We start from the raw sequence: 48,232 nt of genomic DNA, 5'->3' as shown, positions 1-48,232 counted from the left end.
TTTGAATTCTTCGGGGTAACGCTGGTTGCTCATGGCACCTCCTAGTGGGCCTCATTATGAGGCTTGGAGGTGTCTACGAAACTAGGGGCGATTCATTCTCTTCTGATCTAATCAGTGCTTCGGCCAGCGCCTCTTTGATGCTTCTAGTGGTGTCGGACATGACAGCCTCTAACGATTAAGCTAAGGGGCGGGCTTTAGCCCGTCCCAGCGAACGGAGTGAGCGATTTGAGTGCTGTAATGGACTCTCCCCGCGCCACTGTTCTATACCGAAACCGGTGTTGACTGAGATTGGGAGAGTCGCGATGAAGCATATTGCCGTTGATCTGGCCAAGTCCGTTTACCAAGTTGCCGAGAGTGTCCGTTCCGGCCAGGTGGTGCAGCGCAAGCGGCTGAACCGAGAGGCGTTCAGGCGATATATACAGGAGCAGCCCGAGCCGGTCGAGTGGGTGATGGAAGCCTGTGGCACGGCGCATTACTGGGGGCGCCTAGCGCAATCCTTGGGCCATCGGGTGAAGCTACTCCATGCGCGCTATGTCCGCCCTTACCGGCGGCGCAACAAAACCGACCGTAACGACTGCGATGCCATGCTGGAGGCAGCGCGCTGCACCGATATTTATCCCGTCCCGGTGAAACCTCACGAGCAGCAACTGTTGCAGCAGTTGCACGGGCTGCGCGAAACCTGGAAAAAAAGCCGTACCCAACGCATCAACCTGCTGCGCGGTATTTTGCGCGAAGCGGGCATCGAAGCCCCAGCGTCGACCGCCGCGTTTATCCGAGCCGCCCACGAGTTGGTCGACCGCCCAGAACTCGCGCCATTGAGCGCTCTACTGCACATCGTCCTGACGGAAATCAACCTGTACGAACAGTGCATGGCCGAGTGCGAGCAACAGCTCAAACGCGGCTTTGCTGGCAGCGCAGCGATGCCAGACACGCACGCCGGAAAAGTTGACGCAGTTACAGCGCTGGGTTGTTGAGACAGCAGCCCGCATTGGCCACAACAAAGCAGCCGTGGCGCTGGCCAACAAACTGGTGCGGATCTGCTGGGCGGTGTGGTGCCACGAGCGGCGCTTCAATGGCAATTGGTACAGCGTAAAACCCGCCTGACGGCGGGAGTAATCAGGAAGGCGTGATGGTTTTCTTGTGGTTGTGGTGAGCAGCAGCACTGTCGGAACAGGCGAGTCCTGCAGCGGAACAAGGCCGATAACAATGATGATCTTCGTGATCGATTGAACGCTTGGCCCCCGCTGCGCGAACTACAGAATGGCCAGGGCGCAAAAGCCCAAAACAGGCTAGATATACGAATGCAACCGCGCTGACGACAGGTGCAGAAGAAAAGCTTTGCTCACTACTTGTGGGGAGAGTCCATATACACTCGTTAGGCATGCGGTTTTCGATTCAGAACCGCTGCCCTTTATGTGGCTTGGCGATAACCTGCCATGAGTCGTCATGCAGCACTGTTCCCGGTTCTTCTGTTCGAAGAACTTTTATATAAATTCCGTGCTGCTCAAGTATATTTTTTAGGAGCCACATTTTCTTTATTGCTTCTTCGGCCTCTGGCTTGAACCAAGATATTGCCCTACGGTGTTCTATGTCATTTAAGGTTTCAGGTACTGGCAGGTTTTCATTAAACCATTTTAGAGCGATGCGCAATTCTCTGTGCTCTGAAACAGTAAGGTCACCCTCATCTCTTAGTGTATGGGCTGCCACCAAGGCTCCAGCGCTGTGCCCCGAATCATTGTCACTTTCAAACACCGCAAATCTGATGAGCACAATTGATGCCTAACGTTTGGTTAAGGGGCGGGCTTTAGCCCGTCCCAGTGAGCGAAGCGAACGGTTTGAATCGCTAGTTAGGTTTCTTCGTCATTGAATATTAGCCATGAATGACAGATGCCCTCATGATTTTCTGCTATGAAGAAAATCTCTAACTCTTTGGTGTCAAACTCACGGTATAGCCAGTGGCCTGGAATGGGGCCACGGACTACGTTGTACTCAAGCCCATATTTCACGAGCGGTTGCGAATTAAGAAATTGAGAGTTCAGAAGGATGCTCTCGCCTTGTTTCAAGCTCCAAAGCATGTTCAGGGCATCGATGTTCGTGACTGTGTCTTCTGCAACCGTTAGCAGGGAATTAGATAGAAGCTTTTTCTGAAGTCGCGCACTTCTAGCCATGAATAAACCTAACGATTAAGCTAAGGGGCGGCGGAACGCCGTCCCAGCGAATGAAATGAGCGAATTCAGCGTATTGTTAGGCGTTGAGTTATTTATTTTCCATGAGCTCTATACAGTGCTTTTCTGATTTCTTAAAAAAAGCCAAAACAAACACCAGGCCGCAGTTGCAATTGGTGCGCCTATTATAAATACAACCCACTGCCAAGCTGGCTTCGAGATCGACTTGTCGTTCATATAAATGATAAGGTCGGCCGATGCTTTCCCCATGCCCACGGTCAAGAAAAATAGGGTGAAAACTGAAAGCATCAGCAGTGAAAAGTGCCATATAAAATCTTTTGAGGTATTGCTCATGCAGGATCCTTATTTGCCTAACGTTTGGTTAAGGGGCGGGCTTTAGCCTGTCCCAGTGAGCGAAGCGAACGGTTTGAACCACTAGTTAGGTGACAGCTGGCATGCTTAGTACTACAACTGACGAGCCAAACGTGGCATCGAGAAATTTAGTGTTTGCAGCTAAGACTCGAAGGGCGGGTGGTAAGTCTGCGTAGCATAGCGGGCGCGTCGGTAGTGCCTGCAATTCATATCCGCCGAGCGCCTGTTTTTGGGGGCGGTGGATGTCAGACCAGTCATATGCGAAGAATCCACGTCTGGCGAATGCAACAAAGTCGTCAGGCCGTTTAATTTTTACCAATAGGATGCAATCACACGTTTCCGGTAGCGAATAAACGTCACTCTCCGCAGTGTCAGTTGAAGGCATTGCAGGATCAGGTATAGGTCCTTCACCTCCAGTGGTGAAGAGTCCCACTTGCCCAATTGCATCTACAGCCAGCCATGCGGCATCAATTCCCTGAATATCACACGAAGACATCATTGGCACCTAACGTTTGGTTAAGGGGCGGGCTTTAGCCCGTCCCAGTGAGCGAAGCGAACGGTTTGAACCAATTGTTAGAGAGCTTCTTCATGAGACTGCCACAAATTTTTTGTGCCAGAGCAATTCCCTCCGGTTTGTCAAAATAGAAGGCAGCTTGGACATGGCCATTCTTACCAATTGCAAAACAGTAAAGTGCTGGTAGGCGGTTATCTTCCGCTGATTCAGACAGGCGATATGAAAGCTTTAATGTTTTTTCGTCTGATACTTCTTTTATGTCAGATGCGTCTGGGGAGATTTCGGATTTTAGCCGTGCTAACCGAGCTTCTTTACTTTCATTATTATCGTTATTCCATATTTCAAACCAACTGGTAAAGCCCTTTCGCCACAATACTAGGCTGCCGTCCTCAACTCGTCTGTTAAGTTCAATAGGCAATACGGCACTCCACTCGCTAGTGAGTTGGTAGTGGCCGCTTACTATGGGGAAATCCGGGTGTAGATCCATGTTGTTCTCTAACGTTTGGTTAAGGGGCCGGCTTTAGCCGGTCCCGAGCGAGCGAAGCGAACGGCTTGAACCAGTAGTTAGGAAACCGCACGCATAACTTATAGGGATATGCCGTAGTAAGAGCTTGTTGCTTTTTCTGCTTCCCAAAGAGGTTTCACCCTTGGTGACTCAATGATTGACCTCATTCCGTTACACCACGATTTCCATACGACGGGGTCAATATAGCCAAGCTCATAATAAAGATGCTCTTCTCCGCAAAGATTGAAGTAATCAATTAGCGAGGATTCTTCTTCTGAGGTTAGTGGTGTATTGCTTTTGCCTATGATGCTGGCCAGATTTTCATTCATGCTGTCATAGCGGGCATTGAATTCTTTAAAGAGCTCACGAAATAGCTTAAGTTCTTCTAGGCGCTGCTTTTGGATGAAGTAGATAACTGACAGTACGGAGCCCGCAACTGTAGCGATGGATGTTATTGAGGTTTCAGTACATAAGACAAACGCTACTGCCCCGACCAGTATTGTGCCAAGAAGCCACCAGTAATTCCTGAATAGCCAGAATTTGAGTTTTACGCCGATACGCATTCGGTGTTCCTAACGTTTGGTTAAGGGGCGGGCTTTAGCCCGTCCCAGTGAGCGAAGCGAACGATTTGAACCACTTGTTAGGAGAGCTCTGGGCCGCTAAATTTCCCTGATGCTATGCATTCAAGAAAATTTCTTTTTTCTGACTTAAGAAGCTTACGTGGCGTATAGCCGTGTTCATCAGGTTCTCTTAACCATCTTGCCAGAGACCGGCTTGCAGAGTCTTTAAGAGCTTGGCGCTCTGCGTCAGTGAAATTGTGTTCTATATCATAAGATAAAGACTCAATTTCTTTTACTGCCCAGTCTTCGTCAAATCCTATGTCATCACTTGAAAAATTCAGAGTCCAAAGGTAATTCAAAAGGCAGTCTGCAAGATTTTGCATGAGTTCTCCTAACGTTTGGTTAAGGGGCGGGCTTTAGCCCGTCCCGAGTGAGCGAAGCGAACGACCTTGAACCACTAGTTATGTGCATTTCCGCGCAATAAAGATTACCGGATCGTAGATTTCGGAGGCTGGCCAGAATACCAACCCAAATGGTTCTGCCTCTATCATGATTCCGGGTTCATCCAGAGCCCATTCGTTAATCTGCTGCGGACTTTCAATGACTGCGTACACAATGCCGGGAGTTTTGCCGTGCTCCAGCGTTACAGAATCACCGATGTCTACTGTTTCGCCGCTGGCGTAATTCATATATCAGTGTTTCCGTACTCTGATTTAACTAAATGGACATAACGTTTGGTTAAGGGGCGGGCTTTAGCCCGTCCCAGTGAGCGAAGCGAGCGATTTGAACCACTAGTTAGACGGCAGTTGCAATGCTGCATAATGCTTCCGCTTCGGCGTTTCCAGAGTTTTCATGGATAAAAATAATGTCTTCGGTGATGCCGTGCTCGTTCGTAAGCCCCGCTACGAAATCTCTTTTTGTTTCGGCTGCGATTTGCTGAAGGCTGAACGCGATAGCTTTGGCGTGATTTTTAGTAATTGCTTCCAGATTTAAATCTAAGCCAATGTCCCGGTCGGGTAGATCTTGAGGGCTCATGTCCGGCGTTTTGGGATGCTGGAAGTTTACCAATTTTGGCTCTAATTCGTGTAAGCGTACTGCAAGATCTTTGAGCTCAATCAGCAAGGTTTTTTCGCACGCTGAAAGATCCGAGCCATCCACTCTTATGTACAGCCAGCGCATTACTTGATCTGCCTTCTAACGTTTGGTTAAGGGGCGGGCTTTAGCCCGTCCCAGTGAGCGAAGCGAACGATTTGAACCACTAGTTAGGCGTGTGGACTGCCAGCTTTCTCATAATTCTCAATGTATCGCTCAATGCTAAAAGCTGTGCCAGTCGGTATTAGCTTTCCAGTTTTACGCTCTACAAGCGTTGGGGCGTTACCAGCTAGAGCATATTTGGTATCGCTGGTTTCTAACCATAACTTGGACGTGTGGAAAATTGCCCAACCCCACGGCCTTTCGATAGTTTCGGATTCGACAATGATTATCTCATCGCCTTCAGGTAACCATTCAGGTTTTCCTGTAACGGCCTCTGCGACGAGTTTATGAGCTTGTTCTTTCGTGATCATGGCCAGAAAGCCTAACTATAAATAGACACCAACTGGTGCATAACTACCCAGGCGGGCGTGGTGTATAACATTCCTTGTTCCTCTCGCTATCCGTGTCTAGGTTGAGGTTTTCAGCGTTCCGATGACCGTATAAGGGAGTTATACACCATGGATGGACAGCCTCGATTGCTCGACCAATTGCGGGAGCAGATTCTGCGGAGACGCTACTCGATTCGTACGGCGCCTGTCTATTGCGAGCGGGCAAAGTGCTTATCCATGTTGCATTTCTGCGACATCAGCATAAAAGAAGCCCCGGAAATCCGGGGCTTTGCATTTGCAGTGACAACCTGTTGCCTCACCGCTTATTCAACCGCTGCGCCAACCGATCCCCGCCGAACTGAATAAAGCTGACCATCACCACCAGCACGACGATCACCGTCAGCATCACCTGCGTATCGAAACGCTGGTAGCCGTAGCGGTAGGCCAGATCGCCCAGGCCGCCTGCGCCTATGGCGCCGGCCATGGCGGAGGAGTTGATCATGGTGACTAGGGTGATGGTGAAGCCGCCGACGATGCCGGGCAGGGCTTCGGGCAGTAGCACGTGCCAGACGATATGCCGGCGGCGGCAGCCCATGGCCTGGGCGGCTTCGATCAGGCCGTGGTCGACTTCGCGCAGGCTGACTTCGGCGATACGGGCGAAGAACGGCGTGGCGGCGATGGTCAGGGGCACCACGGCGGCCCAGACGCCGTAGGTGGTGCCGACGATCAGGCGGGTGAAGGGGATCAGCGCGACCATCAGGATCAGGAAGGGGACGGAGCGGAACAGGTTGACGATGGCGCCGAGCACTCGGTTCAGCCGCGGCGCTTCGAAGATACCGCCTTTGCTGCTGGTGACCAGAAATACCGCCAGCGGAATGCCGGCCAGCAGGGCGAGCAGGGACGACACGCCGACCATCAGCAGGGTATCGAGCAGGCCTTGCCAGAGGCGTTCAAACAGCAGCGACATAACCCAGTACCTCCACGTGGTCGGCCAGCGAGCGGGCGTTTTCGATGAGTGTTTCGTGGCCAAGGGCGGATGGGCCAACGGACAGAATCAGGTGGCCCACGGCGTGGCCCTGGATCTGCTCCAGGCTGGCGTCGAGCAAGGTGGCGCGGCCGCCCAAGGCCACCCCCAGTGCCGGCAGGTCCGGTTCCAGGCCCGTGCCGGCAAAATGCAGGCGCAGCACCAGGTCGTCGCGCTCGCCGGGTGAGTCCTGCAAGCGCTGCTGCAGGCTCGCCGGCAGGGCGTGTTGCAGCGGGGCGAGCAGGGTGCGAGTGACTTCGTGGCGCGGCGCGCCGAACACCTGCCAGACCGGCCCTTGCTCGACCACCTCACCACGCTCCAGCACCACCACGCGGTCGCAGATCTCGCGGATCACCGCCATCTCGTGGGTGATCAGCACCACGGTCAGGCCCAGGCGCCGGTTGATCTCGCGCAGCAGGCCGAGAATGGCGTGGGTGGTTTCCGGATCCAGAGCGCTGGTGGCTTCGTCGCAGAGCAGAATCTGCGGGTCGTGCACCAGCGCACGGGCAATGCCCACGCGCTGTTTCTGACCGCCGGAGAGCTGCGCCGGGTAGGCGGTGTGTTTGTCCTGCAGGCCGACCAGTTCGAGTAGCTCGCGCACCTTGCGCTGGCGGGCATCTCGCGGCACGCCAGCGACCTTGAGCGGCAACTCGACGTTCTGCCACACGGTCTTGGCAGACATCAGGTTGAAGTGCTGGAAGATCATGCCGATGCGTCGGCGCATCGCTACCAAGGCGTCATCGTCATAGCCGGCGATGTCGCTGCCCTCGATCAGCACGCGGCCGCTGCTGGGCCGTTCCAGGCGATTGATGGTGCGCAGCAGCGAGGACTTGCCCGCGCCGCTACGGCCGATGATGCCGAACACTTCGCCGCGCTCGATCGACAGCTCGATATCGTGCAGTGCTTGCACCGGACCCTGGGCGCCCTCGTAGGTCTTGCCCAGCCGCTCGAAGCGCAGGTGCGCCTGGGCGACGCGGCTTGCTGCGGCGGCTTGCTGCAGATAGGGATCGAAACCACTCATGTCAGCTCTCCCAGCCAGCCTGGTAGAGCTTGCCGTGGGCCTTGTCGAGGGCGGCGCGCACAGCTGGGGAGTGCTGGTAGATGTCGATGAACTTGAGCAGGCGCGCGTCCTTGGCCTTGGCCGGCTGGGTAACGAACTGAATGATGTACTCGGGGTGATCCACGCCGTCGAACAGCAGGGCAGAACCTGGATCGAAGGTGTTGGCCAGGCGGATATAGGCCGGGTAGCCCTGCACCACATCGACCTCTTCATAGGCGCGCACCAGTTGCACGGCCTCCAGCTCGATGATGCGAATGTTTTTCGGGTTGGCGGTGATGTCCTGCTGGGTGGCCTTGTAGCCGACGCCGGGCTTGAGCTCGATCAGCCCGGCCTTTTGCAGCAGTTGCAGGCCGCGCCCGCCATTGACCGGATCATTGGCGATGGCCACCTTGGCGCCTTCCGGCAGGCTGGCGAAATCCTTGTACTGCTTGGAGTACAGGCCGACGTTGTTGATCACCCCGCGCGCCACCGGCACCAGGTCGTAGCCGCCCTCGGCCTTGGCGTTTTCCAGGAAGGGAATGTGCTGGAAGTAGTTCACGTCGATATCGCCATTGGCCAGGCTGACGTTGGGGGCGATCCAGTCAGTGAACTCGATCAGTTCCACCTCGAGGCCTTGCTTCTTGGCTTCGGCCACGGCGGCTTCCAGCGGCGGCGCGAAGGCCGCGGTGGTGCCGAGTTTGAGGGCTGGCTCGGCATGCGCCAGCGAGCTGGCCAGCAGGGCGCCGAGGGTCAGGGTTTTCAGCATTTTGATCATGATTAGCGTCCTTGTTGTGCTCAAAGCAGGCTCAGGGCGTTTGCGCTGAGGCCTCGCAGGTTGTGATAGCGGGTGGTTGCGCCTTGCAGGCGGGCCGGGTCGCGCCAGGCGGCGCCGGGGTGATTGGCGGGCAGCCGTGGGCCGTTGCCAAACAGCTTGTGGCGCAGGGCGCCGCCTTCGTAGGCGGTCTTGTAGCGGCCGCGCTGTTGCAGCTCGGGAACCACCAGGTCGATGAAGTCGGCGTAGCTTTCCGGGGTGACGATGCGCGTGAGGTTGAAGCCGTCCAAGCCGGTGGCGTCGATCCAGGCGATCAACTGGTCGGCAACCTGGGCGGGCGAGCCGATCACCAGCGGGTAGCGGCCGCCCAGCGCGTGTTGCTCCAGCAGGCGGCGCTTGGTCCAGCCGCTGAAGGTTTTCACTACCGATTCAATGGCGTTGGTCTTGCGCGCCTGAATAGGTTCGTCGAGGCCGAAGGCGGCGAGGTCGATCCCGGTGGAGCTGGAAAAGTGCGCGATACCGGCTTCCGGGCTGGCGTAGCGCAGGTACTCGGCGTGTTTGGCGCGCGCTTCGGCTTCAGTGGGCGCGACGATCACGCCGATGCCCATGAACACCTTGATGCCGTCGGCTTCACGCCCGGCAGAGAGGGCGCTGGCACGCACCTTGTCGACTTCGCTGCGCACCGCCTCGACGCCATTGCCGCCAATGAACACGCATTCGGCGTGCTGGCCGGCGAAGCGCGAGCCGCGCGCCGACGAGCCGGCCTGGAACAGCAGCGGCGTGCGTTGCGGCGAGGGCTGGCTGAGGTGGTAGCCGTCTACCTGATAGAACTCGCCGTGGTGACGCACCTTGTGCACCTTGCCGGGCTGGGCGTAGATGCGCCGCTCGCGGTCGGCGAGCACGGCGTCGTCCTGCCAGCTGCCTTCGAGCAGCTTGTAGAGCACTTCCAGGTATTCGTCGGCCAGGTCGTAGCGCCGGTCGTGCTCGACCTGCTGGCTAAGCCCCATGGCTTTCGCCGCGCTTTCCAGGTAGCCGGTGACGATGTTCCAGCCGACCCGGCCGCCGGTCAGGTGATCGAGGGTGGAGAGGCGCCGGGCGAAGGTGTAGGGCGCCTCGTAGCTGAGGTTGGCGGTTACCCCGAAGCCCAGGTGCTGGGTGACGCCGGCCATGGCCGACACCAGCAGCAGCGGGTCATTGACCGGCAGCTGGATGGCTTCCTGCAGGGGCAGGTCGATGCCGTTCTGGTAGACGTCGTAAACACCGAGGATGTCGGCGATGAACAGCCCGTCGAACAGCCCGCGTTCGAGCAGCTTGGCCAGGTCGGTCCAGTAGCTCAGGCTGTTGAAGTCGGTCGACCTGTCGCGCGGGTGCGTCCATAAACCGTGATGGATATGCCCGACGCAGTTCATGTTGAAGGCGTTGAGCAGGATCTGTTTGCTCATCAGATCGTCCCCCGGCGCGGCGGCAGGCGGCCGTTGAGATAGAAGTCGCCGATGGCGTGGTATTTCCAGCGCACCGGGTCGTGCAGGGTGTGGGTGCGGGCGTTGCGCCAGTGGCGGTCGAGGCCGTACTCGGCGAGGGTGGCGCGGCTGCCGGCCAGTTCCAGCAGTTTGCTGCCCAGCAGCAGCGAGGTTTCCGTGCTGATCGCCCGGGCTTCGGCGACGGCAATTGAGGCCGCAGCCACGCTGTCGGCATCCGGGGCGGCCTGGGCGCGGTCGACGAATTCACCGGCGCGCTCCAGCAACGCTTCGGTGGCGGCCAGGCGCACGCGCAGCTTGCCGATGTCCTGTTGGGTCAGCGGGTCGTCACTGGCCTTGTCGATGCCGGCGTCGATCCACGGCCGCGACTTGTGGCGTACGAAGTGCAGCAGGTCTTCGTAGGCGCCGCGGGCGATGCCGGTGTCGATGGCCGCGTGCAGCAGCTGGGCGAATGGGCCAACCGTGGTCCGGCGCTCGAAGGCGCTCTGGAACGGCACCACGTCTTCGGCAGCCACCGCCACGCCGTCGAACACCACGCTGCCGCTGCCGGTGGTGCGCTGGCCGAAGCCGCTCCAGTCATCGATCACTTTCAGGCCGCTGGCATGGCGTGGCACGAAGGCGAGAAAACCAACGCCGTTTTCGTCGATCGCCAGCGTCGGGATGCGCTGGGCGAAGAGGGCGCCGGTGCAGTAGAACTTGCGCCCATCGATGCGATAGCCCTCGGCCGTGCGGGTCAGACGGGTGTTGCGATCCAGCGCGGTCTTGGTGCCCAGCTCGGCCAAGGCGTTGCCAAAGCGCTGACCGGCCAGCACCTCGGTATACAGGCGGCGCTGCTGCAGTTCGCTGCCATTCACCCGCAGCACTTCCAGGGCATAGAAATGGTTCTGGGGGATTTGCCCCAGCGAGCCGTCCGCCTGAGCGATGCGGGCGATGACCTTGGCCAGGGTGACGCTGGAAACCCCAGCGCCACCAAAAGCTTTGGGCACGCTGATGCCGCCCAGACCGGACTGGCTGAATTGCTCCAGCTCGCCGTAGGGCAACTGGCGTTCGGCATCGCGCTCGGCGGCGCCGGTTGCGAATTGCTCGGCCAGGCGTTTGGCGGTGGCCAGTGCCTCGGCGTCGTTGCGGATGGTTACCGCTGCGGTTTTGAGAAGTGCGTTCATGGCTCAGATCCAGGAATGGCGGTTCGGGCGGTTGCCATTGAGGTGCCAGGCGCCGATGGCGTGGTACTTCCAGCGCACCGGGTCGTGCAGGGTGTGGGTGCGCGCATTGCGCCAATGACGGTCGAGGCCGAATTCGGCCAGGGTGGCGCGGCTGCCGGCCAGCTCCAGCAGCTTTTCGCTGGCTGCCAGGGAAATTTCGGTGGTCAGCGCCTTGGCTTCAGCGACTGCAATGGAAGCGCGTGCAGCCGCATCGGTGTCGATGGGCGCCGAAACCGTTTCATCGAGCACGCGCGCGGCTTTGTGCAGCAGCGCTTCGGCGGCGTGCAGCTCGATCTGCAGGCGGCCGATATCGGCGATCACGTACGGGTCGTCACCGGCGCGCTCGACCTTGGCATCGATCCACGGCCGCGCTTTGTCACGCACGAAGGCGATGGCATCGCGCAGGGCGCCGTCGGCGATGCCGAGGTCGATAGCCGCCTGGATCAGTTGGGAAAACGCGCCCTGAATGCTCGGTTTGTCGGCCAGCGGCCACAGCGGCACCAGGTTGCCTTCGTCGACTTGCACCTCATTGAGCAGCACGGTGCCACTGGCAGTGGTGCGCTGGCCGAAACCGGACCAGTCGTTGACGATGCGCAGGCCCGGGCGGCCGCGCTGGATAAAGGCCAACCACGGGCGGCCCTGATCGTCCAGCGCCTTGGCGGTGACCCAATGGGCGAACAGGGCGCCGGTGGAATAGAACTTTTCACCATTGAGCAGCTTGCGGCCATCGCGCTCGATCAGCCGCGCCTGAATATCCAGGGTGTGCTTGCTGCCGCGCTCGGGGCCGCCGTTGCCGATGCGCCAGCCGGCCAGCACGCTGGTGAACAGGCGCTGCTGTTGCTCGGGGCTGGCGACGGCATGCAGCAGGCCGATCAGGCCGAAGTGGTTCTGCGGGATCTGCCCCAGCGCCGGGTCCACGGCGCTGATGATGCGAAACACCTCGGCGATGGTTGCGTACGACAACTGCGGGCCGCCAAAGGCGCGTGGCACGGCGATGCTGCCCAGGCCGCTGGCGGTGAAGCGCTCTACCAGCTCCCAGGGCAAACGCCGCTCGCGGTCACGCTGAATAACGCCTGCTTCGGCGGCGCGGGCCAGGGCATGGGCGGCCTCCAGCGCTTCGGTATCGCTGGTGATAATGGCTGCGTGGTGTAAAGGCGGGGCGACGTCCTGGTCGGATGCGCTGTCCTCAAGGGTAATCGGACCTGTCATGTGAACCTCATCGTGTGGATGTGCACGCAGCGGCGCGGGGGTGGCGCGCTGCGGCGGGAAACGGGCGTGATCAGCTGTACAGCGAGGGTTGCGGGCCCTGGCCGCTGAGCAGCCAATGACCGAGATCGCGCACTTTGTAGTCAACGGGGTCGTGCAGGCTGTGCACCCGCACGTTGCGCCAGAAGCGGTCGAAGCCGTAGCGCGAGCTGGTGGCGCGGGCGCCCATGTTCTCGAAGATCTGGCTGGTGATATCCAGGGCGCCGCGTACCGCCACCACCTTGGCTTCGCTGATCGCCAGGGCGACGTCGGCGCGTTCGGCGGCGGTCAGTGCCGATTTCTCCCAGGCGCTCTGCAGGCGCGCGGCCGCGTGTTCGGCCAGTGGCACGGCGGCGCGGTAACGCAGCCAGAGTTCGCCATAACGCTGCTGGATGAACGGGTCGTCGCTGGCCTTGGCGACACCGGAAGCCGGCCAGGCGCGGCCTTGCTCGCGGGTATAGCGCAGCGCCGCATCCAGTGCCGCCTGGGCGTTGCCCAGGTACAGCTGGGTGAGAATGAGCTGCGACAGGCAGGCGCGCAGGGTGGTACGCGGGCTGGGACCGACTGGGCCGAGCAGTTCGCTACTGTCGACGAATACCTGCTCGAACTGCACGGTGCCGCTGTCGGTCTGGCGCTGGCCGAAGCCGTCCCAGTCGCTGTTAACGCTCAAACCGTCGCGCCCACCCGGCAGCACGATAAACACCCGATCTTCGCTGCGATTGCCACGCGGTGCGCTGATCACCAGCGCATCGGCGCCCAGCGCGCCTGAGCAAAATGACTTGCTGCCGTTGAGTTCGAAGTGCTCCTCGCGCGTGCTGAGCGCCAGGCCGGTATCGCGGCCATTGGTGGCGTTACCCCAGAACCAGTTTTCCTGCACGGTGCGGGTCAGCCAATGGCGCTGCTGCTCGGGGTTGCCAAACAGCTGGATGGTCGCCACTTGCAAATGCTGGAAGGCGAACAGGTGAGCCAGCGAACTGTCCGCCGCAGCCAGGTGGCGCACGATGCGGTAGATCTCCGGCCAGGCGACGCCTTGGCCACCAAATTGTTGCGGCACGGCGAGGGTCAGCAGGCCACTGCCGCGCAGCAGTTCGCGTTCTGCCGGCGCGCTGCCGCCGGCCTTATCGCGCTCCACGGCGCTAGTGGCCAACTGCTGCGCCAGGCGTTCGACCGTGGCGGTGCGGCTGCCGAAATCGGCCGGGAACAGATGCGCAGCGAACAGCGGCTGTTCCTGGGGGGCCAGGTGAAGGCGCGCTTCGCTGCTCATTTCGCCGGGCTCCAGATGGCTACCTTGCGGGCATCTACGGCTTTAGGCAGCAGGCCGGCGGCAAAGAACGCATCTGCGATCTTCTGTTGCTCGGCCAGGCTGCCTGGTTGCACCAGGCGAACCTGATAGCTGCGTTTGGCATTGGCTTTTTCGACCACCGCCGGGTCGAGGTTGCCCCACAGTGGGCCGAGGATTTCGGCCGCCTGGTGCGGGTTGGCGCGCAGCCAGTCACCGGTTTTCACCAGTTCGCTGAACACGCTCTGCAGCACTTGTGGATGCGCCTTGGCGAACGTGGCGCTGGTCAGGTAATAGCGCTGGTAGTCGGCCAGGCCCTCGCCATCAGCAAGGATGCGCGTAGGCAGTTGCTGCTGGGCGCCACTGATAAAGGGCTCCCAGGTCACCCAGGCATCCACCTTGCGATTTTCGAAGGCAGCGCGGCCATCGGCGGGCGTGAGGTAAGCCGGTTCGATATCGCTGAACTTCAGGCCAGCTTTGGCCAACGCGGCGATCAGCAGGTAGTGCACGCCAGCGGCTTTGGTGACGGCGACCTTCTTGCCCTTGAGGTCAGCCAGGTTTGTGATCGGCGAATCCTCGCGCACGACGATGGCCTGGGCATGGGGCGAGGGCGCTTCTTGGGCGAAGTAAGCAAGGTCGGCCCCGGCGGCCTGGGCGAACACCGGCACGGTGTCGGCGACGTCAGCCGAGAGGTCGATATTGCCGACGTTGAGGGCTTCGAGTAGCGGCTGGCCGCTGGGGAATTCGTGCCAGCTGACGGTGATGCCCTGTGCGGCCAGGGTCTTTTCCAGGCTGCCTTGTTGTTTGAGCAGGCTGATCAGCGTCGAGGACTTCTGATAACCGATACGCAGTTGTTCGGCAGCGCCCGCCAGTGGCGCGGTGGCCAGGCCGAGGCTCAGCAGCAAAGCGAGGAAAGGGCGGTGCAGGGCGTTTGGCAGTGACATGGCAGGGCCTCGACAAAAACGCGTGGCGGCCATGCAGGGGACGATCACACGTACTTCATGAATGAGCTAGAGAAGTCCGGTGATCCGGTGTCGAGAAGCTAATCGATATAAAAAATGGTTAATAAATATTTTTTTGGAATTAGCTTAGTCCGATGCTCGGTCGATTCGCATATGCAAAATAGTTACTACAAAGTGAAAAATAATTCTTTTTAGGGATTAACGTTGCTCTCGTAAATTAGCCGTCAGCCGACAGCGGACCACCGCATCGGGCCCGAATCAGGGGCTCTCTGCCAACGTCTTTGTGTCGGCGACCGTCGAGCTCCTGTGCCGTGCCCGTTCACAACAGCACACACCCAGCATTGGAGCATCGAGCATGAACAAGTCCACCCTGGCACTGGCCGTCTCCCTGGCCGCACTGGCCACCGAAGCGAGCGCCGCCGGCTTTATCGAAGACAGCAAGGCCAGCATCGGCCTGCGCAATTTCTATTACGACCTCAACACCAAGAACACCGCCAACAACAATGGCGAGGCGCAGGAGTGGGGGCAGGGTTTCATCTTCAACTACAGCTCGGGGTTCACCGAGGGCACCGTCGGCTTCGGCCTGGACGCCATCGGTTTGCTCGGTGTGAAGCTCGATTCCGGCGGCAAAGCGGGCAAGACAGGGCGTGATCGCACCCCAGGCCAACTGTTCCCGCTGGAGAGCGATGGCAGCGCGGTGGACGACTACAGCAAGGCCGGCGTGACCGCCAAGCTGCGTCTGTCGAAGACCGAAGCACGCATCGGCGCTCTGCAGCCCAAGCTGCCGGTGGTGACCTTCAACGATGGTCGTCTGCTGCCGCAAATCTTCCAGGGCGGGCAGATCACCTCCAGTGAAATCGATGGCCTGACCCTCACCGCCGGGCAGCTGGAAAGCACCAAGACCCGCAGCTCGACCGACGATATCGCCCTGCGTATCGCTGGCGCCTCGGGCGACGCTGACACAAACAAGTTCTACTTCGCCGGCGGCGACTGGAAGGCCACCAAAGACCTGATGCTGCAGTATTACTACGGCAACCTCGAAGACTTCTACAAACAGCACTTTCTCGGCCTGGTGCACAACTGGGCCATCGGGCCGGGCTCGCTGAAGAGTGACCTGCGCTACTTCGACAGCAACTCCGACGGCAAGAACGGCAGCGCAACGGGCCGTGCCGAGGGTTACACCAGCGCCGGCTACTACGGTAACGGCGTGACCTCCGGCGAGGTCGACAACCAGACCTGGAGTGCCTTGTTCACCTACACCCTGGGCAGCCATTCCGCTGGCCTGGGGTACCAGCAGGTCGAGGGCGACAGTGCCTTCCCGTTCCTCAACCAGGGTGGCGGCGCATCGTCGTACCTGATCACTGACCGCCAGCTCGGCAGGTTCGCCAGCGCCGGCGAGCGTACTTGGGTGGCTGAATACGCCTACGACTTCGCCAAGATCGGTGTGCCGGGCCTGAAAGCCAGCGTCGCCTATCTGAAGGGTGACAACGTCGACTCCGCCAGCGGCGACCTCAAGGAGTGGGAGCGTGATCTGCGCCTGGATTACACCCTGCTCGACGGGCCGCTCAAGGGCCTGGGCGTGTCCTGGCGCAACGCGACCCAGCGCGGCAACGTCGCGACTGACGCTGACGAGAATCGCCTGATCTTGAGCTACACCCTGACGCTGCTGTAACCGAACCAGCCCAAAGTCTGCTGCGCGTCGGCACTGCTGCGTTAAAAACAGGCTCGGAATGCTCATGTACAAAAATACAGTCGCCCGCGACTCCGACCGTTCCTCGCCTCTTTTTGCCTTGCATTGCTCTAGCTCGCGATCCTTTGGACAGGTTCCCCATTGATATTTCTGATCGGCCCGGCAACGACCTGGTCGGTCGTTCATGTGGAACAAGATCATGAAAAAAACCGCTTTGCGTGTCGGGCTCGCCGCCCTGTTTGCCGCCTGGCTGCCGGTTGCTGTGCATGCCGCGCCGCCGAAGGAAGTGCGCCTCGATTACGCCTATTACGCGCCCACCAGCCTGGTGCTCAAGCAGCAGGGACTGCTTGAAAAAGCGCTACAGCCGCAAGGCATCAGCGTGAAATGGGTATTCAGCCAGGGCAGCAACCGCTCGCTGGAATACCTCAACGGTGGCAGCACCGATTTCGCCTCCACCGCCGGCCTGGCCGCAGTGTTGAGTCGCGCCAATGGTGCACCGATCAAGACCATCTACGTGGCCAGCCGCCCGGAATGGACGGCGCTGGTGGTGCCGAAAGATTCGCCGATTCAGTCCGTGGCCGACCTCAAGGGCAAGAAGGTGGCGGCCACCAAAGGCACCGATCCTTTCCTGTTCCTGCTGCAGAGCTTGCAGAAAGCCGGCTTGAACAAGAACGACGTGGAAATCGTCCACCTGCAGCACCCGGATGGTCGCGTAGCCCTGGAACGCGGTGACGTGCAGGCCTGGGCCGGGCTCGACCCGCTGATGGCGTCGAGCGAATTGCAGGCCGGCTCGCGCCTGCTGTATCGCAACCGCGACTTCAACAGCTACAGCGTGCTCAGCGTGACCGAGGCTTTCGCCAAAGAGCAGCCGGAGTTGATCGAACAGGTGCTCGCGGCCTACGAGCAGGCGCGCCAGTGGGCTATTGCCAACCCGGATGCCTTGGCCCAGTTGCTCGCCGATGAAGCCAAATTGCCGCTGGAAGTGGCCAAGCTGCAGCTGTCGCGTACTGACTTCAGCAACTCGCAGCCCGGCACTGAGCACATCAAGGCACTCAAGTCGGCAGCGCCGATCCTGCTCGAAGAGGGGCTGGTACGCCCGGGCACCGACGTTGCCGGGGTGGTCGATCAACTGATCACACCGCAGCTGGCAGCCAAGGTTATCGCTCGCTCCGTGGCCAAGGCGGGTAACTGATCATGAAGGCGCTAAGCCTAGCCATCGCACGGGGCCTGCCCGCGTGGCGGCCCCGACTGAATGACCTGCGTGGTTGGGTGGTGCCACTGCTGTTGCTGGTGCTTTTGGAAGCTCTGGTGCGCATTGGCGTATTGCCTAGCCACCAGATGCCGGCGCCCAGCCAGGTAGCGCAAACGCTCTACCTGTTGGCGCAGAGCGGTGAGCTGTGGCGACATTTGAGTGCCAGCCTGCTGCGCGTTGGCGCCGGTTTCTTCATCGGCGCCGTGCTGGCGATCATCATCGGCACCTGGGTTGGCCTCAGTCGTCGGGCCGAGGCGTACCTGGAGCCGACCTTCCAGGCGCTACGGGCGATTCCCAGCCTGGCCTGGGTGCCGTTGCTGCTGCTCTGGCTGGGTATCGACGAGACGCCGAAGATTGTGTTGATCGCTCTGGGCGCATTCTTTCCGGTGTACCTGGCGCTGCTGGCGGGCATCCGCAATATCGACCGCAAGCTGGTGGAAGTCGGCCAGCTCTACGGGCTGCCGGCATTGACGCTGGTGCGCCGTACTCTCCTGCCGGCCGCGTTGCCGAGTCTGTTCACCGGGCTGCGTGGAGCGCTGAGCCTGAGCTGGATGTTCCTCGTCGCTGCCGAGCTGATCGCCGCAACCCGTGGCCTCGGTTATCTGCTTAGCGATGGTCGTGAAACCTCGCGGCCGGATCTGGTGATTGCCGCAATTCTGCTGCTGGCGCTGCTCGGCAAACTCAGCGACAGCCTGCTCAAGGCCTGGGAAAACCGGGCACTGCGCTGGCGTGACAGTTACCAAGGTGGGGAGGGCGGAGCATGAGCGCGTTGCTGCAATTACGGAACATTCACAAGGCGTTTGCCGATGTGCGCGTGCTCGAAGACGTAAGCCTCAGCCTTGGCGCTGGTGAGGTGGTCAGCCTGCTTGGCCCCAGTGGCTGCGGCAAAAGCACCTTGCTGCGCATCGCGGCTGGGCTGGATCGCGAATACCAGGGCGACATGCAGCTCGACCGTCAGCTTGAGCGCGTACGCGGTAATGGCATTGGCGTGGTGTTTCAGGAGCCGCGGCTGATGCCCTGGCTCAGCGTGGCGCAGAACGTCGGCTTTGCCGACGGCTGGATCGCCGATGACAAGTGGGTGCAGCAACTGCTGCGCGATGTCGGCCTGCAGGGACGTGGTGACGCCTTGCCCAAGCAGCTGTCCGGTGGCCAGGCGCAGCGTGTGGCTATCGCCCGTGCGCTGTACGGCAAACCGCAGGTGTTGTTGCTGGACGAGCCGTTCAGTGCGGTGGATGCCTTCACACGGATGAAACTGCAGGATCTGGTCGCCGACCTGGCGACTCGCTACGAGATCGCCGTGCTGCTGGTCACCCATGATCTGGACGAGGCGTTCTACCTGAGCGATAGGGTGCTGATTCTTGGCGGCACGCCCAGCCGTTTACAGCGTGAACTGGCAGTGCCGCTGGCGCGCCCGCGGGATCGTCGCTCGCCACAGTTGGCGCAGCTGCGAAGCGAAGCATTGACCGAGTTGTACCATTCCCACGCGCTATAAGCGGTTGTCCACTATCTATCTAGGCATGCGCATGGGCAGATACAAGGCAAAAGCGGTCGCTCCCTGCGTAGGGTGGACAACGCTCTTTTTGTCCACCATTGCGATCGCAGAGCGGTGGACGGGTCGGGCCGCGTAGGTGAAGCGTCGTCCACCCTACGAAAGGCCGCTTCCGCCACGTTGCAGTCAAAATAGATCAAGCCCGGCATGCAGGTCGTGAGCAGGCGCTAAGCGCCCGCGTTTGGAGGCGGGGGGTTTAGGCGTCACATCACGCAGTGGCTTCCGTCGTATCACTGCGAACACTTCTGCACATCGCCACTTCACTTGAACGGCGCGTACATAAGCGATCAGACCGTCGCGCGTCTGTTCCATGGCATGACAGCCAGTAGTCTGGCCATGCCGCACCAGCCGGTCACACCAGCAAACATCAATCCGCCACCGACAAACGCAGACAGGCCGAAGAAGCCTGGGGCCACCAATAGGCCCAGCAGAACGCCGGTCAGCACCAGCGCGCCGGCAGTGATCTGCACCTGCCGCATGATTTCTATCGGTTGTGAGCGATCAAGAAACGTAGGCTGACCCGCCTGTCGCCATGCGTCGATGCCGCCGCCGAGGATATAGGCGGGTGCATCGCCTGCCGCGTCACCGAGCTGCACCGCATTGGCAGCGGTGCGCATGCCAGACTTGCAATGGAAGATGATCGGGCCTCCGTCATGGGGTAGATCATTGATCCGATCGAGCGGTATGTTCATTGCGCCCGGGATACGCTCGCGCGAATGTTCGTCGGCGCTGCGAATGTCGACCAGGCGTGCACCGTCGTCGATAGCCGCTTGTGTCTCAACAGGGGAAAGGGTCTTGAGCGTCATCGCATCAATCCTGGCAGTAGAGCTGATAGAGGGTGGCGAGCAGTGTTTCTATGCGGGTGTCGGCGATGGCGTACCAGATCGTCTGGCTTTCACGCCGATAGGTGACGAGGCCTTCGTCGCGCATCTTGGCAAGGTGCTGAGAGCAAGCCGATTGCGACAGGCCGACATCGCGGGCCAGGTCGCCGACCGTCACCTCGCCATGTTCGACCAGCTTGCAAAGCAGCATCAGTCGCCGCGTATTGCCGATCGCCTTCAGTGTGCCGGCGACCTGTGCGGCTTTCGTCTCGAACGTCGCCAGATCCATAGGTGCTTTAAGCATCGCTCACCTCTAAATTAGATATTGCTTGTTTAGCATTCTCTAAAATACATTCGCAAGCGCTAACGGAGGAAATCATGAGCCAACCCTTCATCGAGGCGTTTTTCGACGAGCCGACCCATACGATCAGCTACCTAGTGGGTGACCCCGCGACACGTATAGCGGCGGTAATCGATCCGGTACTCGACTTCGATATGGCCAGTGGCGTCGCGGACACAGGCTCGGCCGAGCGGATCGTCACCTTCGCCAGCGACCATGACTGGCGGATCGAGATGGTGCTGGAAACACACGCGCACGCTGACCACCTTTCTGCTGCTCCATTTATCGCTGCGCATACCGGCGCATGGATCGGTATCGGCGCGCATATCCGCGACGTGCAAAAAATTTTCCGTCCCGTGTTCGCGATGGACGATCTCAAGACCGATGGTTCGGACTTCGACAGGCTATTCGAAGATGGCGACCTCTTTGCTATCGGCATCCTGCAGGTGGAGGTGCTCCACGTCCCGGGGCATACGCCAGCCGATGTGGCCTATCGCGTTGGCGATACAGCCTTCGTAGGCGACACGCTGTTCATGCCCGACTACGGAACCGCCCGTGCCGACTTCCCCGGTGGGAGTGCGCGTACGCTCTACCGCTCGATTCGCCGGCTGCTGGCGCTGCCTGATTCGACGCGCCTGTTTTTATGCCACGACTACAAGGCCCCGGGCCGTGATGACTATCGTTGGGAGACGACGGTGGGCGAGCAGCGCCGGTCGAGCGTGCATGTCCATGACGGCGTGAGCGAGGACGATTTCGTTGCGATGCGTGAGCAACGCGACGCCCGCCTTTCAGTACCGAAGCTGCTTCTGCCCTCGATTCAGGTCAACATCCGCGCCGGGCATTTCGTCGAAGCCGAGGCAAACGGCGTGAGCTATTTGCGTATTCCGGTCAAATGGAAAGATGGGCGCGGGTAGGGCGTTAGTGCAATCAGCTGCGGCGTTGCTCTCGAACAACCGCGTGGCTGGCGCTGGCCATAGCTGGCGCAGCTACACGGTGAGGCGCTAACCGAACGCCTTAAAACAAGAGGCGCCCGCCGGGGAGGCGGGCGCTTCGGTGTTACACCACGCCAGTAGCTTTCGGCGTATCGGTGCGGCTGCCCCATTCGGTCCAGGAACCGTCATACAGGGCGCCTTCCGGCAGCCCGGCAACTTCCAGGCCGAGCAGCAATACCGCCGCGGTAACGCCGCTGCCGCAGCTGGTGATTACCGGTTTCTTCCCGTCGACACCGGCTGCGCTGAACAAGGTGCGTAGGGTCTCCGCTGGCTGCAGCGTGTGATCGCTGCGCAAAAGCCGGCTATAGGGCAGGTTCTGGCTGCCGGGGATATGCCCGGAGGCGACGCCCGGGCGCGCTTCGGCGGTGCTGCCATCGAAGCGGTTGGCGGCGCGGGCGTCGAGGATCAGCGTGTCGTCGCGCTCGATGGCCTCCAGCACGTCGCCCAAGCCACGGACCTTGCGGGCGTGCACGTTGACCAGGAAGGTGCGCTCGCGAGCGACCGACGGTTCGCCAGCTTCGGTGGCGCGCTGTTCGGCCAGCCACTTGGGCAGCCCGCCATCGAGAACCGCGACGTCCTGGTGGCCGAAATAACGAAACAGCCACCAAGCGCGGGCTGCGGAGAACAGCCCCTTCTGGTCGTAAACCACAACGCGGGTGTCGTTGCCCACGCCTTCGGCGCCGGCCAGCCGCGCGAAACGGCCCTGGGACGGCAGGGTGTGGGGCAGCGGGGTGTCGGGGTCGGAAAATGCGTCGATATCGAAGAAGCGGGCGCCGGGAATATGCGCCTTGAGGTATTCCTCGCGGCCATTTTTTCCTTCATTGGGCAGGTAGGTGCTGGCGTCGAACAGCACTACGTCCGCGGCATTACCTTCGCTGGCGAGCCAATCGGTTGTTACCAGGGGGCCAAATGTCATCCTTCGTCTCCTTGCGTAGCATTGGCGTTCATCCTGCCAGCTTGACGGGCGCGGTGCAGCCTTTGGCGACCTGCTGTTACAAACCGATTTCGCCTATGCATAGAACGCTCGCGCCAAGGCTGCGCTACTCAGTGGTGGCGCGCTGCAGGCGCTCGTGCACAGCGGCCCAGGCGGCGCCCTGCGGCGGCAGGGCGATATGCAGGTGACGCAGCTGCTGGGCATCGAGCTGGTAGAGCGCTGCGTACAAGCCGGCAGCGTAGCGTTCGGGATCGGCGCTCAGGTCGATGGCCGGGCCGCGAGTTGGCCGCGGCTGGCCGCACCAGATCCAGCCGCAGTCCGCGGCATCCAGCGCCGCCTCGGGAATCTCCACGAAGGTGCTGGCCAAGGTGCCTGGGGCATAGTGACGGCGGTGCTGGCCCGGAGCACGCAGGCCGCCATCGCGGGTTTCCAGATTTTGTCCGAGTACCTGCTGCAGGCGCTCCTGGTCGAGCATGCCGTGGCGTAGTAGGCGCAGGCTATCGCCGGGCAGCAGGGCAACGATGCTCGACTCCAGACCAACCTGGCAGGCGCCGCCGTCGAGGATCAACAGCTCGCTGTCGGCGAACTGCCAGGCGACGTGGGCGGCGCTGGTCGGGCTGATCGACATGTAGCGGTTGGCCGAAGGCGCCACAAGCCCGCCATCGAAGGCCTGCAGCAAGGAACGAGCACCCGGATGGGCCGGCACGCGCAGAGCGACACTGTCCTGACCGGCAGTGACGCTGCGCAGCACATCGTCCCGCGCTGGCAGCACCAGGGTCAGTGGCCCAGGCCAGAAGGCATCCATAAGAAGTTTGGCCTGAGGTGGAATCTCGCTGACCCAGTCGGCAGCCTGGCTGGCATCGGCCAGGTGAACGATCAACGGATTGCTGTCCGGGCGCCCCTTGAGTTGGAACACCTTGGCCACGGCGTCGCCGTTGCGGGCGTCAGCCGCCAAGCCGTAGACGGTTTCAGTCGGCATTGCGACCAGTTCGCCGCTCTGCAGCTGCCGGGCGCAGCGTTCAATGTCGTGGGTGATCGTGGGCATGGGTAACAAGCTTGCTCGTGGTATTCGTGTGGCCACCACTATGGGCGGGCGCGGCGATTCTAAAATTTCTCACCGCTGTTTGGCAGGCGATTTCGGCACCCTGGACATCAGTCGCGGAAGAACACCTGTACCAGGTGATAGCCGAACTGGCTCTTGATCGGGCCGTGCACTTCGCGCAGCGGTTTCTTGAAGATCACCTGATCGATCACCCGCACCATCTGCCCTGGCCGCACCTCGCCCAGGTCGCCGCCTTTCTTGCCGGACGGGCAGGTCGAGTGCTTGCGCGCCAGCACATCGAACGCCTCGCCGCCGGCGATACGCTTCTTCAGAGCCGCGGCTTCAGCTTCGGTCTTGACCAGGATGTGGCGGGCCATTGCCTTTGCCATGACAGGTTCCTCATTTATCGGGCGCATATTGTGCCAGTATTTGCAGCGCCATCTAAATGGCGTCATTTATGCGGTCTTTTCTGGCCGATTTATCAAAGAATTTTGGCTAACGTAATAGCTTCAGTCGACGGGAATGCTGCTCATGGATCTCCAAGCAATGTTGAAAATCCTCTCCAGCCAGGACGGCTCGGACCTGTACCTGTCGACCGGCGCGCCGCCCTGCGCCAAGTTCAACGGCGTGCTCAAGGCACTTAGCGGCGAGCCGCTGAAGGCCGGCGCCGTAGCGGAAATCGCCGATGGGGTGATGGATGCCGCTCAGCGCGAAGAGTTCGAGCGTGAGTTGGAGATGAACCTGGCGATTTCCATCAATGGCGTCGGGCGCTTTCGGATCAACATCTTCAAGCAGCGCAACGAGGTGTCCATCGTCGCGCGCAATATCAAGCTCGACATTCCGCGCTTCGAGGATCTAAAACTGCCCGAAGTGCTGCTCAAGACGGTGATGGAAAAGCGCGGCCTGGTGCTGTTTGTCGGCGGCACTGGCTCAGGTAAATCGACGTCGCTGGCCGCGCTGATCGACTACCGCAATCGCAACAGCGGTGGGCACATCATCACCATCGAGGATCCGGTGGAGTACGTGCACCGGCACAAGAAGTCGATCATCAATCAGCGCGAAGTCGGTGTGGATACGCGCAGCTTCCACGCTGCGCTGAAGAACACCCTGCGCCAGGCGCCGGATGTGATTCTGATCGGCGAGATCCGCGACCGGGAAACCATGGAGCATGCCCTGGCGTTTGCCGACACCGGCCACCTGGCGATCTCCACCCTGCACGCGAACAATGCCAACCAGGCGCTGGACCGCATCATCAACTTCTTCCCCGAAGATCGGCGTCCGCAGTTGCTCAACGACCTAGGTAACAACCTCAAGGCTTTCGTTTCCCAGCGCCTGGTGAAAACCACCGACGGTAAGCGTAGGGCGGCCGTCGAAGTGCTGCTCGGTACGCCGACCATCCGCGACCTGATCAAGCGCAACGAGTTTGCCGAGATCAAGGAGATCATGGAAAAGTCCAAGAACCTCGGCATGCAGACTTTCGACCAAGCGTTGATCGACCTGGTCAACGAAGGCGCCATCGACGAGGAGGAGGCGGTCAAGAACGCCGACTCGGCCAACAACGTGCGCCTCAAGCTCAAGCTCTATCGGGAGAATCCAGCTGTACCTGCGCCCGCGGCCCAGCCAGCGGCTCCGGCGGCCGAGGTTCGCGCAGCGAAGCCAGCCGAGGCCGCAGACTGGGGCCTGGAACTGAAGCTGGAAGATATCGAGGAAGAGACACCGTCCGAGGACCCGGGCCGCCACGGCATCTGATTCAGGCTCTGTACTGTATGGGCGAAATCGCGCCGCGCTGTGCGTGGCGCGCATGCCGGGATGACCGTAGATTGCAGGACGGATCAGATTTCTGGAGCAGGGCATGCGCGTAGCCGTACTGACATTCGATGGTTTCAACGAGCTTGACTCGTTTATCGCCAGTGCCTTGTTCAATCGCCTGCGCGAGCATGGCTGGCAGGCGCATATCACCTGCCCGAGCGAGCAGGTAACCTCCATGAACGGCGTGCTGGTGCAGGCTCAACAGCCGCTCGAGTTCGCCCGCGAAGCGGATGTGGTGCTTTTCGGCAGCGGCATCAAGACCCGCGAGGTCGCCCAGGACGCAAGCATCCTCGAGCGCCTGCAGCTCGATCCGCGCAGGCAGCTGATCGGCGCTCAGTGCTCGGGAACGCTGCTTATGGCCAAGCTGGGTTTGCTGCAGGCGATGCCGGCCTGTACCGACCTGACCACCAAGCCCTGGGTGATCGAGGCGGGTGTCGACGTGCTGAACCAACCCTTCTTCGCCCGTGGCAACATGGCCACAGCGGGCGGCTGTCTGGCTGCGCCGTACCTGGCCGCCTGGGCCATCACTCGGCTCGCGGGTGAGCAGGTGAGTTCAGAGGTGCTGCACTACGTGGCGCCAGTCGGAGAAAAAGAGGCATTCGTCGAGCGGGCAATGAATGTGATCCGCCCTTATCTGCCGGCGAGCACTGCTTAAATCCGCTCGCGTTTCTCTTGGGTTTCGATGATCGCCAGTAGATCATCAATCGTACTTTCCAGATAACGACCCGCGCGGTAGTCAGCCTGGATTGCTTCGCCGCCGTCGACGACTGCCTGCGGTTGCTCGACGAAACGGCCGATTAGCTCGAACTCTTCGTTCAATACCAGCACCAGCGGAATAGAGATGCGCTCCAGCTCCAGCCGCGTTTTCAGCGCATGCTCGGCGCGGGCCTTGGAGATGATCGCCAGGCTCACCTTCGGTTGCAGGCGCTGCAGGTGCGCCATCGCCGCCAGGTTGAGTTGGCAATCCGGGCACCACATTTCGCCGGCGGCCAGTAGGTGATAGCGGCCCTTGATAGCAGCCAGGCGTTGCTGAGTATTTGCGCTGAGGGCGTCGGCGCGGCCGAGCTGCGCTTCGGCGGTTTGTACCGTCTCGATTTCGGTGGGCAGGCCGCGGCTGGCGAAGGCGGAGAAAGGCTCGCCGATGGCGAACAAGTCCTGGTAACTGGGCATTGGCGTGCTCCTGTGGGCGGTGGCGCAGTCCAGCAGAAAAGCAACCGTGCGGCAATCGTGTTGGTTATCGGTTTGGCACGTAGCGTTCGATAATGCGCTGCAGGCTGCCATCACTTCGCATGGTTTCCAACGTGTCGTGCACGGTTTTGACCAGTTGCGGGTCGCACTGCAGCGAGCAGGCGATGTACATGTCCTGGGGCGCGAGCAGGGCGCTCATTGCCAGTTCAGGACCGCTGTCCCATTGATGACGGCCTTCCAGATCGGTGGTGAACCAGGCATCCACACGGCCACGCCTGACCAGCTGGATCGGCCGGTCGCCAAGCTTAAGGGCATAAAGCTGGTCGCTTGCGAAGCCGGCTCGGCGCAGAATCTCTTCCTGTGCCGAGCCCAGGCCGACGGCCACCAGGCGATATCGCTGGCGCGCTTCTTCGAGGCTGGAGACTGGGTTATCGAGGGTGAAGAAGGCGCGGTACAGCGGCTGAATATTCGCTACCCAGGTGTAGAGGGCTTCTCTTTCCGTGGTTCTGGACAAGGGAACGATCAGTGCATCGCTTAGCTCTTGCGTGCGTCTCTGTGCCCTGGGCCATGGCATGTTTTGTACCGCTACACCATAACCGGCGCGTTGCAGCGCCATGATGGCGATATCGCCGGTAATGCCGTGGCCATCGTCTCCATGCAGGGCCAACGGTGGGGCGTCCGGCATAAACAGCTGGATAGTGCGCGGTTCGGCAACTGCCGAGCAGCACAGCAGCAATGGCAACAGGCAGGCGAGAAGGCGCAACGTGGGCATCCCTTGGCGTTATGCCATGAGTATAGGAACTGCCTGGCGGGATATCTGTGAACTACTGGTTATTGGCCAGCAAAAGCGACGAGTTGCTCGATGGTACGGGCAGGGCTGGCAATCGCCCGGGGGGCTGGCCCGGGCGATAGGTCGGTCAGTGCTGCAGTTGCGGCAGGTCGCGATACAGCTCCAGCGCCTGAGGATTGGCCAGGGCATCGGTGTTCTTCACCGGTTGGCCGTGCACCACGTTGCGCACCGCCAATTCGACGATCTTGCCGCTGATGGTGCGCGGAATGTCGGCTACTGCAACGATGCGCGCCGGCACATGGCGCGGCGTGGTGTTGGCGCGGATCACCTGGCAGATCTGTTTGTGCAGCGCTTCGTCGAGCGTCACGCCGTCGCGCAGGCGCACGAACAGCACCACGCGCACATCGCCTTCCCACTCCTGGCCGATGGCGATGGATTCCAGTACCTGCTCGACCTTTTCCACCTGACGGTAGATCTCTGCAGTGCCGATGCGCACGCCGCCGGGGTTGAGTACCGCGTCCGAGCGACCGTGGATGATCAGCCCGCCATGGGGCGTTTCTTCGGCGTAGTCGCCATGTGCCCAGACGCCGGGAAAGGTATCGAAGTAGGCGCTGCGGAATTTCTCGCCGTCCGCATCATTCCAGAAGCCCACCGGCATCGAGGTGAAGTGCTTCGCGCAGACCAGCTCACCTTTCTCGCCGATCACCGCCTGGCCGGCGTCATCCCACACCTGCACGTCCATACCCAGGCCCTTGCACTGGATTTCCCCGCGGTACACCGCCGCCACCGGGTTGCCGAGGGCGAAGCAGGAGACGATATCGGTACCGCCGGAAATGGACGACAGGCAGACATCGGCCTTGATGTCGCGGTACACGTAATCGAAGCTTTCGTGGGCCAGGGGCGAGCCGGTGGAGAGGATTGCCTTGAGGCGGCTCAGTTCGTGGGTTTCGCGAGGCTTGGCACCGGCCTTTTCCAAGGCGGCGATGAACTTGGCGCTGGTGCCGAACACACTGATGTCCTCGGCGTCGATCAGGTCGATCAGCCGTGTCGGCTCCGGGTGGAAGGGCGAGCCGTCATACAGCACCAGGGTAGCGCCGAGGGCCAGGCCGGAAACCAGCCAGTTCCACATCATCCAGCCACAGGTGGTGTAGTAGAACAGGGTGTCTTCGGCCGTCACATCGCTGTGCAGGCCAAGCTCCTTGACGTGCTGCAGCAGCGTGCCGCCGGCGCCATGGACGATGCATTTGGGCACGCCGGTGGTGCCGCTGGAGTAGAGAATATACAGCGGGTGATCGAAGGGCACGGCGGTGAACTGCGGCTCGCCCTCGGCCTTGTAGAAGTCTTGCCAGAGAGTAGTTAGAGCAACTGACTTGTAATCAGTAGGTCTGGCCTCTGTTCGCGCATAAGGCACCACGACCAACTGCTCCAGGCTGGGCAGGTGCGAGAGAACCTCGTTGAGCTTATCCGTCAAATCCAACGTTTTGCCGGCGTAGCGATAACCGGCGCAGGCGATCAGCACCTTGGGTTCGATCTGGCCAAAACGGTCGATGACTCCTTGAGTGCCGAACTCCGGCGAGCAGCTCGACCAGGTGGCACCCAGGCTCGCGGTGGCGAGCATGCCGACCAGGGTCTGCCAGGTGTTGGGCATAAAGGCCGCGACCCGGTCGCCAATGCCCACGCCAGCCGCGCGTAGGCTGCGCTGCAAGCCGGCAACATGGGTAGCCAGTTGTGCGTAGGTGAGCTGCTCGCGGCTGCCGTCTTCGCCGATGGCGACGATGGCCGGATGCTCGTCACGGCGACGCAGCAGGTGTTCAGCGAAGTTCAGGGTAGCACCGGGAAACCAGTGGGCGCTGGGCATCGCCGGGCCTTCTTCGAGCACCGCCTTTGGCGCCTGGTCGAAGCGGATATCGAAGACCTCGACTATGGCCTGCCAGAACGCTTCGCGCTCACTTACGCTCCAGGCGTGCAGCGCCGGGTAATCGGCCAGTTCCAGGCCGTGGCGCTGGTTGATGAAGCGGCGAAAGCCATCCATGCGGGTGGCGGCGATGCGAGAAGCGGAGGGTGTCCAGAGTGGCGTGTTCATCGGTACATCCAGTCAGGCGAGAAAATAGAAGCAGCCGGCGATAACCACGCCGGAGTAGATCAGGGCAATCAGGCAGTAGCCCATGATGTCGCGGGCGCCCAGGCCGACGATGCCGAGCAGGGGCAGTGCCCAGAATGGCTGAATCATGTTGGTCCAGGCGTCGCCCCAGGCGATGGCCATGGCGGTGACCGCCGGCTCGACGCCCAGTGCCTGCCCGGCGGGCAGCATGATCGGGCCTTGTACGGCCCACTGGCCGCCGCCGGACGGCACGAATACGTTGACTACCCCGGCGCTGAGAAACGCCAGCAGCGGAAAGCTGCGCGGCGAGGAGCCGTCGATGAACAACTGGCTGATCTGCCCGGCCAGCGACACGCCATCGGCGCTGGCACCGGTCATCATGCCCATGATGCCGGCGTAGAAGGGGAACAGCAGCACGATGCCGCCGATGCCGCGCACGCTGATGTCCACGGCGCGCATGTAGCGTTCCGGGCTACCGTGCAACAGCAGGCCGAGAAACAGGAACAAGCCAATCACGGTGTTCAGGTCCAGGGCCAGGCCCTTGTCCATGAAGTGGCCCACGTAGAACAGCGCGGCCATGGCCACCAGGGCTAGGCCCAGCAGGCGGCTGTCGTCCAGGCGCTGAGCCGGGGTGTTGCGTTCAGGCACTTCGGCCTGGGGCTCACGCAGCAGCTCGGGGTCGGCCACCTTGGTCTGCGCAGGCGCCGGGTGCATGGCGCGGTTGAGCAGCGGCAGGCCGATCACCAGAAAGGCGATGATGGTCAGGTTGAGCGGTGTGAACAGAGTCAGCGCCACGCCGATCGGCGCATCGATCACGCCACCACTGACCTTGACCACGTCGGGCCCACCGCCGGCCAGCGCCAGGGGAATGGAGCCGGACAGGCCGCCGTGCCAGACCAGAAAGCCCGAATAGGCCGAGGCGACCAGCAGTGGGTAATCCACACCCTTGACCTGACGGGCCAGGGCGCGCGCCATCACCGCGCCGATCACCAGGCCGAAGCCCCAGTTGATCCAGCAGCCGGCCAGGGCGATCAGGCTGACCGTCACGATGGCCTGGGCGGGCGTGCGCGGAATGGCTGCCAGCCGATCCAGCAGGCGCCGCACCGGTGGTGCGCTGGCCAGGGCGTGGCCGGTGACGAACACTAGGGCCATCTGCATGGCGAAGGCCAGCAGCGCCCAGAAGCCGACGTTCCAGTGACGCACCATAGCCGGCAGGCTCTGCTCGGTGCTGTACATGGCCAGCGCCAGGACGAACAGGGTGAGCAGGGCGGAAAACACGAAGGACGATGGCAGGTAGCGTTGAACCAGCTGCACGCTCCAGTAGGTAATGCGATTGAACATGGGGTGACCTCTTATTGTTGTTGTGTGCCGCCAGCGTGGGCCTGGCTTGCAGCCCAGTCTAGCGCGGTTACTGCGCCAGCCAGCCGCCGTCCATGTTCCAGGCCGCACCGCGCACCTGGGTGGCGGCATCGCTGCACAGGAACAGGGCCAGTTCACCGAGCTGCTTGGGCGTCACGAACTCCAGCGACGGCTGTTTCTCGGCCAGCAGATTACGACGCTCGCCTTCGCTGTCACCGCTTTCGGCGGCGCGCGCATCGATCTGCGCCTGCACCAGCGGCGTCAGCACCCAGCCAGGGCATATCGCGTTGCAGGTGATGCCGGTGGTGGCGGTTTCCAGCGCCACCGATTTGCTGAAGCCGATAAGCCCATGCTTTGCGGCCACGTAGGCGCTCTTGCCGGCTGAGGCCGCCAGGCCATGGGCCGAGGCGATATTGATGATGCGCCCCCAGTTGCGCTGGCGCATGCCGGGCAGCGCCAGGCGGGTGGTGTGAAAGGCCGAGGACAGGTTGATGGCGATGATCGCGTCCCAGCGTTCCGGGGCGAAGGTTTCCACCGGTGAAACGTGCTGGATACCGGCGTTGTTGACCAGAATGTCGATGGCGCCGAACTCGCCCTCGGCGTAGGCGATCATCGCCTCGATCTGCTGCGGGTCGCTCATGTCTGCGGGGTGGTGAAGCACCTTGCCGCCAGACGCGGCCACGGCCTCGACAGCCGCCTGGGCGTCGCCGAAGCCATTGAGCAGCAGGTCTGCACCCGCTTCTGCCAGCACCTGGGCGATGCCCAGGCCGATGCCGCTGGTGGAGCCGGTGACCAGTGCGGTCTTGCCTTTGAGGTTCATAACAACTCCTTGGGTGCGCAGCGAGGCGCACCTGTCACGAAAACTAGACGATGCCGGTGGTGTAGAACACGCCGATCACAAAGAACACGGCGAGTGTCTTGATAATGGTGATGCCGAAAATGTCTTTGTAAGCTTCGCGGTGCGTCAGCCCGGTGACTGCCAGCAGGGTGATCACCGCGCCGTTATGGGGCAGGGTATCCATGCCGCCGCTGGCCATGGAGGCGACACGGTGCATGACTTCCAGCGGAATGTTGGCGGCGTTGGCCGCGGCGATGAAACTGTCGGACATCGCCGCCAGGGCGATGCTCATGCCGCCTGACGCCGAGCCGGTGATACCGGCCAGCAGGGTGACGGTCACCGCCTCGTTGACCAGTGGGTTGGGGATGCCCTTGAGCGCATCGGCGAGAATCAGGAAGCCTGGCAACGAGGCAATCACCGCACCGAACCCGTACTCCGAAGCGGTATTCATCGCCGCCAGCAGCGAGCCGCCCACGGCGCTCTTGGTGCCTTCGGCGAGTTTCTCGCGAATGACCCCGAAGGCGCTGATCAGCACCAGCACAATGCCCAGCAGCAGCGCCGCCTGTACCGCCCAGATGGCGGTCAGTTTGCTGACGTCGGTCTGCAGCGGTGCGGCCATACCGGCCAGTTGCAGGCTGTGGGTCTTGCCGTAGAACTCGGGAATCCAGTGGGTGAACAGCAGGTTGGCAACGCCCACCAGAACCAGCGGCGCGATGGCCAGCCAGGGGCTCGGCAGCTTGATGTCGTCCGGGGTTTCCGGCTCGTTGCGCAGTTCGGTGCCGTAACCTTCGCCAGCACGTACCGCCTTGTTCAACTGGCGGCGCAGGTAGAGCATGCCCATGCCGAGCACGAACAGGCTGCCGATCAACCCCAACCAGGGCGCGGCCCAGGCGGTGGTATTGAAGAAGGTAGTGGGAATGATGTTCTGGATCTGCGGCGTGCCGGGCAGGGCGTCCATGGTGAAGCTGAACGCGCCAAGGGCGATGGTCGCCGGAATCAGGCGCTTGGGAATGTTGCTCTGGCGGAACATCTCGGCCGCGAACGGGTACACCGCGAACACCACCACGAACAGCGATACACCGCCGTAGGTGAGCAGGGCGCAGACCAATACGATCACCAGCATCGCCTGGCCGGTGCCCAGGAGGCGAATGGCGGCGGCGACGATCGAGCGCGAGAAGCCGGACAGCTCGATCAGCTTGCCGAACACGGCGCCGAGCAGGAATACCGGAAAATAGAGCTTGATGAAACCGACCATCTTCTCCATGAACACCCCGGTGAACGCGGGTGCCACAGCGCTTGGATCGGTGAGCAGTACGGCACCGAGCGCGGCGATGGGGGCGAAGAGGATGACGCTGTAGCCACGGTATGCAGCCAGCATCAGTAGAGCGAGTGCAGCGAGGGCGATGATGACACTCATCGACTATCTCCTGACCCTGCAGCACGGCGAATCGACAGGCTGCCGTAGCCATTCGAGTAACTCGCACAGGCGCTGTGGGCGCTTTTGTTTTTGTTGTCGGCGGCGGGTAAGCCCGCAGCCAGGCAATAGCGAGTTCTGTGCCAGTTTTATAACTTATTGAATTTCAATGAGTTTACTTAAAATCTTGTTGGCTGAATATTGATTCGTCCCGATTTTGGGACGGAAATTGATTCCCGCGCTCGCCACACTGGTATCTGCTGCATTCCTGAAAGTGAGATAAGTCCCGTTTTCAGGACTGCAGGCCAAGCTCCAGCATCTTGCGGTACAAGGTGGATCGCCCCAAACCCAGGCGTTGCGCGGCTTGCGGCACATCCCCGGCGGTTATGGCCAGTGCCTTGCGGATCAGCTCGCGCTCGAAGCCGGCCCGGGCCTGATGGAAGTCTTCGATCTGCCCGTCGTCCGCGGCTGCTCGCTGGGCTTCTGGCAGCGCCTGTAATGTACCGATTGCCGCCGCCACCGTGGCACGGTCGAGTAGCGTTTCATCGCTGAGCAGGCAGGCGCGCTCCAGCACGTTGTGCAGCTCACGCACGTTGCCGGGCCAGGCGTGGCGACCTAGCAGCGCCATGGCTTCGGGGTGCAGTTCGTGGCGTCCCTGCAACGCATCGAAGATCGCTTCGCACAGCGCCGGCAAATCCTCCAGGCGTTCGCGCAGGGGCGGCACGGCAATGGTCAGCACGTTGAGCCGGTAGTACAGGTCGGCGCGGAAGGTACCTTTGCGCACCGCGGCTTCCAGGTCGATGGAGGTGGCAGCAATCAACCGAACATCGCTGCGTAGCACCTCGTTGGAGCCCACCGGCTCGAACTCCTTCTCCTGCAGCACGCGCAGCAGCTTGCTCTGCAGCGGCAACGGCATATCGCCGATCTCGTCGAGAAACAGCGTGCCGCCGTGGGCGATCTGCAGCTTGCCGGCGCGACCCTTGCGGTCTGCGCCGGTGAAGGCGCCGGGTGCGGTGCCGAAGAACTCCGCTTCGAGCAGGGTTTCCGGGATAGCAGCGGTGTTCAGACTGACGAAGGGTTTGCTGGCCCGCGGCGAGGCATTGTGGATGGCGTGGGCAAGCAGCTCCTTGCCGGTGCCGGTCTCGCCCAGCAGCAACACCGCCGAATCGCTGGTGGCGCTACGCCGCGCCAGGCGCTTGACCTCCAGGCTGCGGGGGCTGGTGCCGATGAACTGGGCGAAGCTGTATTTGGCCTGACGCGACTTGAGCTGCGAGCGGGTCGACGCCAGTTCCTGCTGCATGCTCTGGTAGCGGGCCAGCAAGGGCGACAGCGATTGCAGTTCGTCGAACAGGGCAAAACCGATGGCGCCGATCACCTGGCCTGCATCGTCGTGAATCGGCAAGCGCATGACCACCAGTGGCTCGCGGGGCGTGTCCATCATGTCCAGCAAAATCGGCCGGCCGCTTTTCACCACGTCGCGCAACAGGCTGCCGGGAATCACACTTTCGCAGGGTCGGCCAATCGCTTCGCTGGCGCGTTGCAGGCCGAAGCGCTGGGCGTAGCGCTCGTTCATCCAGACGATATGGGCGTCGCGGTCGACGATGATGGTGCCTTCGCTGGATTGCTCGAAGATCTCGAACAGCGAACGGATGGCCGACTGGCGAATGTGAGGGTAGTTGCCTAGGTCCTGCATGGCGCGCTCGTCTGCGGGGTGAGCGGCGATCATAACGCGGCGCGGCACCCTTGCGGTGCCGCGCCGTTGTCATCAGGAGGCTTCGCCAGCCTTGCGCGGGGCTTTCGCGGCAGGCGCTTCGATCAGCCCGTCTGCGCGGAACATCGACTTGATGCCACGCACGGCCTGGCGGATACGATCCTGGTTTTCGATCAGCGCGAAGCGCACGTGGTCGTCGCCGTAGTCACCGAAGCCGATGCCCGGCGACACGCAGACCTTGGCCTCGGCCAGCAGCTTCTTGGCGAACTCCAGGGAGCCGAGGTGGGCGTAGGCTTCGGGAATCTTCGCCCACACGTACATCGAGGCCTTGGGATTCTCGACCATCCAGCCCAGCTCGTGCAGGCCCTTGACCAGCACGTTGCGGCGCTGGCGGTACTGCTCGGCGATATCCAGCACGCATTGCTGGTCGCCTTCCAGGGCGGCGATGGCCGCCACCTGCAGCGGCGTGAAGGTGCCGTAGTCGTGGTAGCTCTTGATCCGCCCCAGGGCGCTGACCAGCTCCGGATTACCGACCATGAAGCCGATCCGCCAGCCGGCCATGTTGTAGCTCTTGGACAGGGTAAAGAACTCCACGGCAATGTCCTTGGCGCCCGGCACCTGCATGACCGACGGGGCCTTCCAGCCGTCGTAGACGATGTCGGCGTAGGCCAGGTCGTGGATCACCAGCACGTTGTACTGTTTGGCCAGGGCCACCACGCGCTCGAAGAAGTCCAGCTCCACACACTGCGCGGTGGGGTTGGACGGAAAGCCGAGGATCATCATCTTCGGCTTGGGGATGCTCTCGCGGATCGCCCGTTCCAGCTCGATGAAGAAGTCCACCCCTGGCACCAGCGGCACTGAACGCACCTGAGCGCCGGCGATCACTGCACCGTAGATATGGATCGGGTAACTAGGATTGGGCACCAGCACCGTGTCGCCGTGATCCAGGGTGGCCAGCATCAGATGCGCCAGACCTTCCTTGGAGCCGATGGTGACGATGGCTTCGCTCTCCGGGTCGATGTCGACCTGATAGCGCTCCTGATACCAGCGCGAGATCGCCCGGCGCAGGCGCGGAATACCGCGGGAGGTGGAGTAGCCATGGGTGTCTTCACGCTGGGCGACCTGCACCAGCTTTTCCACGATATGCGGCGGCGTGGCGCCATCGGGGTTGCCCATGCTCAGGTCGATGATGTCCTCGCCACGGCGGCGAGCGGCCATCTTCAATTCAGCGGTGATGTTGAAAACGTAGGGGGGGAGACGATCGATGCGCGCAAAGCGGCGCGAAGCCTGTTCAGACATGCTTTCCTCGACAAACGTAAGCGCCCGGAACCGTCCGAGCGACGTAGGCCACTGCGGTGGCCTGGGCGGACAATAAGGCCCGCCACGGGCTTTGTCGAGAGGCTTGATCAGCACGGCAAGCGGTTTTCGTGGATTGCCTACCGGCCGCCACGAAACGATATCCTTGGCGCTGACTCGAACACCCACGCATCGTGCAGGCACCGGGCAGGCCGGTATTGCACCACAACAAGACAGAGAGCCTTATCAGATGACTCACCGCACTATCGCCACTGGCCTGTTCACGGCCAGCCTTGCCGTGACGCTGCCGGCCACTGCGATGACCGAGCAGCAATTCAACGATGCGGCAGCGCAGGTATTCGCGCCGCTGGTGGCCGAATACGACGTGCCGGGCCTGGCGGTCGGTGTTACCTGGCAGGGCAAGCATTACGTGTACACCAGGGGCCTGGCGAACCGCGAGGTTGGCATCGCGGTATCCCGGCAGACGCTGTTCGAGCTCGGTTCGCTGAGCAAGACCTTCAACGTGACCCTGGCGGCATTGGCCCAGGAGCGTGGGCTGCTGTCGCTGGATGATCAGGTCGGCGAGCGCCTGCCGGTGCTGAAGGCAACGCCGGTCGGTGCGTTGAGCCTGATGGATCTGGCTACCCATCAAAGCAATGGCCTGCCGCTGCAGGTGCCCGATGACATCAAGAGCGATAGCGCCCTGATGACCTGGCTGCGTCAATGGCAGCCGACGGCAGGCGCCGGGCATGAGCGTGCGTACTCCAACGTCAGCATTGGCCTGCTGGGGCGCATTTCCGCCAGCGCGTTCGGGCAGCCTTATGCCCAGGCGTTGCATGAGCAGGTACTGGCGCCGTTGGCGCTCGGCAGCACCTATGTCCAGATACCCGCAGCGCAGATGCAGCGCTACGCCTACGGTTATGCGCGGCAGACCAACAAGGCCATTCGGGTGAGCCCGGGCATGCTCGACGCGGAAGCCTACGGCGTGAAATCGAACATTGAAGATATGCTGCGCTTTGTCGATATCAACCTGGGGTCAACGGCGGTGCCCGAACCACTTGCCGCTGCCATCGCGACTACCCACGGTGGAGTGACGCAAAACGCCCAGTTCACCCAGGCGATGATCTGGGAGCGTTACCCGTGGCCGCTTTCACGTGAGCGCCTGCTGGCGGGCAATGCGCCGTCGATGGCCCTGGAAGCGCAGCCTGCTACTCGACTGGCTAAGCGAGAAAAAAGCGAGCAAGGCGTGCTGTTCGGCAAGACTGGCTCGACCAATGGCTTTGGTGGTTACGCGGCGTTTGTGCCGGATGAGCGCATCGGCGTGGTGATGCTGGCCAACCGTAACGTGCCGCTCGAAGCCCGAGTCGATGCGTCCTACAAGCTGCTGCAGCAGGTGCTGGAGGCTGATCGATAGGCTCAGGTGTTTTTCAAGCGCAGGAGCAGGGCGATCAGGACTTCGATATCGGCATCTGTAGTGCGCCAGGAGCTGACGCTCAGGCGAAAGGCTGGTCGGCCCTGCCAGATGGTGGCGCCGAACCAGACTTCGCCCGAATCCTGCGCGGCCTTGAGAATGGCCGCGGTCTGCTCGTCCGAATCGGCGCGCACCAGCACCTGATTGAGTCGCACGCGGTTGAGTACCTGATAACCGCCGTTGCGCAGTTCGGCCGCCAGATGACCCGCCTGGCGGATATGCTGATCAATCATGTCACGTAGGCCAGCGCGCCCCAGGTTCGCCAGTGCCGCCCAGATCGCCACGCCCCGTGCGCGCCGCGAGAATTCCAGCGTCAGGTTCTTCTGCGAATCCTTCGAGGCCATGGCGTAGGCGGCGTCGCTGTTCATTGCAGCAGCCAGGGCGTCACCGTCGCGGCAGATGGCCATTGCGCTGTCGTACGGCGTGTTCAGCCATTTGTGGCCATCGGTGGTCCAGCTGTCCGCAAGTTCCACGCCGTCGGCCAGCCCGGCCGATGACGAAGCCCGTGCCCACAGGCCGAAAGCCCCATCGACATGCACCCAGGCGCCGGCCGCCCTGGCCTTGGGGATCAGCTCGGCGAAACGGTCGAATTCGCCGGTATTGACCTCGCCGGCCTGCAGGATCAGCAAGGTACGCTCATCCAGCTTCGGGAGCCTGGCCGGATCGATGCGGCCGTGTTCGTCGATTGGCGCCAGTTGTAGCCGGCGCATGCCGAAGCCGAGCACGCGCAGGGCTTTCTTGACGGTGATATGGGCGGTTTCAGAAATCACCACGCGTATTTCCGGTGCACCGATCAAACCATCCTGATCGAAATCCCAACCTTGCCTGGCGAGCAGCGTACGCCGTGCTGCCGAGAGGCAGGCGAGGGTGCACGCCGTAGCGCTGGTGCCAAAGCCCACGGCGCTTTTGTTTGGCAGGCCAAGCGCCTCGCAGACCCAGCAGGCAGCGACCTTTTCCAGCTTGTCGGCGATGGGCGAACCGTCGAAGGATGACGCGCACTGATCCCAGGCCAGTACCAGGCGCTCGGCGGCAGCAGCGGCGGGCAGGGTGGCACCGATCACGAAGCCGAAATAGCGCGGGCCGTTACTGGTGACCGTGGCCGGTGAGCCCAGCTCGTCGAGGCTATGCAGCACCTGGGTGGCGGCTTGTCCGGTTTCTGGCAGCGGGGTATCAAAGTTTGTGAGCGCGGCGATGGCGCTCTCGTTGGGGTAAACACGGCGTTGCGCCAGCGAATCGTTATAAGCGATGGCGCGGCGGTCGGCATCGACCAGCAAGGCACGTTCTTCAGTAGGCATGCAGCGGCTCTCGGTGAGGTAGTAACGGATGGCTCACCTTATAGGCACAAGCGTCCATGAGGCAGATACAGCCCGCAGGCTGTTTTCCCCTACAGCGCGGCTGCCGATACAGCTGTATCCGGTACAGTTGCCGCGCGCGGGCCTGCATTTTCAGCGCGCATAAAAAAGCCCCGCACTGGGCGGGGCTTTCTAACGCAGGTGAAACCTTACGCTTGAACGACCGGGATGTTCGCGTTGGCCGCAGCCTCGCGGAACTCGGCGATCTGGTCGAAGCTCAGGTAGCGATAAACGTCGGCAGCCATGCTGTCGATGTTCTTCGCGTACTCCATGTACTCCTCGATGGTCGGCAGCTTGCCCAGGATGGACGCTACAGCGGCCAGTTCGGCAGAAGCCAGGTACACGTTGGCACCATCACCCAGACGGTTCGGGAAGTTACGGGTCGAAGTCGACACAACAGTCGAATTCGGCTCGACACGTGCCTGGTTACCCATGCACAGCGAGCAGCCCGGCATTTCCATGCGCGCGCCAGCCTTGCCGTAGATGCCGTAGTAGCCTTCTTCGGTGAGCTGGTGAGCGTCCATCTTGGTCGGCGGCGACAGCCACAGACGAGTCGGCAACTGGCCTTTTACCTGTTCCAGCAGCTTACCGGCAGCGCGGAAGTGACCGATGTTGGTCATGCACGAACCGATGAACACTTCGTCGATCTTCTCGCCCTGAACGGTCGACAGCAGACGCGCGTCGTCAGGATCGTTCGGCGCGCAGAGCACAGGCTCCTTGATGTCGGCCAGGTCGATTTCGATGACTTCGGCATACTCGGCGTCCTTGTCGGCGCTGAGCAGCACAGGGTTGGCCAGCCAGGCTTCCATCGCTTGAGCGCGACGCTCCATGGTGCGCGCATCGCCGTAGCCTTCGCTGATCATCCAGCGCAGCAGGGTGATGTTCGACTTCAGGTACTCGGCAATGGCTTTTTCCGGCAGCTTGATGGTGCAACCTGCAGCGGAACGCTCGGCAGAGGCGTCGGACAGTTCGAACGCTTGTTCGACTGTCAGCTCGTCCAGACCTTCGATTTCCAGGATGCGGCCGGAGAAGGCGTTGATCTTGCCTTTCTTCTCGACGGTCAGCAGGCCTTTCTGAATGCCGTAGTAAGGGATGGCATGAACCAGGTCACGCAGGGTGATGCCTGGGTTCAGCTTGCCCTTGAAACGCACCAGAACCGACTCCGGCATGTCCAGCGGCATAACGCCGGTGGCAGCGGCGAAGGCGACCAGGCCCGAACCGGCCGGGAAGGAGATGCCGATCGGGAAGCGGGTGTGCGAGTCACCACCGGTACCGACGGTGTCCGGCAGCAGCATGCGGTTCAGCCAGCTGTGGATGATGCCGTCACCAGGACGCAGCGACACGCCGCCACGGGTGCGGATGAAATCCGGCAGGGTGTGGTGGGTGGTGACGTCGATCGGCTTCGGATAGGCCGCGGTGTGACAGAACGACTGCATGACTAGGTCAGCGGAGAAGCCCAGGCACGCCAGGTCTTTCAGCTCGTCGCGGGTCATCGGGCCAGTGGTGTCCTGGGAGCCGACGGTGGTCATCTTCGGTTCGCAGTAGGTACCTGGACGCACGCCTTTGCCTTCCGGCAGACCGCAGGCCTTGCCGACCATCTTCTGGGCCAGGGTGTAGCCCTTGCCAGTGTCGACCGGCGCTTCCGGCAGTTTGAACAGGTCGGTTGGGCCCAGGCCCAGCTCGGCACGTGCTTTCTCGGTCAGGCCACGGCCGACGATCAGCGGAATACGGCCGCCAGCACGAACTTCGTCGAGCAGAACCGGCGTCTTCAGTTCGAAAGTGGTGATCACTTCGTCGCTGTTGTGTTTGCAGACCTTGCCCTGGTGCGGGTACAGGTCGATCACATCGCCCATGTTGATGTTCGACACGTCGAACTCGATCGGCAGGGCGCCTGCATCTTCCATGGTGTTGTAGAAGATCGGAGCGATCTTGGTGCCGAAGCAGAAGCCGCCAGCACGCTTGTTCGGCACGTACGGGATGTCGTCGCCGAAGAACCACAGCACCGAGTTGGTGGCGGATTTACGCGAAGAACCGGTACCAACTACGTCACCGACGTAGGCAACCGGGAAGCCGTCGCCGTACATCTGGGCGATCTGTTTCATCGGGCCGATGGAGCCTTGCACATCAGGCACGATGCCTTCACGGGCCATTTTCAGCATGGCCAGGGCGTGCAGCGGGATATCAGGACGCGACCAGGCATCCGGCGCCGGCGACAGGTCGTCGGTGTTGGTTTCGCCAGTGACCTTGAAAACGCGCAGGCTGATCTTGTCGGCCAGGGTCGGGCGTTTCTTGAACCACTCGCCATCGGCCCAGGACTGCAGCACACCTTTGGCGTGGGCATTGCCCGCCTTGGCTTTCTCGGCAACGTCGTGGAAGGCGTCGAACATCAGCAGGGTGTGCTTGAGCTGTTCGGCGGCAACGGCGCCCAGTTCGGCATCGTCCAGTAGTTCAACGAGGGTCGCGATGTTGTAGCCGCCCTGCATGGTGCCGAGCAGTTCGGTGGCGCGCTTCTTGTCGAGCAGAGGGGAGGTAGCTTCGCCCTTGGCGATAGCGGAGAGGAAACCGGCCTTTACATAGGCAGCTTCGTCGACGCCTGGCGGCACGCGGTTGGTGATCAGGTCGAGGAGGAATTCTTCTTCGCCGGCCGGCGGGTTCTTCAGCAGGTCAACGAGACCGGCGGTTTGTTCGGCGTTTAGCGGCTGGGGCACGATACCCTGGGCGGCACGCTCTGCTACGTGTTTGCGGTAGGCTTCAAGCACAGTTATTACCCTCATCAGTGGTCCCATATAGGGGGTCCGGGACGCATGCAGGAATGCATCAAACACATCCGCAGCTCAGCCTGATGGGCTGTGCGCGATGGTTTCAATGCTTCCATCCGGAAGCTGCTTTCAAAGTTTTACGCCTGCAGGACGTAGTTGATGAGGGGTTGGCATGGCCTGAGGGTGGCCACGCCAACATCGTACTGCAGGATCGACTGTGCTCGTGACGCTTTGAAAACAGCTTCCAACGGACATTGGCGCCTTTCGCAAGGCGCGCTGATTCTAGCGGAAGAATCCAGCAAAGTTAAGTGAAAGACCCATCTACCTCTGGGGTGATCCACATTAGACAAAGGGCTAAGATGCATTCCTTCCTGTCTGATGTATCGATGTAACGCATGCCCAACCAACGTATCAAGACGCCTTGCATAGGCCTTTGCTCCACGGTATTCGGTGATTCCGTGTGCCGCGGCTGCAAGCGCTTTCACCATGAGGTGATCAACTGGAACGGCTACAGCGACGAGGAAAAGCAGTCGGTGTGGCTGCGCCTGGAAATGTTGCTGGTGCAGGTGATGACCGCCAAATTGGAGGTTTTCGACGAGGACTTGCTGCTCAAACAGCTGCAGCAGCGGCAGATACGTTTCGTTCCTCAACAGTCGGCGTATTGCTGGGCCTATCAGCTGCTGGCGCGCGGAGCGCGGGTGATCTCGCAGCTCGAAGCCTACGGAATAGCGCTGCTGCCGGAGTTTCGCGACTGGGAGCTACCAGATCTACGTGACGCCATCGATCGCGAGTTCTTTCTGCTTTCCGAGGCGCATTTCGAGCGCTACATCGCTCCGCGCTTTCTCAAGGAAGGTATGGAGCTGCGCGTTTAGGCGGAAAACCCAGAGCCCCAATATGCAAAAGCCCGGCACTTGGCCGGGCTTTTTGCTGCTGAAGGGCAACCTGTCAGCGGTATTCGCACAGGTAAGCGGTGTCCTGCTCAACCTTGAGCTGAAACTTGCTGTCTGCGGGCACGGTGAAGCGGCTGCCGGCAGTGAAGGTTTCCCAGTGGTCGCTGCCCGGCAGCTTGACGGTCAGGGCGCCTGCGATCACATGCATGACTTCCAGTTGGCCCGTGCCGAACTCATACTCGCCTGCTGCCATCACGCCAATCGTGGCCGGGCCTTCTGCCATGCCGAACGCGATGGATTTGACGGTGCCGTCGAAATACTCGTTGACCTTGAACATGTGCATCCTCGTTAGGGGCAGAAATAAATGGCTGGCAAGTATGCCCAAGGCGTTTGACGGCGTCACGTGTTGCGCGTAGCGCCTCGCTCGACCATTACTAATGGCAGCAGACGCGCAGTGTTGCGTGCATCGTTTAGGGCGCGGTGCTGTTGGCCGTTGAAACCCATGCCGGCCAATTGCAGTGCCGCGTTAAGGCCAACCGGCCGCGGCAGTTGCCGTTCTTCGGCGAAGCGCCGCTTGAGGTTGAGGTGCGGCAGTGACTGAAGATGGCTGCTTAGACCGTGCCGCTGCCAATCCTGTCGCAGCTGCTGGCAGTCGTAATCGCCCCAGCTGCCCCAGCCGTGCAGGCGTGGGTGATGGGGCGCCAGCCAACGTTCGAACTGCGGCCAGACGACCGGCAGTGTGGCGGCAGAGTCGACATCTGCCTGGCTGATGTGGGTCAGCTGGCGGCAGAAACGGGTGAGGTTGGGGCGCCGTATCGGTTTCACGAAGCGTTGGAAATGGTCGATCTCATGACCGCCTGCGTTGACCAAGCTGGCACCTATCTCGATGATTTCCATATGCTCAACCGGCCAGCCACCTTCCTCAGTGGTGGCTTCCAGGTCGATGACCAGCCAGTAGCCCATAGCCGCTCCTTGTTCCAATGCCGTCACCCGCTCATCGTTAATGAGCTCAGACCGACAAGTGGTGTGAATCGTGCCATATACGAAATGCCATCATTGAGGTTGTGTCTTTGTCGCGCTGGCTATACTTGCGCACGGAAGGCCGTGGTTCTCTTCTCCAGTGAGATAGGTGAGTGTGCTTCATGGATGACTGCGTGGTGTTTTCAGATGACGAGCCGGCGGGTGGTGTAACAGAGCCGGCGTGGCGCATCCTTACCGTTGACGATGACCCAGACTTCCAGCGTGCGACCGCGTTTGCCATCAGTGCGATGGATATTCTGGGACGGCGTGTCGAGATTCAGCAGGCATTCAGCAATCGCGAAGCTGCCATGTTGCTCGCCGAGCAGCAGGATTTCGCCCTGGTGCTGCTCGATGTGGTCATGGAAACCGAAGATGCCGGCCTGCGCTTGGTCAAAACCCTGCGTGAAGTGATCGGCAATGCCGAGATCCGCATCGTGCTGCTTACCGGCGAGCCGGGCATGGCGCCCGTGCAGAACGTCATGCGTGATTACGACATCAACGACTACTGGTCAAAAAGTGAGCTGAGTGCCGAGCGTTTGCGTACGGTGCTCACCGCCGGGCTGCGCAGCTATTCGCAGCTCAAGGCCACGGCTCGTGCGCGTCGCGGTCTGCAGATGATCGTCGAATCCAGCAATGCGCTGTTTTGCTCGAAAAATACCCGCGAGTTGTCGGCCAAGATTCTTTCTGAAATTGCCTCCTTATTGGACCTGCAAGCCGAAGGCATCGTGTGCGTCAAGGCGCAGGACACAACGGCCGGAGAGTTGCCCGATGCCCATGTGATCAGCGCCAGTGGGCGCTTTTATAGTTCCATCGATGGCGACCTGAGTAGTCTGGGCGACGATGCCGTCGCCAGCGCCTTGCGCTGCTGCCTGCAAAAGCAGGCCACGCTGCGTTTCGACGACTGCACCGTGCTGTTCTTTCCGCGCTTCCAGGCCGGTGCGGATTACGCCTGCTACGTGGCGACGGAACGCACGCTGGACGATACCGAGCTGGAGCTGCTCGAAGTGTTCAGCGCCAGCATCAGCCGCGGCCTGTATAACGTCGCGCTGTTCAGCCGCCTGGAGGAGATGGCCTATCAAGACGACTTGCTGAAGATCCCCAATCGCAACGCGCTGATCCGCATGCTCGACATGACCTTGAGCAGCCCGAACAAGGCTGAGCGGGTACTGGTGTTGCTCGATATCGATAACTTCTCTGGCGCCAACACCGCGTTCGGTACCGGTTACGGAGATTTCATCCTTGGCCTGGTAGCCAACCGTTTGCGGGAAACGTTCGATGGCAACGTGCTGATCGCCCGGGTGCGTGACGATCTGTTTGCCGTGCTCGGCCCCGAGGAACAGGTACGTGCCGAAGACATCGTCGCGTTGTTCCGCCGCCCTAATCGCCCTTACGAGTTGGGCCAGGTGCACAGCCTGAGCAGCGTCACCCTTTACTTGCGCGACTTCGACGATACGGCCAGCGTCGCCCTGCAGGATGCAAGGCTGACGCTCAAACAGGCCAAGCAGCTCGGCCACGATCAGCATGTGGTGCATGACCGCCAACTGCAGAGCGCGCATGCCGAGTCGTTTCGCTTGTTGCTGGCGCTGCGTGACGCAGTGGCCAGCGACCTGATCAGCATCGAACTGCAACCCCAGGTCGATATGCGCAGCGGCGCGGTCACCGGCGTCGAGGCCCTGGCTCGCTGGTACCAGGCGGACGGCAAAGCCATACCGCCGCTGCAATTCATCCCGCTGGCCGAGGCCACCGGCTACATCCTGCCGCTGGGCGATCTGCTCATGCGCTTGTCCTTGCAGGCTGCCCGCCGCTTGGGCGAAGCTGGATACCGCGATATCCGGGTGGCCATCAACGTCTCGGCAACCCAGCTATTGCAGCGTGACTTCATCGAACGATTCACGCTGCATCTGGAAGCAGCCGGCGTGAGCGCCAGTCAGGTCGAGCTAGAAATCACCGAGTCGGTGGCCATGCGCTCGTTCGAGCAGGTGTGCGAGCAGCTGCTGGCACTGCGCGCCATGGGCGTGAAGGTCGCCATTGACGATTTCGGCACTGGGTTTTCGTCGCTCAGCTACTTGCGCCAATTGCCAGCCGATCGGTTGAAGATCGACCGCAGTTTTGTCGAGGAACTGCGCGCCAAAGACGATGGGCAGGGCATTGTCGAGGCCATCATCCAGATCGCGCGGCGCGTGGGTATGTCAGTGATTGCCGAGGGCGTGGAGGATCAGGAGCAGGTCGAGTGGCTGACGCAGCATGACTGCCTGGAGGCGCAAGGTTATCTGTTTGCCAGGCCCATGCCGCTTGAGCGGCTGCTGAGCTGGTTGGGCGAGCGTTCACCTCAGTGATCGGCAGCGGCATGGTCAGTTGGCGCAAGGCGCTTAAGCGTCCGCTGCCGCGTAATCTGGTGGTGCTGTTTCTTCCTTGGTCACTGCTGATCATCGTGCTCAGCTTTCTGCTTTATGACCGCATGCTCAGCGACCGCTTGGAACCCTTGCTCGAAGCGCAAACGGACAGTCTGAACGAGGGAGTTGCAGTGCTGGAGCGGCATTTGTCCAGCTTGCGTGGTGATCTGCAGTTTCTCAGCCAGCAGCCCTTGCTGACCCGCGCAGTCAGAGAGTCCTCCGATGATAGTTATGCCGCATTGAGCGAGCTGTTCGTGGAGTTCTCCAATAGCCGCGGGACTTACCAGCACATCCGCTGGCTCGATGAAACCGGCATGGAACGCATACGCATCGACAGCGATTCAGGAGCGGCAAGGCAGGTCGAAACGTCTGAGCTGCAGAATGATTCGGCGTCCTACTATTTCGTCGAGACCATGCACCTGTTCAGAGGCGATTCCTACCTGTCACGCTTTGACCTGGAGCGCCATTACCGGCCTGACGGATCGATCGAGACGCTGGTGCCGATCCTTCGGGCAGCGGTGCCTATTTTCAGCGAGCGCGGCGAGCGACGCGGCATTCTGATCCTCGATTACCGGGCCGAGCGCCTGTTGGAGCGGCTGCGGGAAACCTCGGTGGCTTACGGCGGCTCCTTGCAGTTATTGGATCACGAGGGTTACTGGATGCTCGGCGAGCGCCCAGAGCATGCCTGGGGTTTTTTGCTCGGCAAACCCGAGTTGACGCTGGCTAACCATCAACCCGCCAGCTGGCGGCAACTGCAAAATGAGCAGCGTGGCTCGTTCATCGATCCGGCCGGTTTCTGGGCCTATAACCACTTTCGGCCAAGCGATGCGGCATCGGTAACTACCAATGCGGCCGATCACTGGTTACTGCTGTCGCACTTGCCTGCCCAGAACCTCAGCGAATTGCGCTGGGAAGTGTTGTGGCGCGTTTTGTTGTTTTTTGGCTTATTGCAGGGCGTAGGACTTTTGATCGCGGTGCGGCGTGCTGTCGATGAAGCAGAGCGCCTGCGTGCCGAGCACGGGTTGCATGTCAGTAGCAGGGCGTTGGCGTCGAGTAACGAGCAGTTGCAACGTACGGTCGAACAACTTCAGCGCACTCGTCGCGCACTCTTGCAGGCGGAAAAGCTGTCGTCGCTGGGCACCATGGTCGCTGGTGTTGCCCATGAGCTGAATACCCCGATTGGGGCCGCAAGCGTGGCCGCTTCGACGCTGGAGAGAGCCAGTCAGGAGTTTCAGGTCTCGATGCGTGAGGGCCTCAAGCGCGCAACGCTCGAGCGTTTCGTGCAGCGCACTGATGATGGTTTGAACATCATCCTGATCAGCCTCGAACGGATGTCCCAGTTGACCCGCGCCTTTAAGCAACTGGCAACTGATCGCGCCAGCACCGAGCGAAGGCGCTTCAACTTGCGTGAGTTGGTCGATGAAGTGGTGCTGTTGTTACAGCCGAAAATACGCCAGGGAGCGCACCGTGTTGACGTGCAAATCGCCGCGGATCTGCAGCTCGACAGCTACCCGGGCCCGCTAGGGCAAATCTTGCAGAATCTCGTCGATAACGCGCTGATTCATGCCTTCGACCCTGGGGTGAAAGGTGTGGTTACCATTCGCGGGCAGATCGACGAGGCACAAAGGCAGTGCGTTGTCGAAGTTGCCGATGATGGTCGTGGCATGAGCGAAGAGCTGATGGGCAAGATATTCGATCCCTTCTTTACCACCCGCCGAGGGCTGGGTGGCACCGGTCTTGGGCTGCACATCACCCATCAATTGGCGGTGGATATTCTCGGTGCCGAGCTGGCCGTCGAAAGCGTTGAAGGGCAGGGCTCGCGCTTCAGCATCCGCCTCGACCTGAACTGACTGCCGGGGCTGCCGTCTTTTCACAGCGCAGGCTAGAATCGCCGCCGTTTGTCGCGTGCTCTTCGTTCGAGGTTCGTTCCATGCAATGCCGCTCCGGCTGTGGCGCCTGCTGTATTTCTCCCTCAATCACCTCACCCATACCTGGCATGCCTAATGGCAAGCTCGCCGGTGAGCGCTGTATAAACCTGAGCGAAGAGAACCTCTGCACGATATTCGGGCGCGCGGATCGTCCTGACGTGTGTTCAGCATTTTCGGCCGATTTCGATGTCTGCGGTAATAGCCGTGAAGAGGCCATCCACCTGTTGAACTGGCTGGAAGGCGCTACGGCAAAAGCTATCTGACGCCATACAAGCACGTCCCGGAGAATGAAATGTCGTTTACCCGTTTGTTGCTAGCAAGTACTGCCCTTTGTATCGCGTCTGCCGCCCACGCTGAAGACTGGCGCCTGGCAAAGGACGAGGAGGGCATCAAGGTTTACCTCAGTGAAGTCGCGGGTTCTCCCTACAAGGCCTACCGCGGCGTCACCCTGATCAAGACCGATGTCTCCAAACTCAGGGCGCTGCAAGAAGATGTAGTGGCCGCCTGCGCCTGGATTCACGAGTGCAAGGAGCAGCGACTGCTCAAGCACGAAGGTGACAAGAGCTGGACCTACACACGCTTCAACACGCCGT

45 protein-coding genes and 2 pseudogenes (1 of these 47 only partly in view) are annotated in these 48,232 nt (G+C 61.2%); 14 read left to right on the top strand and 33 right to left on the bottom strand.

The features are described from left to right. The first annotated feature begins 302 nt into the window (after nt 1-302). Nucleotides 303-1,104 (top strand): annotated as a pseudogene (locus BUC40_RS15315) (IS110 family RNA-guided transposase). Nucleotides 1,105-1,395: 291 nt separating this feature from the next. On the opposite strand, the gene BUC40_RS22745 reads toward BUC40_RS15315, so the two are convergent. The 16 genes and pseudogenes from BUC40_RS22745 to BUC40_RS15235 form a co-directional block, all read right to left on the bottom strand. Beyond that, entirely contained in the window at nt 1,396-1,707 is a 312-nt protein-coding gene (locus BUC40_RS22745) for a hypothetical protein (protein ID WP_139272191.1), read from the bottom strand. A gap of 569 nt (nt 1,708-2,276) precedes the next feature. After that, nucleotides 2,277-2,519, bottom strand: coding sequence for a hypothetical protein (locus BUC40_RS15305; RefSeq protein WP_073267027.1), 243 nt, complete (start codon nt 2,517-2,519; stop codon nt 2,277-2,279). A 548-nt stretch (nt 2,520-3,067) separates the two neighbouring features. Beyond that, nucleotides 3,068-3,538, bottom strand: coding sequence for a hypothetical protein (locus BUC40_RS22740; RefSeq protein ID WP_139272189.1), 471 nt, complete (start codon nt 3,536-3,538; stop codon nt 3,068-3,070). A gap of 98 nt (nt 3,539-3,636) precedes the next feature. Then, nucleotides 3,637-4,119 (bottom strand): hypothetical protein, encoded by a 483-nt coding sequence (locus BUC40_RS15295; protein WP_073267025.1) that lies wholly within the window; start codon nt 4,117-4,119, stop codon nt 3,637-3,639. Nucleotides 4,120-4,196: 77 nt separating this feature from the next. After that, the gene (locus BUC40_RS22735; protein ID WP_073267024.1) at nt 4,197-4,499 is read right to left on the bottom strand and encodes a hypothetical protein; all 303 of its coding nucleotides are present in this window, start codon (nt 4,497-4,499) and stop codon (nt 4,197-4,199) included. Nucleotides 4,500-4,577: 78 nt separating this feature from the next. Then, nucleotides 4,578-4,805: a hypothetical protein gene (locus tag BUC40_RS15285; protein ID WP_073267023.1), complete on the bottom strand. Its 228-nt coding sequence runs from the start codon at nt 4,803-4,805 to the stop codon at nt 4,578-4,580. A 106-nt stretch (nt 4,806-4,911) separates the two neighbouring features. Continuing rightward, complete coding sequence (locus tag BUC40_RS15280) at nt 4,912-5,295, bottom strand: hypothetical protein (RefSeq protein WP_073267022.1); 384 nt, start codon at nt 5,293-5,295, stop codon at nt 4,912-4,914. 83 nt (nt 5,296-5,378) lie between these two features. Then, a complete protein-coding gene (locus tag BUC40_RS15275; protein ID WP_083593567.1) occupies nt 5,379-5,681 on the bottom strand; it encodes a YrhB domain-containing protein in 303 nt (100 codons plus the stop codon). A gap of 334 nt (nt 5,682-6,015) precedes the next feature. Next, nucleotides 6,016-6,660 carry a methionine ABC transporter permease gene (locus tag BUC40_RS15270; RefSeq protein WP_073267045.1) on the bottom strand — a complete coding sequence of 215 codons (645 nt, stop codon included), beginning with the start codon at nt 6,658-6,660 and terminating at the stop codon, nt 6,016-6,018. Continuing rightward, nucleotides 6,650-7,690 (bottom strand): annotated as a pseudogene (locus tag BUC40_RS15265) (methionine ABC transporter ATP-binding protein); the annotation flags it as partial. The pseudogene BUC40_RS15265 and the gene BUC40_RS15270, both read right to left, overlap by 11 nt. Before the next feature lie 55 nt (nt 7,691-7,745). Further along, entirely contained in the window at nt 7,746-8,528 is a 783-nt protein-coding gene (locus BUC40_RS15260; RefSeq protein ID WP_425272941.1) for a MetQ/NlpA family ABC transporter substrate-binding protein, read from the bottom strand. A 29-nt stretch (nt 8,529-8,557) separates the two neighbouring features. After that, complete coding sequence (locus tag BUC40_RS15255) at nt 8,558-9,976, bottom strand: LLM class flavin-dependent oxidoreductase (RefSeq protein ID WP_073267019.1); 1,419 nt, start codon at nt 9,974-9,976, stop codon at nt 8,558-8,560. After that, nucleotides 9,976-11,175 carry an SfnB family sulfur acquisition oxidoreductase gene (locus tag BUC40_RS15250; RefSeq protein WP_073267018.1) on the bottom strand — a complete coding sequence of 400 codons (1,200 nt, stop codon included), beginning with the start codon at nt 11,173-11,175 and terminating at the stop codon, nt 9,976-9,978. The genes BUC40_RS15255 and BUC40_RS15250 overlap by 1 nt, the downstream gene beginning before the upstream one ends. Nucleotides 11,176-11,178: 3 nt before the next feature. Next, nucleotides 11,179-12,423: an SfnB family sulfur acquisition oxidoreductase gene (locus BUC40_RS15245; RefSeq protein ID WP_073267017.1), complete on the bottom strand. Its 1,245-nt coding sequence runs from the start codon at nt 12,421-12,423 to the stop codon at nt 11,179-11,181. A gap of 70 nt (nt 12,424-12,493) precedes the next feature. Continuing rightward, on the bottom strand, nt 12,494-13,723 hold the full coding sequence (locus BUC40_RS15240; RefSeq protein ID WP_073267016.1) for an acyl-CoA dehydrogenase family protein: 1,230 nt from the start codon (nt 13,721-13,723) through the stop codon (nt 12,494-12,496). After that, nucleotides 13,720-14,682 (bottom strand): aliphatic sulfonate ABC transporter substrate-binding protein, encoded by a 963-nt coding sequence (locus tag BUC40_RS15235; RefSeq protein WP_073267015.1) that lies wholly within the window; start codon nt 14,680-14,682, stop codon nt 13,720-13,722. The genes BUC40_RS15240 and BUC40_RS15235 overlap by 4 nt, the downstream gene beginning before the upstream one ends. Nucleotides 14,683-15,055: 373 nt before the next feature. Here BUC40_RS15235 and BUC40_RS15230 point away from each other — a divergent pair, with 373 nt between their 5' ends. From BUC40_RS15230 to BUC40_RS15215, 4 genes are all read left to right on the top strand, one after another. Next, nucleotides 15,056-16,372, top strand: a complete 1,317-nt coding sequence (locus tag BUC40_RS15230; protein ID WP_073267014.1) for an OprD family porin — start codon at nt 15,056-15,058, stop codon at nt 16,370-16,372. Nucleotides 16,373-16,589: 217 nt separating this feature from the next. Beyond that, on the top strand, nt 16,590-17,582 hold the full coding sequence (locus BUC40_RS15225) for an aliphatic sulfonate ABC transporter substrate-binding protein (protein WP_073267013.1): 993 nt from the start codon (nt 16,590-16,592) through the stop codon (nt 17,580-17,582). A 2-nt stretch (nt 17,583-17,584) separates the two neighbouring features. After that, on the top strand, nt 17,585-18,406 hold the full coding sequence (locus tag BUC40_RS15220; RefSeq protein ID WP_073267012.1) for an ABC transporter permease: 822 nt from the start codon (nt 17,585-17,587) through the stop codon (nt 18,404-18,406). Beyond that, the gene (locus BUC40_RS15215; protein ID WP_073267011.1) at nt 18,403-19,134 is read left to right on the top strand and encodes an ABC transporter ATP-binding protein; all 732 of its coding nucleotides are present in this window, start codon (nt 18,403-18,405) and stop codon (nt 19,132-19,134) included. The genes BUC40_RS15220 and BUC40_RS15215 overlap by 4 nt, the downstream gene beginning before the upstream one ends. Before the next feature lie 344 nt (nt 19,135-19,478). Here BUC40_RS15215 and BUC40_RS15210 read toward each other — a convergent pair whose 3' ends face one another. Then, a complete protein-coding gene (locus tag BUC40_RS15210) occupies nt 19,479-19,997 on the bottom strand; it encodes a rhodanese family protein (protein ID WP_073267010.1) in 519 nt (172 codons plus the stop codon). A gap of 4 nt (nt 19,998-20,001) precedes the next feature. Beyond that, complete coding sequence (locus BUC40_RS15205) at nt 20,002-20,301, bottom strand: ArsR/SmtB family transcription factor (RefSeq protein WP_244160658.1); 300 nt, start codon at nt 20,299-20,301, stop codon at nt 20,002-20,004. Nucleotides 20,302-20,390: 89 nt separating this feature from the next. Here BUC40_RS15205 and BUC40_RS15200 point away from each other — a divergent pair, with 89 nt between their 5' ends. Next, nucleotides 20,391-21,266 carry an MBL fold metallo-hydrolase gene (locus BUC40_RS15200; protein WP_073267008.1) on the top strand — a complete coding sequence of 292 codons (876 nt, stop codon included), beginning with the start codon at nt 20,391-20,393 and terminating at the stop codon, nt 21,264-21,266. 142 nt (nt 21,267-21,408) lie between these two features. On the opposite strand, the gene sseA is transcribed toward BUC40_RS15200, so the two are convergent. From sseA to BUC40_RS15185, 3 genes are all read right to left on the bottom strand, one after another. Then, nucleotides 21,409-22,260 (bottom strand): 3-mercaptopyruvate sulfurtransferase, encoded by an 852-nt coding sequence (gene sseA / locus BUC40_RS15195; protein WP_073267007.1) that lies wholly within the window; start codon nt 22,258-22,260, stop codon nt 21,409-21,411. 124 nt (nt 22,261-22,384) lie between these two features. Continuing rightward, nucleotides 22,385-23,323: an L-threonylcarbamoyladenylate synthase gene (locus BUC40_RS15190; protein WP_073267006.1), complete on the bottom strand. Its 939-nt coding sequence runs from the start codon at nt 23,321-23,323 to the stop codon at nt 22,385-22,387. A gap of 107 nt (nt 23,324-23,430) precedes the next feature. After that, the gene (locus tag BUC40_RS15185) at nt 23,431-23,709 is read right to left on the bottom strand and encodes a peptidylprolyl isomerase (RefSeq protein WP_013791549.1); all 279 of its coding nucleotides are present in this window, start codon (nt 23,707-23,709) and stop codon (nt 23,431-23,433) included. Between the two features lie 142 nt (nt 23,710-23,851). On the opposite strand from BUC40_RS15185, the gene BUC40_RS15180 reads away from it, so the two are divergent. Further along, nucleotides 23,852-25,069: a PilT/PilU family type 4a pilus ATPase gene (locus BUC40_RS15180; protein WP_208605777.1), complete on the top strand. Its 1,218-nt coding sequence runs from the start codon at nt 23,852-23,854 to the stop codon at nt 25,067-25,069. 103 nt (nt 25,070-25,172) lie between these two features. Then, nucleotides 25,173-25,784: a DJ-1/PfpI family protein gene (locus BUC40_RS15175; RefSeq protein WP_073267005.1), complete on the top strand. Its 612-nt coding sequence runs from the start codon at nt 25,173-25,175 to the stop codon at nt 25,782-25,784. Here the strand turns inward: BUC40_RS15175 and BUC40_RS15170 are convergent. The 8 genes from BUC40_RS15170 to alaC all read right to left on the bottom strand — a co-directional run bounded on the left by BUC40_RS15170 (nt 25,781) and on the right by alaC (nt 35,829). After that, nucleotides 25,781-26,299, bottom strand: coding sequence for a thioredoxin family protein (locus tag BUC40_RS15170; protein ID WP_073267004.1), 519 nt, complete (start codon nt 26,297-26,299; stop codon nt 25,781-25,783). The two genes, BUC40_RS15175 and BUC40_RS15170, sit on opposite strands and share 4 nt — an antisense overlap. A 64-nt stretch (nt 26,300-26,363) precedes the next feature. Then, nucleotides 26,364-27,089, bottom strand: coding sequence for a substrate-binding periplasmic protein (locus BUC40_RS15165; protein ID WP_073267003.1), 726 nt, complete (start codon nt 27,087-27,089; stop codon nt 26,364-26,366). Between the two features lie 145 nt (nt 27,090-27,234). Then, complete coding sequence (locus tag BUC40_RS15160; RefSeq protein ID WP_073267002.1) at nt 27,235-29,190, bottom strand: acetoacetate--CoA ligase; 1,956 nt, start codon at nt 29,188-29,190, stop codon at nt 27,235-27,237. 12 nt (nt 29,191-29,202) lie between these two features. Next, nucleotides 29,203-30,549, bottom strand: a complete 1,347-nt coding sequence (locus tag BUC40_RS15155) for a short-chain fatty acid transporter (RefSeq protein ID WP_073267001.1) — start codon at nt 30,547-30,549, stop codon at nt 29,203-29,205. Between the two features lie 67 nt (nt 30,550-30,616). After that, nucleotides 30,617-31,387 carry a 3-hydroxybutyrate dehydrogenase gene (locus BUC40_RS15150; RefSeq protein ID WP_073267000.1) on the bottom strand — a complete coding sequence of 257 codons (771 nt, stop codon included), beginning with the start codon at nt 31,385-31,387 and terminating at the stop codon, nt 30,617-30,619. Nucleotides 31,388-31,430: 43 nt separating this feature from the next. After that, on the bottom strand, nt 31,431-32,822 hold the full coding sequence (locus BUC40_RS15145; protein ID WP_073266999.1) for a GntP family permease: 1,392 nt from the start codon (nt 32,820-32,822) through the stop codon (nt 31,431-31,433). A 289-nt stretch (nt 32,823-33,111) separates the two neighbouring features. Further along, the gene (locus BUC40_RS15140) at nt 33,112-34,512 is read right to left on the bottom strand and encodes a sigma-54 interaction domain-containing protein (protein ID WP_073267043.1); all 1,401 of its coding nucleotides are present in this window, start codon (nt 34,510-34,512) and stop codon (nt 33,112-33,114) included. Between the two features lie 72 nt (nt 34,513-34,584). Next, on the bottom strand, nt 34,585-35,829 hold the full coding sequence (alaC, locus tag BUC40_RS15135) for an alanine transaminase (RefSeq protein WP_073266998.1): 1,245 nt from the start codon (nt 35,827-35,829) through the stop codon (nt 34,585-34,587). 247 nt (nt 35,830-36,076) lie between these two features. Here alaC and ampC point away from each other — a divergent pair, with 247 nt between their 5' ends. Continuing rightward, nucleotides 36,077-37,240: a class C beta-lactamase gene (gene ampC / locus BUC40_RS15130; RefSeq protein WP_073266997.1), complete on the top strand. Its 1,164-nt coding sequence runs from the start codon at nt 36,077-36,079 to the stop codon at nt 37,238-37,240. Nucleotides 37,241-37,242: 2 nt separating this feature from the next. Here ampC and BUC40_RS15125 read toward each other — a convergent pair whose 3' ends face one another. Together BUC40_RS15125 and acnB are read right to left on the bottom strand one after the other, a co-directional pair. Further along, nucleotides 37,243-38,592 carry a pyridoxal phosphate-dependent decarboxylase family protein gene (locus tag BUC40_RS15125; RefSeq protein WP_073266996.1) on the bottom strand — a complete coding sequence of 450 codons (1,350 nt, stop codon included), beginning with the start codon at nt 38,590-38,592 and terminating at the stop codon, nt 37,243-37,245. A gap of 206 nt (nt 38,593-38,798) precedes the next feature. Then, a complete protein-coding gene (gene acnB / locus BUC40_RS15120; protein WP_073266995.1) occupies nt 38,799-41,408 on the bottom strand; it encodes a bifunctional aconitate hydratase 2/2-methylisocitrate dehydratase in 2,610 nt (869 codons plus the stop codon). A 395-nt stretch (nt 41,409-41,803) separates the two neighbouring features. On the opposite strand from acnB, the gene BUC40_RS15115 reads away from it, so the two are divergent. Then, nucleotides 41,804-42,280 carry a DUF1289 domain-containing protein gene (locus tag BUC40_RS15115; protein WP_073266994.1) on the top strand — a complete coding sequence of 159 codons (477 nt, stop codon included), beginning with the start codon at nt 41,804-41,806 and terminating at the stop codon, nt 42,278-42,280. A gap of 73 nt (nt 42,281-42,353) precedes the next feature. Here BUC40_RS15115 and ppnP read toward each other — a convergent pair whose 3' ends face one another. Together ppnP and BUC40_RS15105 are read right to left on the bottom strand one after the other, a co-directional pair. After that, nucleotides 42,354-42,635, bottom strand: coding sequence for a pyrimidine/purine nucleoside phosphorylase (gene ppnP, locus BUC40_RS15110; RefSeq protein ID WP_073266993.1), 282 nt, complete (start codon nt 42,633-42,635; stop codon nt 42,354-42,356). A gap of 62 nt (nt 42,636-42,697) precedes the next feature. Beyond that, nucleotides 42,698-43,261, bottom strand: a complete 564-nt coding sequence (locus tag BUC40_RS15105; RefSeq protein WP_073266992.1) for a 3'-5' exonuclease — start codon at nt 43,259-43,261, stop codon at nt 42,698-42,700. Between the two features lie 179 nt (nt 43,262-43,440). Between BUC40_RS15105 and BUC40_RS15100 the strand changes: the two genes are divergently transcribed. From BUC40_RS15100 to BUC40_RS15085, 4 genes are all read left to right on the top strand, one after another. After that, nucleotides 43,441-45,654: a two-component system response regulator gene (locus BUC40_RS15100; RefSeq protein ID WP_073266991.1), complete on the top strand. Its 2,214-nt coding sequence runs from the start codon at nt 43,441-43,443 to the stop codon at nt 45,652-45,654. Nucleotides 45,655-45,665: 11 nt separating this feature from the next. Next, nucleotides 45,666-47,561 (top strand): sensor histidine kinase, encoded by a 1,896-nt coding sequence (locus BUC40_RS15095; RefSeq protein WP_139272188.1) that lies wholly within the window; start codon nt 45,666-45,668, stop codon nt 47,559-47,561. 80 nt (nt 47,562-47,641) lie between these two features. Next, the gene (locus BUC40_RS15090) at nt 47,642-47,902 is read left to right on the top strand and encodes a YkgJ family cysteine cluster protein (RefSeq protein ID WP_073266989.1); all 261 of its coding nucleotides are present in this window, start codon (nt 47,642-47,644) and stop codon (nt 47,900-47,902) included. 29 nt (nt 47,903-47,931) lie between these two features. Next, nucleotides 47,932-48,232 carry the 5' portion of an START domain-containing protein gene (locus BUC40_RS15085; protein WP_073266988.1) on the top strand. It continues 299 nt past the right edge of the window, so 301 of the gene's 600 nt are visible here — the first part of the coding sequence; its start codon is at nt 47,932-47,934; the stop codon falls past the right edge of the window.

Origin of the sequence: Phytopseudomonas punonensis (assembly GCF_900142655.1) — a bacterium.
GTDB classification, from domain to species: Bacteria; Pseudomonadota; Gammaproteobacteria; order Pseudomonadales; family Pseudomonadaceae; genus Aquipseudomonas; species Aquipseudomonas punonensis.
The sequence above is the reverse complement of the archived record's forward strand: the minus strand, read 5'-3'. Positions and strand labels throughout refer to the sequence as shown.

Bases quoted from the DNA above. Each gene is read 5' to 3' on its own strand.
- BUC40_RS15160 (WP_073267002.1), bottom strand. From the start codon at position 29,190: ATGAACACGCCACTCTGGACACCCTCCGCTTCTCGCATCGCCGCCACC.
- BUC40_RS15260 (WP_425272941.1), bottom strand. From the start codon at position 8,528: ATGCTGAAAACCCTGACCCTCGGCGCCCTGCTGGCCAGCTCGCTGGCG.
- sseA (WP_073267007.1), bottom strand. From the start codon at position 22,260: ATGACATTTGGCCCCCTGGTAACAACCGATTGGCTCGCCAGCGAAGGT.
- BUC40_RS15245 (WP_073267017.1), bottom strand. From the start codon at position 12,423: ATGACAGGTCCGATTACCCTTGAGGACAGCGCATCCGACCAGGACGTC.
- BUC40_RS15255 (WP_073267019.1), bottom strand. From the start codon at position 9,976: ATGAGCAAACAGATCCTGCTCAACGCCTTCAACATGAACTGCGTCGGG.
- BUC40_RS15280 (WP_073267022.1), bottom strand. From the start codon at position 5,295: ATGCGCTGGCTGTACATAAGAGTGGATGGCTCGGATCTTTCAGCGTGC.
- ppnP (WP_073266993.1), bottom strand. From the start codon at position 42,635: ATGTTCAAGGTCAACGAGTATTTCGACGGCACCGTCAAATCCATCGCG.
- BUC40_RS15225 (WP_073267013.1), top strand. From the start codon at position 16,590: ATGAAAAAAACCGCTTTGCGTGTCGGGCTCGCCGCCCTGTTTGCCGCC.
- BUC40_RS15305 (WP_073267027.1), bottom strand. From the start codon at position 2,519: ATGAGCAATACCTCAAAAGATTTTATATGGCACTTTTCACTGCTGATG.
- BUC40_RS15105 (WP_073266992.1), bottom strand. From the start codon at position 43,261: ATGGGCTACTGGCTGGTCATCGACCTGGAAGCCACCACTGAGGAAGGT.
- BUC40_RS15185 (WP_013791549.1), bottom strand. From the start codon at position 23,709: ATGGCAAAGGCAATGGCCCGCCACATCCTGGTCAAGACCGAAGCTGAA.
- BUC40_RS22735 (WP_073267024.1), bottom strand. From the start codon at position 4,499: ATGCAAAATCTTGCAGACTGCCTTTTGAATTACCTTTGGACTCTGAAT.
- BUC40_RS15205 (WP_244160658.1), bottom strand. From the start codon at position 20,301: ATGGATCTGGCGACGTTCGAGACGAAAGCCGCACAGGTCGCCGGCACA.
- BUC40_RS15200 (WP_073267008.1), top strand. From the start codon at position 20,391: ATGAGCCAACCCTTCATCGAGGCGTTTTTCGACGAGCCGACCCATACG.
- BUC40_RS15175 (WP_073267005.1), top strand. From the start codon at position 25,173: ATGCGCGTAGCCGTACTGACATTCGATGGTTTCAACGAGCTTGACTCG.
- BUC40_RS15190 (WP_073267006.1), bottom strand. From the start codon at position 23,323: ATGCCCACGATCACCCACGACATTGAACGCTGCGCCCGGCAGCTGCAG.
- BUC40_RS22740 (WP_139272189.1), bottom strand. From the start codon at position 3,538: ATGGATCTACACCCGGATTTCCCCATAGTAAGCGGCCACTACCAACTC.
- BUC40_RS15140 (WP_073267043.1), bottom strand. From the start codon at position 34,512: ATGCAGGACCTAGGCAACTACCCTCACATTCGCCAGTCGGCCATCCGT.
- BUC40_RS15115 (WP_073266994.1), top strand. From the start codon at position 41,804: ATGCCCAACCAACGTATCAAGACGCCTTGCATAGGCCTTTGCTCCACG.
- ampC (WP_073266997.1), top strand. From the start codon at position 36,077: ATGACTCACCGCACTATCGCCACTGGCCTGTTCACGGCCAGCCTTGCC.
- BUC40_RS15155 (WP_073267001.1), bottom strand. From the start codon at position 30,549: ATGTTCAATCGCATTACCTACTGGAGCGTGCAGCTGGTTCAACGCTAC.
- BUC40_RS15210 (WP_073267010.1), bottom strand. From the start codon at position 19,997: ATGACGCTCAAGACCCTTTCCCCTGTTGAGACACAAGCGGCTATCGAC.
- alaC (WP_073266998.1), bottom strand. From the start codon at position 35,829: ATGTCTGAACAGGCTTCGCGCCGCTTTGCGCGCATCGATCGTCTCCCC.
- BUC40_RS15240 (WP_073267016.1), bottom strand. From the start codon at position 13,723: ATGAGCAGCGAAGCGCGCCTTCACCTGGCCCCCCAGGAACAGCCGCTG.
- BUC40_RS15100 (WP_073266991.1), top strand. From the start codon at position 43,441: ATGGATGACTGCGTGGTGTTTTCAGATGACGAGCCGGCGGGTGGTGTA.
- BUC40_RS15150 (WP_073267000.1), bottom strand. From the start codon at position 31,387: ATGAACCTCAAAGGCAAGACCGCACTGGTCACCGGCTCCACCAGCGGC.
- BUC40_RS15125 (WP_073266996.1), bottom strand. From the start codon at position 38,592: ATGCCTACTGAAGAACGTGCCTTGCTGGTCGATGCCGACCGCCGCGCC.
- BUC40_RS15145 (WP_073266999.1), bottom strand. From the start codon at position 32,822: ATGAGTGTCATCATCGCCCTCGCTGCACTCGCTCTACTGATGCTGGCT.
- BUC40_RS15230 (WP_073267014.1), top strand. From the start codon at position 15,056: ATGAACAAGTCCACCCTGGCACTGGCCGTCTCCCTGGCCGCACTGGCC.
- BUC40_RS15095 (WP_139272188.1), top strand. From the start codon at position 45,666: ATGGTCAGTTGGCGCAAGGCGCTTAAGCGTCCGCTGCCGCGTAATCTG.
- BUC40_RS15220 (WP_073267012.1), top strand. From the start codon at position 17,585: ATGAAGGCGCTAAGCCTAGCCATCGCACGGGGCCTGCCCGCGTGGCGG.
- BUC40_RS15275 (WP_083593567.1), bottom strand. From the start codon at position 5,681: ATGATCACGAAAGAACAAGCTCATAAACTCGTCGCAGAGGCCGTTACA.
- BUC40_RS15250 (WP_073267018.1), bottom strand. From the start codon at position 11,175: ATGAACGCACTTCTCAAAACCGCAGCGGTAACCATCCGCAACGACGCC.
- BUC40_RS15180 (WP_208605777.1), top strand. From the start codon at position 23,852: ATGGATCTCCAAGCAATGTTGAAAATCCTCTCCAGCCAGGACGGCTCG.
- BUC40_RS15090 (WP_073266989.1), top strand. From the start codon at position 47,642: ATGCAATGCCGCTCCGGCTGTGGCGCCTGCTGTATTTCTCCCTCAATC.
- BUC40_RS15215 (WP_073267011.1), top strand. From the start codon at position 18,403: ATGAGCGCGTTGCTGCAATTACGGAACATTCACAAGGCGTTTGCCGAT.
- BUC40_RS15295 (WP_073267025.1), bottom strand. From the start codon at position 4,119: ATGCGTATCGGCGTAAAACTCAAATTCTGGCTATTCAGGAATTACTGG.
- BUC40_RS15165 (WP_073267003.1), bottom strand. From the start codon at position 27,089: ATGCCCACGTTGCGCCTTCTCGCCTGCCTGTTGCCATTGCTGCTGTGC.
- BUC40_RS15235 (WP_073267015.1), bottom strand. From the start codon at position 14,682: ATGTCACTGCCAAACGCCCTGCACCGCCCTTTCCTCGCTTTGCTGCTG.
- BUC40_RS15170 (WP_073267004.1), bottom strand. From the start codon at position 26,299: ATGCCCAGTTACCAGGACTTGTTCGCCATCGGCGAGCCTTTCTCCGCC.
- BUC40_RS15285 (WP_073267023.1), bottom strand. From the start codon at position 4,805: ATGAATTACGCCAGCGGCGAAACAGTAGACATCGGTGATTCTGTAACG.